The sequence below is a fragment of the Novosphingobium ovatum genome (genome assembly GCF_009909235.1).
GTDB classification, from domain to species: domain Bacteria; phylum Pseudomonadota; class Alphaproteobacteria; order Sphingomonadales; family Sphingomonadaceae; genus Novosphingobium; species Novosphingobium ovatum.
Map to the genome: position 1 here is coordinate 56369 of NZ_JAAAPO010000008.1, position 55533 is coordinate 111901.

Sequence of the window (55533 nt, forward strand, 5' to 3'; positions counted from 1 at the left end):
CGGTTTCCATCGCGCGGCTGACCGCTTCGTTGGCACTTTCCTTGGTCGGTGTCAGGACGATGCGGGTCGTGTCCTGCACCGCAAAGGTCCAGTTGCGCTGGCTGCCGGTTTCCTGCTTGTCGACGATGTCGCGCACGGCGTCCACCTGCGCGGTGTTGCCGACGATGAACGAGATCACCCCGCCCCGGTTCGAGATATCGCCAAACTGCACATTGCCCGCCTTTTTGAAGGCGTTGCGCAGTTCCTCTTCCTTGGCTTCAAGGCGTTGGGCGACCACCTGATCGGCGCTGGCTTCCAGCAGCAGGTGGCTGCCGCCAGCAAGGTCAAGGCCCAGGTTGATCTTGGGATTGGGCAGCGAGGCGGGCCAGTTATATCCCGCCACCGACACCAGCGAGGGCAGCGCGGCACAGCAGATCAACGCCGTGATCAACCAGTAGAACACCTGTTTCCAGCGCGGAAAGTCGAGCATCGTGAGTTAGCGCTTTCGCCTGTGGCGGACGTCGGGGCCGACGCCTGTGGTGGGGCCGCGCCGCCCATCATGGGCAACGCGGCAAAATAGGGTGCGAAACGCGCAGATGGTGCGGGCGCTGCCCGGCGTCAACCTGCGCGCGGCACGGTTCAGTCGTTGGCGGGCTTGGCGCCGGCGGGCGGGATGACGTCGGAAATGGTCGACTTCAACGCGCGCACCCGGACATTCTGGCCCAGTTCCAGATCGACATAGTCTTCCTCGACCTTGATCACCTTGGCCAGAAAACCACCGCCCGTCAGCACCTGATCGCCCTTCTTGATGCCTTCCAGCTTGGCCTTGTGGGCCTTTTGCTGCTGCATCTGCGGGCGCAGGATCAGGAACCACAGGATCAGGGCCATGCCCACAAACGGCAAATAGCTGATCCACACCGGCGGCTGACCAGCGGCACCGGCGGCAAGTAGGGAAAGAACAGACTGGGTTGTCATCGCAAGCACAGCTCTATGGTTTGGGCGGGCGCGAACGGGCGCACACCGCCGGAAAATCATGGGTTTGCCCGTCACCGGGCCCGGTTTCGCACCAGGCTGGCCGCTGCCTGTCGGCTGGCCGGGTGGGCCTGTTGGCCTACCGGTCATCCGTGCAACGGACAAATGCCCGAAACGGTTCGCCGCCTAGCAGCTTATACAGGGGATGGCAAACACCGCCCGGAAAGCCGCCCCCCTTTGCCCTGCCCCGCGGCGCGTTCGGCGCAGAAAAAACCGGCGGCGTGAAAAAACATCGCCAAACCCGCTTGCCATCGAAAATTTCCCTGCCTATAGGGCGCGCCTCGCCGCTGAAAACGCAGCGGGAAACCAGCCGCCTCCGGGCGGTTTGGCAAATCGGTCGGGACGTAGCGCAGCCTGGTAGCGCATCACACTGGGGGTGTGGGGGTCGGAGGTTCGAATCCTCTCGTCCCGACCAAATTTGCCAAACAGCATCGCCTGCGGGCAGATGACAAGACAGGCTCCGCAAGGGGCCTTTTTTGTTGTCAGTGATAGCGATATGACCGCGTTTCGATGCCATCATCACCGCGTTATCCGTACAGCGCTGTCCTACATGAACCCATGTGGTTAAAAACACCCTTTCCACCCTCCCAATGGAAAGGTACCCCATGCCCATCATCGATTCGCTGATCGGCCCGATCACCAGCCTGCTGGACCGCATCATCCCCGACAAATCCGCCCGCGAAGCGGCCAAGCTGCAATTGCTGCAATTGCAGGGCACGCAGGAAATGGCGCTGCTGCAAACGCAACTCTCGGCCATCATCGCCGAGGCGCAGGCGAGCGACCCCTGGACCAGCCGCGCCCGCCCCAGCTTTCTCTATGTCATGTACGCGATGATCCTGTGGTCGCTGCCGATGGGTGTCATCGCCGCGTTCAAACCCGACGTGGCGATCGCCATCGGGCGCGGCATGAACGCCTATCTGGGCGGCATTCCCGAACCGCTCTATATGCTGTTTGGCACTGGCTATCTGGGCTATACCGCCGCGCGGCAATGGGGCAAGGTTGCCGGCACCGACAAATAAAGCCTCCAAACCCCCGCCCGCACCAGACCCCGCACCAGACCCCGCGCCCCGCCCGGCGCGGGGTTTTGTTTTATGCGCCGCCCCCTCGCCGCCCCCTCGCCGCCTCGTGCCGCCTCGCCGCCCATCGCGCCATCACGCTTGCGCCGCCCGCCGATTGACCCCATGGCGGCACAGCGACATTTCATGAACCGGGCGGTCCACACCCGCCCGCCGCACAGACAAAGGGGCACAGCGCATGGCCAATCGGCTGATCTATGTTCTCAATGGTCCCAACATCAACCTGCTGGGCACGCGGGAACCGCATATCTATGGCCACACCACGCTGGCCGACATCAACGCCATGCTGGTCGAGCGCGCGCGGGACCTGAACCTGACGGTCGATTGCCGCCAGTCCAACCACGAAGGCGTGATCGTCGACTGGATGCACGAGGCGCGCGCCGCCGGGGCCCATGCGGTGATCATCAACGCAGGCGCGCTGACCCATACCAGCATCGCCATTCTGGACGCGGCCAAGGGAATCGAGATCCCCGTGATCGAGGTCCACCTGTCCAATCCGCACACGCGCGAGGCTTTCCGCCACAAGAGCTATATCGGCATGGCGGCCAAGGGCACCATCGCCGGTTTTGGCGCACAGTCCTATTTGCTGGCACTACAGGCCGCCGCGAACCTGTAATCGGTTCATCCATCAGCCGTTTAACCGCTTTTAACCCGCATATCGCGTGGCAATAAGGGGAAAAACGGAATAGCACCCCCTTGCCGCACCGCAACGGCGGCATTAGGGGCTTGTTTCGAAATTTTTCGCCAAGGGGATCACATGGGCGACAACACCGACGCGGGTCGCGAACCGCAAAACCGCATGAACATCGATGGCTCGCTGGTGCGTGAACTGGCCGAGCTGCTGGCCGACACCGGCCTGACCGAGATCGAAGTGGCCGATGGTGGCCGCAAGATCCGCGTCGCGCGCAACATCCAGATCGCCGCGCCCGCCCCTGTGGCTGGCTATGCGCCCGCACCGATGGGCTATGCGCCCGCGCCTGCCGCCGCTCCGGCTGCTGCGCCCGCTCCGGCGGCCGCGCCTGCTGCTGCCGCCCCCGCCGCGGTTGAGGGCACGCAGGTCAAATCGCCCATGGTTGGCACCGTCTATCTGGCGCCTGAACCGGGCGCGCCCGATTTCATCACCGTGGGCAAGAGCGTCAAGGCTGGCGACACGCTGGTCATCGTCGAGGCGATGAAGGTCATGAACCCGATCACCGCCCCCGTCGGCGGCACGATCGTGGCCATCAATATCGAAAACGCGCAGCCGGTCGAATTCGACCAGCCGCTGGTGGTGATCGGCTAAACCGGCGATGGCCATCAACCGCATCCTGATCGCCAATCGCGGCGAGATCGCTTTGCGCATCCATCGTGCTGCGCGGGAAATGGGGATCGAGACGGTCGCGGTGCATTCCACCGCCGACGCCGACGCCATGCATGTGCGGCTGGCCGACCATGCGGTGTGCATCGGCCCGCCGGCGGCCAAGGATTCGTACCTGAACGTGGCGGCGATCATCTCGGCGGCGGAGATCACCGGGGCGGACGCGATCCATCCCGGCTATGGCTTCCTGTCCGAAAACGCCCGTTTCGCCGAGATCGTCGAGGCCCATGGCATCACCTGGATCGGGCCCAAGCCCGAGCATATCCGCACCATGGGTGACAAGGTCGAGGCCAAGAAGACCGCTGGCGCGCTGGGTCTGCCGCTGGTGCCGGGCTCTGACGGCGCGGTTTCAGACTTTGACGAGGCGCGCGCGATTGCCGAGAAGATCGGCTATCCGGTGATCATCAAGGCGGCCAGCGGCGGCGGCGGGCGCGGCATGAAGGTGTGCAACGCACCCGAAGAGCTGGAAACGCTGATGCAGCAGGCCGGCTCCGAGGCCAAGGCCGCCTTTGGCGACGCGACCGTCTATATCGAAAAATATCTGGGCAACCCGCGTCACATCGAGTTCCAGATCTTTGGCGATGGCAAGGGCAACGCCATCCATCTGGGCGAGCGCGACTGTTCGTTGCAGCGCCGCCACCAGAAGGTGCTGGAGGAAGCCCCCAGCCCCGTCATCACCGCGCAGGAACGCGCCCGCATGGGTGGCATCGTCTCCAAGGCGATGGCCGACATGGGCTATCGCGGCGCGGGCACGATCGAATTCCTGTGGGAAAACGGGGAGTTCTATTTCATCGAAATGAACACCCGCCTGCAGGTCGAACATCCCGTGACCGAGGCGATCACCGGCATGGATCTGGTGCGTGAACAGATCCGCGTGGCCGATGGTCAGCCGCTGTCGGTGCGCCAAGAAGACATCGAGTTCCGTGGCCACGCCATCGAATGCCGCATCAACGCCGAGGACCCCTTCACCTTTGCCCCCTCGCCGGGGCTGGTGGAGAGCTTCCACGCGCCGGGCGGTCTGCATGTGCGCGTCGATAGCGGGCTGTATGCCGGGTACAAGATCCCGCCGTACTATGACTCGATGGTGGCAAAGCTGATCGTCTATGGCCGCACGCGTCAAGGCTGCATCATGCGGCTGAAGCGCGCGCTGGAGGAGATGGCGATCGGCGGGGTCAAGACCTCGATCCCGCTGCATCAGGCGCTGCTCAAGGACGAAGAGTTCCAGAGCGGCGACTATACCATCAAATGGCTGGAAGAGTGGCTGGCAAAGCGCTGATTCGCCAGACGAAAGCTGTGAACATACGAAAGGCCGGCGGGAGCGATCCTGCCGGCCTTTTGCGTTGCGTTTGCCGTGGCGCGGGCCGCGCCGCGCATCACACCTCCAGCGGGACGCCGGGGATGTGTTTGGCGGTGCGGATGGTCAGGCTGGTTTTCACGCTGGCGACATTGGGCGCGGGCGTCAGCTTGCTGGTCAGGAATTCCTGAAAGCCTTGCAGGTCGCGGCTGACGATTTTCAGGATAAAGTCGATCTCGCCGTTCAGCATGTGGCATTCGCGCACTTCGGGCAGGGTGCCGACGTGGTTTTCAAACGCGCGCAAGGCGTCCTCGGCCTGGCTTTTGAGCGAGACCAGCGCGAAGACCGTGATCGAAAAGCCCAGCTTGGCCCCGTCCAGATCGGCGTGATAGCCGCGGATGACGCCCATATCCTCCAGCGCGCGCACCCGGCGCAGGCAGGGGGGCGCGGTCAGGCCGACGCGCTGCGCCAGCTCGACATTGGTGATGCGCCCTTCGTCCTGCAATTCGGCCAGCAACTGCCGGTCGATCTGGTCGAGATTGGCCATGGAGATGTGCTATCCTCTTAACGGAAAGTCGGTTTTTTGGCGGAACGCGCCCTTCAGCCCCCTGATTGGTCCGGCGACGGTAACCAAATCCTGAAACTTTTGGCCCAAAGGCCGCGCCCCTTCATAATATTATTGTCTATGCCCGCAATTGTCCCGCTTTGCAACGCATCAGAACTGTCGCTTCCGCTTAAGCCCATGTGTGATATGGCACGGAAACGGATGCAGGCGGATCAGCTTTCCGCCGGTATCGAGGATACTACGCAAGCGACTGCCCTGAGGACCTGATAACACCCGCTCATGCGCTATGATGATCGCCTTGCCACTGTCCTGCGACTGACGCCCAACGGGCCCAGTGTCGCGCGCATCCAGTTCCGGCAACTGCTGGATCTGATCGGCACCGCGCCCTGCGATGTCCGGGGGGAGCAGTACGATCAAGCCTATCTGCGGCTGGCCGATCTGTCGCGTCAGATCGCGGCGGTGGACCGGGCGGCGATGCTGGATCAGCCGGGGCTGCGGTTGCGCTCGGCCCGGCTGGTGGCGGCTTTGTGCAATGGCGAATCAAACGTCGCGGCCGCCGCGATCCGCGCCGCGCAATTAACGGATGAGCAGTGGGTGGACCTGATCCCGGTGATGCCGCTGCACGCGCGGCGCTGGGTGCGGTTGCGCGATGATCTGGGCGATGGGCCGCTGGCGCTGTTGACGCGGCTGGGGATCGACGATTTTGCCCTGCCGGAGGGAGCTGGACCCCAGGGAGAGCCGGTGGCCAGCCCCCGCCCGATCATTCTGGCCGAGGATCAGCCCGATCCCACCCCGCCCGATCCCACCCCGCCGGAGCCGACCCCGCCCGCACCGAACACAACGCCCCCGCGTGGCGGCGCAAGGCGCAGTCCGCAACGCGCGCTGGCCGGCGTGGCCAAGGGCGGCGTAAGCAGACCGGCTGGCGGATCAAGCGGACAGGGCATGGGCCACATGATGCAGGCCGGTGGGGCAACGCCCGATATTCCTGACGTTGCCACCCCTGATATCCCCGCCCATGATGTCCCCGCCCCTGATGCCGCAGCTTTGGCCGCGACCGTGGCCGAGGCGACACTGGCCGCCGGCAGCGCCCTGCCCGCCGACGATGACATTGGCGCTCTGGTCCGCCGGATTGAAACCTTTCGCCGCGCGCGCGATCTGGCCGCCAACAGCACCGGCGACTCCCCCCGCCTGCCGCTGGAGGATGAGGGGAGCGATCGGCGCGGTCTGAACAGCTTTGACTTTGCCAGCGATGGTGAGGGGCGGATCGTGTGGTGCGATCCCAATGTCGCACCCATGGTGGTGGGCCATCTGTTGGGCGGCAGCCTGCGGATCAGCAACGCCATCAGCCAGCATCAGCCGCTGCGCGCGGTGCGCATCACGCTGGATGGCGCGCCCGCGGTGGCCGGGGACTGGCAGGTGGACGCAGTGCCGCGCTTTGACCCCACCGGGGGCCGGTTCATCGGCCATCTGGGCCGGTTCCGCCGTCCGGGGGAAAGCGCGCTGCGCGTGGTCGCGGACGACACCCCCGCCGCAAAGGGCGAGAGTGAGGCCGACCGCCTGCGCCAATTGCTGCATGAATTGCGCACGCCGGTGAACGCCATTCAGGGCTTTGCCGAGATTATCCAGCAGCAACTGTTTGGCCCCGCGCCGCATGAATATCGCGCATTGGCCGCCGTGATCGCCGCCGACAGCGCGCGGATGCTGGCGGGCTTTGAAGAGCTGGACCGTTTTGCCAAGCTGGCGTCCGGGGCGATGGAACTGACCGCCGGCACCAGCGATTTTGCCGAGGCGTTGCGCGCCACTGTCGCCCGGCTGCAACCGCAGGGCGCGGCGCAGGGCCCGCGTCTGACTTTGGTGGAGGCAGGTGCGGCCACCGCTCCGGTCGCGCTGGACCCGATCGAGGCTGAGCGGTTGTGCTGGCGTTTGCTGGCGACGATCACCGGCAATGCGGGCGCGCAGGAAGAGATCGCGCTGCGGCTGGAACGCGCCGGGGACGCGGTGTATCTCACCTGTGCCCTGCCCGCCGTGCTGGCCGATTTGGCGGATGAGGCGTTGTACCACGCCGCCGCCCTGCCCGCGCCGCCCGCGCCCAGCGCCGGGATGTTCGGCACAGGCTTTGCGCTGCGGCTGGCCGGGGCGGAATTGCGCGCCGCCGGTGGTCAGCTGACCCGCTGCGGCGCCAATCTGCGCCTGATGTTGCCGCTGGTGCGCCCAATTGTGGCCCCCGCCGAACCATCTGACATGGCGTCAGACTTGACCCAAGCTGTTGCACAACCTAGCAAAGAGCCCTCCACGGCAGGCACCGGCACCACCACGTGACGGCCACGCCCGCCGCCTGACGCGACAACAGGCAGAGGTGCGACTTGGCCTTTCATCGACTTACCGATCCGCCCAAGCCAGAGGCGATGGTTCGCTTCAAACCGGGCTTTGGCCAGCGTTTTCTGGTCACTATCGACACCGAGGAGGAGTTCGACTGGACCCAGCCGCTGCGCGCGGCCGGGCATGGGCTGGACACGGTCAACCGCCTGCGCAAATTTCAGCAGTTCTGCGAAGGCTATGGCATCGTGCCGATCTATCTGGTCGATTACCCGATCGTCACCTCGCCTTTGGCGGTGGAAATGTTGCGCGACGCCGTGGCCCATGGAAGGGCCGAGGTGGGCGTGCAGTTGCATCCGTGGGTAAACCCTCCGCATGAGGAGGAAGTGAACCAATTCAACAGCTTTTCCGGCAATCTTCCGTTCGAGCTTGAACGGGCGAAGTTCATGAAGCTGTATAACACCATTTGCGAGGCATTCGGCACCGCGCCGCTCAGCTATCGCGCGGGGCGGTATGGCATCGGGCCCAACACCGCCACCATCCTGCGTGAGGCGGGGCTGCCGGTCGATACCTCGGTGCGGTCGCGGTTTGACTATTCAGGCTGGGGCGGCGCGGATTTCAAACATCTGCCGGTGCGGCCATGGTGGGTGGGCAATGACCGCCGGTTGATGGAGCAGCCGCTGACCACCATGTTCACCGGATTGTTGCGATCACAGGGTGGCTGGCTGTTCCCGCTGTTGGCCAAAATTCCGCGCGCGCATGGGGTGATGGCCAAATTGCGCCTGCTGGACCGGGTGCCCTTGACGCCAGAGGGCGTCACCGTGACCGAGGCGTTGCGCGCGGCTAGTTTGGCGGTGGATGCCGGATTGCCGGTGATCGTCACCAGTTTCCACAGCCCGTCGCTGGTGCCGGGCCACACGCCCTATGTCCGCAGCGAGGCGGATCTGGACACCTTGTATGACTGGTGGCGGCAGGTGTTTGACCTGTTGCTGTCGCGCGGGGTAAAACCGTCCTGCGTCAAGGATATGATGGACTGGATCGAGCTGGACTAAGCCTGCCGTGCCGCTGATCGCCGCCCCTTGCCAAGGGGCGGGCCGCGCGGTAACGGCGCATTGTCGGACGAATGGGCCCGTAGCTCAGTGGTTAGAGCTGGCCGCTCATAACGGCTAGGTCGCGGGTTCAAATCCTGCCGGGCCTACCATTCGCGCCGAAGTGGCGGCCGGGGACAAAGCCTTGGCGGCGGAGGCTTTTGCCCTTGCGCATTGGTGGCGGGGCTTTTAAGGGCCGATCCCAGTCGGGGAGTAGCGCAGCCTGGTAGCGCATCTGCTTTGGGAGCAGAGGGTCGCAGGTTCGAATCCTGTCTCCCCGACCATTTTTCCCCATGCGGCGTCACGCGCCTCACCCCATGGTCAACCCGCCCGCCAGCGTGTAACACCTCCCCATGCCGATTATCGTTGACCGAGAAGAACGCCGCGCGCACGTGGTGGAGATCGCCTTTGATCTGGTGGCCGATCAGGGGATCGAGGCGCTGACCTTCCGCGAGATTGCCGCTGCCGCCGGGTGCAGCACCTCGATCGTTTCGCACTATTTCCGCAACAAGAACGAGCTGTTGTTCCGCGTGTACCAACTGGCCAATGAACGCGCCAATGCGCGGATGGCGGCGATGCGCGATCAGGGCTTGCCGCTGTTGGCGTGTTTTGACGCGATCCTGCCCGTCAGCCCACAGGCGCAGGCCAATTGGCGCGTGTGGCTGGCTTTTTGGGCGCGGGCGCATATGGAACCGGCCTATCTGGAGGAACGGCGCAGCGCGGCAGAGGGCGCGCTGGCGCTGTATCGCGCGCTGTTGGCGCAGGCGCTGGGACAGGACGCGGATGATCCGGCGCTGGAACTGCCCGCGCGGCGGCTGTTGGCGGCGGTGGCGGGCATCGGGCTGGAGGCCTGTTTTGCCCCGGAGGATTGGACCGCGGAGCGAATGCATCAGGTGCTGGGCGTGGTGCTGGCCGATCTGGGCGTGCATGTGGCGGGGTGATCCGCGCAAACCTGTTTAATATGACAGGCGTCACACGACCTACCCCTCGATAGTCTCCCCCCCACAAAGAGCGGCGCCACCCATCGGCCGCCGCCCCATGGGAGAGACACCGATGATCCGCCACGTCGTGATGATCAAGTTCAAGAAAGACGCCCCGCAGGACAAGATCGACCTGTTCCTGACCGAGGTGAAGAAGCTGCCGCATCTCAACCCCGAAGTGCGCGATTACAGCCATGGCATGTGCGTCAAGACGCGCTTTCACTCGGGCGATTTCGACTTTGCCAATTGCTGCGACATCGACAGCTATGAGGCCATGGAGCGCTATATGTCGCACTGGTCGCATGTGCGCATGACGCCGTTTTTGCCCGACATTCTGGAAAACCTGCTCTCGTTCGACTGGGAGATTGATTACCACGGCCCCGCCTTTGACGAACAGGCCGCCAAGGAAGAGGGCGAGCGCGAAGCCAAGCGCGTGATCCCCATGCACGATGATCCCACCAAGGCCTATGTCCCCGAACTGCGCGGGCGCACGATCGAACAGGCGCGCGACATGCTGGCCAAGACCGGGCTGGAATTGGGCAATGTCGAGACGGTGATGGGCTCGTGCTGGGCGCCCAATCGCATCATGGTGGCAACGCCCGAATTCGAAACCGTGGTCGACAAGGGCACCAAGATCGACATCGCCATCACCGGCGACTGGCTGACTGGTCCCACCATGCCGGCTGGCGACGCGCCGGCCTGGTAAGGCGCGCTGGCGGGCGGGTGGCTTGAGGCGCAGAACTATGTTTTGCCACAGGCTGCCTGCCGCGCCAATTCGCCCTAGGATGACGGCCGAACGCGCCACGAACAACGAGCGCAACCTATTGGAGAGAGACGATGATCGTCATTGCCGGAACGCTCAAGATTGCAGCTGATGAAGTGCATGGCCTGTATGCGGCGCTGACCTCGCTGGTGCCTGCCACGTTGCAGGAAGAAGGCTGCATGGATTACCATTTCGCCATCAAGGACGCGAGCGAAGGCACCATTCTGGTCTATGAACGCTGGCGCGATGCGGCCTGTCTGGCCGCCCATCTGGCCGCCCCGCAAATCGGCGCGGTGCTGGGCAGCTGGGGCAGCAAGATCGCGATGGACGTGCTGAAATTCGACGCGACCAACCCGCGCGGGCCGCTCGACTGATATTTCACGGCCTGCCCATCACGGGCGGGCCTTTTTGCTGATTACCGGGGACAGGCGCGCCGCCGGCATTTCCGCGCCCCCGCCGCCCCATTGGGAGAGTTACGCCATGACCATGACCAAGCGCCGCATCGTGCTGGCCTCGCGCCCCTCCGGCCTGCCTGTGCCCGAAAACTTCCGCATCGAGGAAGTCGCCATCCCCGATCTGGAAGAAGGCCAGGTGCTGCTGGAAAACCGCGTCTTCGCCATTGATCCGGCGGTGCGCGGCATGCTGGATGACGTCAAAAGCTATATGCCGCCGGTCCAGATCGGTGGCCTGATCCCCACGATGGTGCTGGGCCGGGTGATCGCCTCGCGCAATCCGGACTTCAAGGAAGGCGATTATGGCCGGGCCTTCATCGGCTGGGAAACGCACTCGGTCCTGACGCCTGGCGCTGTGGGTTTTGAAAATGTGCGCGTGGCCGCCGATCTGCCCGAAACCGCCTATATGGGCGCGCTGGGCTGGTCGGGCATCACGGCCTATGTCGGCCTCAAGAAATACGGCGAATTCCGTGCAGGCGACGAAGTGCTGGTCAGCGCGGCGGCGGGTGCGGTCGGCTCGGTCGCGGGTCAGGTGGCCAAGCTGTCGGGCGCGTCCAAGGTCATCGGCACCGTGTCCTCGGACGACAAGGCGCGCACGCTGATCGACACGCTGGGCTATGACGGAGCGATCAACTATCGCAGCTGCGCCGATCTGGGCGCGGAAATCGAAAAGCATTTCCCCAATGGCATCGACCTCTATTTCGAAAACGTGGGTGGCGCGACGCTGGACGCGGTTCTGCCCCGGATGAAGGCTTTTGGCCGCATTCCGGTGTGCGGCATGATCGCCAACTATAACAACCAGACCGAGCAATACCCGATCCGCAACCTGTGGCAGGTGCTGGTCAACCGCATCACGATGCGCGGTTTCCTGGCCTATGAGGCGGCCGACATGCTGCACGAGGCCGAGGACGCGCTGGCCAATTGGGCGCGCAGCGGTCAGCTGATCGCCACCGAAAACGTCTCGACGGGGCTGGATTCCACGCCCGAGGCCTTCATCCGCCTGATGTCGGGCAAGACCGAGGGCAAGACCGTCGTGCGTCTGGGCGAGGATGTCTCGACGCTGGCCGGCTGGCAGGCCAAGGTCGATGCCTGAGGCCGGTACAGCGGCCGACCGTGACGCGCTGGCCGGGCTGATCGCCCGCGCCACGCTGACCGATCTGCTGGCCGACTATGGTCAGGTGATGGACTGGCTGGCGTGGGACCGGCTGGACGCCATCTTCTGGCCCGAGGCGCAGTTCGATTTCGGCATGTTTCAGGGCGACCTGAGTGCCTATCGCGGCTTTGTCACCACGCTGGAGGAGGGCTATACCCGCCGCTTTCACACCTTTGGCCTGCCGGTGATCCGGGTGGAGGGCGATAGCGCATGGGTGGACACCACCAGCATCATCGTCTGCCGCACCGAGGATCCGGCCCCCAGCATCGACAACTGCTTTTGGGGTCGATACCTGCTGCGGGCCGAGCGGCGCGATGGCGTCTGGCGCTTCATCCACCTGACCTATCTGCTCAACCTGATCGAGCGGACCGAGCCGGTGATGGATGACAGCGGTTTGCCGATGCATTTTGCCAGCGGATTGAGCGCCGCCCATCCCATGGCCGCGCGCATCTGAAGACATGGGCGTTTCCGTGTCGGCCTTGGGCTGATGCCGGAAACGCCCTCACCCCCAAAACAACAGGTGATCGGCGCGGCGTTTCGCGCCATGACGGGCCACCAGCGCCGCCACGGCGCATATGAAGGATGCCCGATGTTGCCTGCCACCACTCGACAGATCACCACCCATCTGGCCGCTGACGGCTGGCTGACCGCGCGGGTGGAGGACGCCCCCCTGCCCGCTCCGGCCGCCAGTCAGGTTGTCGTGCAGGTCGAGGCCGCGCCCATCAACCCGTCCGATCTGGGCCTGTTGTTTGGCCCCGCCGATGTCGAGGCGGGCGAATTCACCCCCGGCATGGTGCGCGCGCGGATGGGGGACGGCGCGCTGCGGGCCTTTGCCGCGCGGGTGGGGATGACCCTGCCGGTGGGCAACGAGGGCGCAGGTACCGTGATCGCGGCGGGCAGTGATGCGGCGGCGCAAGCGCTGGTCGGGCGGCGCGTTGCCGCCTTTGTCGGCGGGATGTATGCCCAGCACCGCGTGATCGAGGCGGCGGATTGCCTGCTCCTGCCCGATGATGTGTCCGCGCGCGAGGGCGCGGCCGCCTTCGTCAACCCATTGACCGCATTGGCCTTTGTCGAAACCATGCATGCCGAGGGGCACAAGGCGCTGATCCACACCGCCGCCGCCTCCAATCTGGGTCAGATGCTGCACCGCATCTGCGCCGAGGATGGCATCCCGCTGGTCAACGTCGTGCGCAAGCCCGAACAGGCCGAACTGTTGCGCGGTCTGGGCGCGGCGCATGTGGTGGACAGCAGCGCCCCCACCTTCCGCGATGATCTGGTTTCCGCGATCACCGCGACCGGCGCGACGATGGCCTTTGACGCGGTGGGCGGCGGCACGCTGCTGGGCCAGATCATGGGCGCAATGGAAAAGGCCGCCAACAGCGGCGGCAGTTTTGCCCGCTATGGCTCGAACAGCCCAAAGCGCGGCTTCATCTATGGCACGCTGGACCCATCGCCCACGGTGCTGAACCGCAATTTCGGCTATGTCTGGGATATCTCGGGCTTTTTGCTGGCGCCGATGATGGAAAAACTGGGCGCGGTCGCCCGCCAGCGGATGCACACCCGCGTTGCCCGCAGCCTGAAAACCACCTTTGCCAACCATTACAAGGCGGACGTCACGCTGGAGGCGATGCTGACCCGCGAGGCCGTGCTGGACTATAACGCGCGGGCCACCGGCGCAAAATATCTGGTCACGCCGCAGGGCTGACGCCCCCGCGACACACACGCAAAAGGGGGCGCCGGTTGATGCCGACGCCCCCTTTTTATTGCCGCAACGGCCCGCCGATCAGATCAGCGCGTGGGCACCGGCGTTTCGCCGCTGTAATCGTAAAAGCCCTTGCCTGCCTTGCGGCCGACCCAGCCCGCCTCGACATATTTGCGCAGCAGCGGCGCGGGGCGGTACTTGCTGTCGCCGGTCGCGTCCAGATAGACCAGCATGATCTCGAGCAGCGTGTCCAGACCGATGAAGTCGGCCAGTTCCAGCGGCCCCATCGGATGGGCCAGACCCAGCTTCACGCCCTTGTCGATGTCGACGATGCTGCCGGTGCCATTGCCCAGCACAAAGATCGCCTCGTTGATAAACGGCACAAAGATGCGGTTGACGACAAAACCCGGATCATCCTGCGCCAGCACCACCTGCTTGCCCAGCTTCTCGCCCAGCGCCACAGTGGCTTCGGTCGTGGCCTTTGACGTGCCCAGGCCGGGGATCACCTCGACCAGCTGCATCACCGGCACGGGGTTGAAGAAATGCATGCCGACAAAACGCGCCGGATCGGGCGAACCCTGCGACATGCGCGTGATCGAGATCGACGAGGTGTTCGAGGCCAGAATGCCATCGGCGCGCAGCACCTTGCCGGCGGCCTCAAAGATCTTCATCTTGACCGCTTCACGCTCGGTCGCGGCCTCGATGATCAGGTCGGCCTCGGACATGGGGGCGTATTCGCCCACGGGCGTGATGCGCGCCATAATCGCAGCGGCGGCCTCGGCCGTCATCTTCTCGCGCGAAACCAGACGGTCCAGCCCCTTGCCGATCTTGGCCTTGCCCTTTTCGGCGGCGTCCAGACTGATGTCGGACAGCACCACATCAATGCCCACCTGCGCCGCGGTCTGCGCGATGCCGCTGCCCATCTGGCCGGCACCAATCACGCCAATCTTCTGCATGTTGTTCTCCTGTCTCAGGCGGGCGGCACGCATGCCACCCTTTGTCCGGTTATTGGCCGGTGAATTGAGGTTTGCGCTTTTGCCCAAAGGCGGCGATCGCCTCGGCAAAGTCGGCAGTATAGCCGCAAATTCGCTGATTATCGCGTTCGCAGTCAAGGCTTTGCGCAAAGTCCTGTGACAGCGCGGCGGCAACCTGTGAACGGATCAGCCCGATCGCCCGCGTTGGCCCGGCCGCCAGCTTGGCCGCCAGCGCCTGCGCCGTTTCCAGCACCGCGTCATCAGCCACCACGCGGGTCACAAGACCCGCGGCCTTCGCCTCGGCCAGCGGCATGCGGTCGCCCGTCAACGCCATGTCCAGCGCCCGCGCACGCCCGGCCGAGCGCGCGATCAGCCATGTCGCACCCGCATCCGGCACCAACCCGATGTTGACAAAGGCCAGCAGCAGATAGCCGCCCTCGCCGCCCACCACGATATCGCCCGCCAGCGCAAGGCTGACGCCCGCGCCTGCCGCCGGACCGTTCAGCGCGGTCACCACCGGCACCGGCAGCGCCGCCAGCTTGCGCAGGAACGGGTTGTAATCGGCCTCGATCAGGTCGCCCAGATCCTCGGGCAGGCCTTCATAGCCCGCGCCATCAGGCTGAATATCCGCGCCCGAGCAAAAGAACCGCCCAGCCCCGGTCAGCACCAGCGCCCGCGCCCCATCGGCCAGCGCCGCGTCGATCGCGGCGGCCAGCTCGACAAAGACCGCTGGCGTCAGCGCGTTCAGCTTGTCCGGGCGGTTCAGCGTCAGGGTCGTGACCGCCCCTTCGGCCTGCGCGGTGATAAAGCGGTAATCAGCCATCAGACGCGCTCAATAATCATGGCGATACCCTGACCGCCGCCGATGCACATGGTGATCAGGCCATAGCGCCCGCCCGTGCGGCGCAGCTCATAGGCGGCCTTGATCGTCAGGATCGCGCCGGTCGCGCCCACCGGATGGCCCAGCGCAACGCCGCTGCCATTGGGGTTCAGCTTTTCGGGGTCAAAGCCCAGTTCGCGCGCCACGCCCAAGGCTTGGGCGGCAAAGGCCTCGTTCGCCTCGATCACATCCATGTCAGCCAGCGTCAGACCGGCGCGGGCCAGCGCCACCGGCACCGCCTTGACCGGGCCCAGACCCATCAGTTCCGGCTCCACACCGGCATGGCCCCACGCGACGATCTTGGCCAGCGGGGTCGCGCCCTTGGCGGCAACCACATCGCCCGTCGCCAGCACCACAGCCGCCGCGCCGTCATTGATGCCGCTGGCGTTGGCGGCGGTGACGGTGCCGTCCTTCTTGAACACCGGCTTCATCGCGCCCAGCGTTTCGAGCGTGGTATCGCCGCGCGGATGCTCATCGGTGTCGACCACGGTCACGCCCTTGCGGGTCTTGATCTCGATGGGCAGGATCTGCTCTTTAAAGCGGCCCTCGGCGATGGCGCGGGCGGCGCGCTGGTGGCCTTCGACCGCCAAGGCATCCTGATCGGCGCGGCTCACCTGGCATTTTTCCGCCACGTTTTCCGCCGTAATGCCCATGTGGAACCCGCCGATGGGATCGGACAGCGTCTGCACCAGCGCGTCGACCAGCGTGGCATCGCCCATCTTGCGGCCCCAGCGCTGACCATGGTCATGATAGGGCGCGTTCGACATGCTTTCCGCGCCGCCCGCGACCGTGATCGATGCCTCGCCCAGCTTCATCATCTGGGCTGCCGACACGATCGCCTGCAGGCCCGAACCGCACAAGCGGTTGACCGTCAGCGCGGGCGTTTCGATCGGCAGACCACCGTTCAGCGCCGCCACACGGGCCAGATAGGCGTCCTTGGCGCTGGTGTGGATCACCTGCCCCATCACCACATGGCCGACCTCCGCGGGGGCGATACCGGCGCGGGCAACGGCCTCGGCGATTACCTTGCCGCCCAGTTCGGCCGCACCCAGCGACTTCAAACCGCCGCCAAAATCGCCAATCGCGGTGCGCACGCCCGCCAGAATATAGATGTCCGAAGCCTGAGTCATGTCGTGTGTTCCATGTTTGCGCCGCACGGCTAATGCCGGGCGCGAATGATTACAGCGTCTTGATAATGGCCGAAAAATCGACCCCGCCCTGACCCGCTTCGGCAAAGGCCGAATAGAGTTCCTCGGCGCGGTGGCCCATCGGCACCGGCGCGCCCACCTCGTCGGCGGCGGCCATGGCCAGCTTCAGGTCCTTGAGCATCAACGCGCTGGCAAAGCCACCCTGATAGCCGTTGTCGGCCGGCGACTGCGGGCCAACGCCGGGCACCGGACAATAGGACGTCATCGACCAGCACTGGCCCGACGCCTTGGACGAGATGTCGTAGAAGGTCTGCAGGTCCAGCCCCAGCCGCTGCGCCAGCGCAAAGGTCTCGCAGGTCGCCACCATCGAGGCGCCCAGCAGCATGTTGTTGCAGATCTTGGCCGCCTGCCCCGCGCCGCTGTCCCCGGCATGGATCACCGCCTTGCCCATGGCCGCCAGGATCGGTTCGGCCGCGGCAAAGGCATCCTGCGCACCGCCGACCATGAACGTCAGCGTGCCGCCATTGGCCGCCGCGATCCCGCCCGATACCGGCGCGTCGACCATGGCATAGCCGGCCGCCGCCGCATCCGCCGCCACCTTGCGCGCGGTCGCCACGTCAATGGTCGAACAGTCCAGCAACAGCGCGTCCGTGGGCGCGTGGCCGATCACGTCATTGGCATAAACGCTGGCGACAATCGCGCCATTGGGCAACATCGAGACCACCGCCTGCGCGCCAGCCACCGCTTCGCGCACGGTGTCAAACGTCGCGCAGCCGTTTTCGCGGGCGCGGGCCTGCGCATCGGCCGACAGGTCAAAGGCGTGGACGCTGTGCCCGGCCTTGACCAGATTGGCGGCCATGCCACCCCCCATGTTGCCCAGGCCGATAAAGGCGATCTGCATTGTCACTCTCCCAAAACTGTTGTGGCAGGCGGCGCGTTTGGCCGCCCGGCCTGCCGTGATCGGCGGGCGCTGGCCGCCCGCCCTGCCCCGATCAACCGGGCTTAACGCCCCTTCCAGACCCCGGCGCGCTTCTCGACAAAGGCCTTCATGCCCTCGGCCTTGTCCTCGCTGGCGGTCAGCACCTGGAACATGCGGCGTTCGGCCAGCAGGCCATGGTCCAGCGTCGTTTCAAACGCGATATTGACCATTTCCTTGTTCATCTTGGCGGCCATCGGCGGCATGCCGGCGATGATCTCGGCGGTCTTCAGCGCGTCAGCCAACAGATCGGCCAGCGGCACCACGCGGCTGACCAGACCCGAACGCTCGGCCTCGGCGGCGTCCATCATGCGGCCCGTCAGGCACATGTCCATCGCCTTGGACTTGCCCACGGCGCGGGCCAGACGCTGCGACCCGCCCATGCCGGGCGCCACGCCCAGCTTGATTTCCGGCTGGCCGAACTTGGCGTTTTCGGACGCGATGATGAAATCGGCCATCATCGCCAGCTCGCACCCGCCGCCCAGCGCAAAGCCGTTGACGGCCGCAATCCACGGCTTGCGGGTGGTCTTGACGATCTGGCTGGTCCAGCCCGAGAAGAAGTCCTCGTTGAAGAAGTCGGCGGCGGGCTTGTCGGCCATTTCCTTGATGTCGGCACCCGCGGCAAAGGCCTTTTCGCCGCTGCCGGTGATGACCGCGCAGCCAAGCGAGGCATCGGCCTCAAACGCGGCAAAGGCCTCGATCAGCTCGGCCAGCACCTGCGAGTTCAGGGCGTTCAATGCCTGCGGACGGTTCAGCGTGATCAGGCACACCGCGCCCCGGTTTTCGACCAGAATCATTTCATAGCTCATAGGGGGCTCCATTCCTCATTGGCGGGCAAAGGCGCAAAGATGGCATCAACCATCGCCTCGGTCACGCCTTCGGGCGTGGCGGGCTGCCATTGCGGCGCATTGTCCTTGTCAACGATCACCGCGCGCACGCCCTCGGCAAAGTCGGGCAGGACCAGCACACGGGCCGCGATGCGGTATTCCATCACCATTTCAGCGGCAAAATCGGCGTTTTTCAGGCTCTCGTGGATCTCACGCAAAGACACCTTGCAGGCCTGCGGGCTCTTGGTCCGCAATGCCGCCAATTCCTTTTGCGCCCATTCGCCATTATCGGCGCTCAGGCTGGACAGGATCGCCTCCAGCGTGGGCTGGCCAAAATGGCGCGCGATGTCATCGGCATGGGCCGACAGCTTGGACGGCGGCGGCGTTTCGCTCAGGGCGTTGAGCACGGTGGCGATGTCCTCTCCGGCGGCAATGCGCGCCTTGGCATCGGCCAGCGCGTCTGTCGGCAGATAATGCGTCGACAGGCCCGCCCATACGCAATCGGCGCCATCAATCCGCCCACCGGTCACCGCCAGGAACGTGCCGACATGGCCCTTCAGCCGCGAGAGATACCAGCCCCCGCCCACATCCGGGAACAGGCCGATGCCGGTTTCGGGCATGGCATAGCGGGTGTTGGCGGTCGCCACGCGGAACCGCGCGGGCTGGCTGATGCCCACGCCCCCGCCCATGGTGATGCCGTCCATGAAGGCCACGATCGGCTTGCCACCCGAGCGCTCCTCAAAGGTGAACATCTGATGGTTCAGGCGGTATTCGGACCAAAAGAACGCCCGGCCCGACGCGCCATTGTCGGTCAATGCCGATTGGCGCAACAGGTTGATGTCCCCGCCAGAGCAGAACCCCCTGCCCTCAGCATGCTCGACAATCACCACCTGTACGGCGGGGTCATCGGCCCACTGGCTCAGCGCGTCGCTCATCGCGTCGCACATGGCATGGGTCAGGGCATGGATCGCCTTGGGCCGGTTGAGCGACAGGATGCCCGCAGCCCCCTCGCGCCGGATGATCACGTCGTCGGTCATGGTGTCACTCACTTCAACAGGTCGCGGCCGATGATCAGGCGCATCACCTCATTCGTGCCTTCCAGAATGCGGTGGACGCGCAGGTCGCGCCAGAAACGCTCGATCGGATAGTCGCGCAAATAGCCATAGCCGCCAAACATCTGCAACGCCCGGTCAACGATCGCGCTGCCGTTGTCGGTCGCCAGCTTCTTGGCCATGGCGGAAAAGCGCGTCTTGTCCGGCGCATTCGCGGTGATCTTGGCCGCCGCCAGATAGAGCAGCGCGCGCGAGGCCTCCAGATCGGTGGCCATGTCGGCCAGCACGAACTGGGTGTTCTGGAAATCGGCAATGGCGCGGCCAAACTGCTTGCGATCCTTGGTATATTGGATCGCCTCGTCGATGCAGCGCTGCGCGCCGCCCAGCGAGCAGGCGCCGATATTGACGCGCCCGCCGTCCAAACCGGCCATGGCGATCTTGAAGCCTTCGCCCTCCGCGCCCAGACGGTTGGTCACGGGGATGCGCACATCCTCCAGAATGACCTGCGCCGTGGGGCTGGCGTTCCAGCCCAGCTTCTTCTCGGCCGCGCCGAACGAGAGGCCCGGCGTGCCCTTTTCCACCAGCACGCAGGAAATGCCGCGCGGGGAATCGTCGCCCGTGCGCACCATGATCAGGTACACATCATTCACCCCGCCGCCCGAGATGAACTGCTTCGTCCCGTTCAGCACATAGTGATCGCCATCCCGGCGCGCGGTGGTGCGCAGCGCGGCGGCGTCCGAACCTGAACCCGGCTCGGTCAGGCAATAGGAGCCCAGCGTATCCATCGCCACCAGTCCGGGCAGATGGCGCGCCTTCAACGCGTCATCGCCATAGGTGTCGACCATCCAGGCCACCATGTTGTGGATCGAGATGAACGCCGCGATCGTGGGACAGCCATAGGCCATCGCCTCGATCGCCAGCGCCGCCTCCAGCCGGCCGAGGCCAACGCCCCCGCCGGCCTCGGACACGTAGATCCCGCCAAAGCCCAGCTCGCCCGCCTGTGTCATCACCTCGCGCGGGAAGTGATGCTCCTCGTCCCAGCGGGCCGCGTTGGGGGTGATGACATCGGCGGTAAAGCCTTGCGCCATTTCCTGAATGGCGCGCTGCTCTTCGCTCAGCTCAAACGGGTTGCTCATGGTTGCTCGCCCTGCCTCAACCCATGGTCGGGATGATGAAGGCGTTGCCACCCTCGGGCGAACCATCGGGCCAGCGGGCGGTGACGGTCTTGACCTTGGTCCAGAACTTCACGCCTTCCATGCCGTGCTGGTTGGTGTCGCCAAAGGCGCTGCGCTTCCACCCGCCAAAGGTGTGATAGGCCACCGGCACCGGGATCGGCACGTTGATGCCCACCATGCCGACATTGACGCGGGCGGCAAATTCGCGCGCCGCGTGACCGTTTCGGGTAAAGATCGCCACGCCATTGCCATACTGATGCTTGCTGGGCAGCTCCAGCGCCGTTTCAAAGTCGGGCGCGCGCACCACCTGCAACACCGGGCCAAAGATCTCGTTGTGATACGAGCTCATCTCGGGCGTCACATGGTCGATCAGCGTCGGGCCGACGAAAAAGCCCTTTTCGTGGCCCTGCAGCACAAAGCCGCGACCATCGACCAGGATCTTGCCGCCTTCGGCTTCGCAGGTGTCGATCCAGCTTTCGACGCGGGCCTTGTGCTCGGCGGTGACGACGGGGCCGTAATGGGCGGCCGGGTCATGGCTGATGCCCACCTGCAGGCTCTCGATCTCGGGGATCAGCTTTTCGAACAGGCGTTCGGCGGTGCCTTCGCCCACCGGCACGACCACCGGCAGCGCCATGCAGCGTTCGCCCGCCGAGCCAAAGGCCGCGCCCGACAGATCGGCCACCACGCGGTCGATATCGGCGTCCGGCATGACGATGCCGTGGTTCTTGGCGCCGCCCATGGCCTGCACGCGCTTGCCGTTCTGGGCGCCGCGCTGATAGACATAGTTGGCGATGTCCGAGCTACCGACAAAGCTGATCGCGCCGATCGCCGGGTGGTCCAGAATGGCGTCGACCATTTCCTTGTCACCATGGACGCATTGCAGCACGCCTTCGGGGGCGCCGGCTTCCAGCATCAGTTCGCACAGGCGCACCGGCACCGACGGATCGCGCTCCGAAGGCTTGAGGATAAAGGCATTGCCGCAAGCGATCGCCACGCCAAACATCCACATCGGGATCATGCCCGGGAAGTTGAACGGCGTGATGCCCGCGCCAATGCCGATCGGCTGACGCATGGAATAGACGTCGATGCCCGGACCCGCACCATAGGTATATTCGCCCTTGAGCGCATGGGGGATGCCGCAGGCGAACTCGACGACTTCCAGACCGCGCTGGATGTCACCCTTGGCGTCGGCCACAACCTTGCCATGCTCCAGCGCCAGCAGTTCGGCCAGTTCCTGCATGTTGGCCTCGACCAAGCGCTTGAACTCGAACATCACGCGGGCGCGGCGCTGCGGGTTGGTGGCGGCCCACTTGGGCTGCACTTCCAGCGCCTTTTGCACGGCCAGGTCCAGCAGGGCGGCATCGCCCAGCGCGACCTGCGCCTGCACTTCACCCGTCGACGGGTTGAAGACATTGGAAAAACGGGTCGAAGCAGGCGCTGCGCCTCCCGCCAAGAAATGATCGATCATGCGCATCTGTCCTGCTCCCTTTTGCGTCTGGATGGGGCGGCGGCAATGCCTGCCCGCCCGTTGCGACCTCTGGCCGCCTGTTTCACTTGGGGCCCCACATAGCCGCCACCGCTGCGCTGCAACACTGTGCAGAGTGTCAGGCAGGCATCACTACCTGCCTGACGCGGTGTGGCTTCAGGCCTTGGCCTTGGCGGCGGCGATCACCGGGGCGGGGTCGAAATAATAAGGCTTGATCTCGGCCAGCTTGCCATCGCGGAAGCGGAAGACTTCGGCGATTTCGGCCGGCGGCAGCGACGGATCGGCAAAGCGCAGCGAGAGCAGCGTCACGCCATAGTCGCCACCCGCCGTCGTCACCACGCGATCCAGCCCCACCACGTCCAGCGAGCCCATCACCTGGATGAACAGGTCGCGCAGCGCGTGCTTGCCTTCAAAACGGCCTTCCATCGGCAGACCGGCGGCCTCGGTGATGAAAAAGTCATCGGTCACCAATTCGGCAATCGCGTCCCACTGGCCGGTGCCCGACAGGGCATACAGCTTGTCGACGAATTCGATGATCTGATCGGGCGTCATTTTCGGCATCCTCTGATTGGTTATTCGTATGCAGCCACCATCGCGCCAAAGCGTCAGGCATAAACCTAGCGAAATGGACAGCGCGCGCCATATCCGACAAAAGTTTAAGGGGCCGGGATGACCGACAGGGGATGGTTGGCGGGGAAAATCCGCAAACCTCTTGCCCTGCGCGCCGAACACCCCCATGCTGGGCACGGCCAAGGCAGGGCAAACCGCTGGCGCAACAGGATAAAACAATGTCCCACGGGCCAAACGCCGCTCAACGGGACCGGACGAAGGATGATCGGGTACGTGACTGAGGCAAGCTGGCATCGTTTGGGCGCGGAAAGCGATATCGCCGAAGGCGCGATGCAGGTGCATGTGGTGGGCGGCTGGCATGTGCTGGTGGCGCGCACCGATGGCGCGGTGGTGGCGGTCAACGACCGTTGCACCCACGCCGCGGCCAAGCTGTCGACCGGGCGCATCCGGCGCGGCGCGCTGATGTGCCCGCTGCATGGCGCGCGCTTTGAACTGGCCGATGGGCGCTGCATCGGCGGGGCCTATCCCAACCTGCGCGCGTTCGAACTGCGCGTGGTGGACGGCATGGTCGAAGTGCTGGTGCCCGATGCCCCTCCCGGCATGGACGAAACCCCGGTCACCGTCTGACGCCTGCGGTCTGACGCGCATCAGGCCAAAGCTGTTCAATGCGATAGGGTGCGCTGCCCCGCACCCGCGCTATGCTCCCGCCAAACCACACATAACGGGAGTAATGCGATGCCCTATACCGGCCCTGCCGAAGACCGTCAGGCTCTGCGCGAATTGCTGGAAACCTATGCCGATGCGGTGACGCGCTGTGACGCGGACGCGTGGGGCGCGACTTGGGCGCAGGACGCGCAATGGTCGCTGCCTGACTACCCCGAAATCGGCACGACCCATGGCCGCGACGCCATCGTCGCCATGTGGGTCGAGGCGATGAAGCACTACCCCGGCATCATGTTCGAGGCTTGGCCCGGCAGCATCGAGGTCACCGGCGACACCGCCACCATGCGCTCCTACACCGCCGAGGTCTATGACTGGGCCGATGGCGTGCACCGCGATCGCGGCGTGTACGAAGACACCTGCGTCAAGATCGAGGGCCGCTGGTATTTCTCCAGCCGCACCTTCCGCAACATCCACCGCCAGATCGGCCCCAAGGGGCTGTAAGGCGCGGATACGGACAGACCCATGACGCAAAACCGCTATTGGCGGCTGGACGCGCACCCGGTTGGGCGCGATTTTGCCAGCGCGCTCAGCCTCCAGACCGAAACGCTGCCCCCCCTTGCCGATGGCGAGGTGCGGGTGGCGGTGGATTATCTGTCGATGGATGCCGGCACCCGGATGTGGATGACCGGCCGCACCGATGGCTATCAACCGCCGCTGCCGCTGGGCGCGCGGATGGTCGGGCTGGTGCTGGGCCGCGTGACCGAAAGCGCCGCCGCAGGGTTCGCTCCCGGCGATCTGGTGCGCGGTTTTGGCCAATGGGCGGAATATGCCACGATGGTGCCAATGCTGGCGGGGCTGGAGGTGGTGGATGACACCGTCGCCGACATCCGCCAGCATTTCGGCACGCTGGGCCTGAACGCATGGACCGCGCATATGGGCGTGGTGGGCGTGGCCGATGTGCAACCCGACCAATGGCTGGCGGTGTCGGCTGCGGCCGGCTCCACCGGGCTGATGGCCTGCCAGATCGGCAAGGCGCTGGGCGCCAAGGTGATCGGCATCGCCGGCGGCCCCGACAAATGCCGCTACCTGACCGAGGTCGTGGGCTGTGACATGGCGATCGACCATCGCTCGGCCGATGTCGCGGGGCAACTGGCGCAGGCAGAGGGCGGCATCAACGCCTATTTCGACAATGTCGGCGGGCCTTTGCTGGACGCGGTGCTGCCCAATATGGCGCATTATGGCCGCGTGGCGGTGTGCGGGATGGTGGCCGGCTATGACGGCGACAAGCCCCTGCCTGGCCCTGCCCGCTTTGATCAGATCCTGATGCGCCGCCTGCGGATCGAGGGCTTTTTCATCCCCGACGCGCTGGCCCGTGGCGACGCCTTCCCGCAAGTGCTGCGCGATTGGGCGGCGGACGGGCGGCTGAACATGCCGTTTGATGAAACGGTTGGGCTGGACAATGTGCTGGTCGCCTATGGCCGGATGCTGAACGGCGCGAATATCGGCAAAACCATCGTGCGGTTGCACGGCTGATGCCGATCATCAAACACCGCGCGCCGTTGCAGGCGCTGGTCGCGGTGCGCGGCCATCCGTTTGACCGCACCGCGTTTGACGCGATGTTTCAGGCGATGGACGGCATTGCCGCCACCATGGTCGATCAGCCGGCCGCCGCATTGCTGATGAACCCGGATGCCATGGCCGATTTCGATGTGCTGGTGCTGTATGACATGCCCGGCCTGGATTTCGAGGCGCCCGAGGGCGCGCCCCATTACCGCGAACCGTCCGAGGCGCTGAAGGCCGGATTTCGCGGCCTGCTGGAGGCGGGCAAGGGCGTGGTCGCGCTGCATCACGCGCTGGCCGGTTGGCCGACATGGGGCGATTATCACGACTGGCTGGGCGGGCAATTCCTCTATCGCCCCGGCACGGTGCGCGGGGAACCCCGGCTGGACAGCGGCTATCGCCACGAGGTGACGCATACCGTCACCCCCCTGCCCCACCCCGTGACCGAGGGGGTCGAGCCCTTTACGCTGACCGACGAACTCTATCTGGCCCAGGTGTTTGCCGAGGATGTGACGCCGCTGCTGGTGTCGGACGCGGCCTTTACCCGCGACCATTTCTGGTCGGCGCATCTGGCGGTGCAGGGGCAGATGTTCTGCCATGATGGCTGGGAGCACCCGGCGGGTTCGTCGCTGGTCGGCTGGACCCGTCAGGCTTTGAACAGCCGGTTGGTCTATTTGCAACCGGGCGATGGGCCATCGGCCTATGAGCATCCGGCCTATCGCCGGCTGGTGGAAAACGCGATCCGCTGGGTCGCGGCGGACTGAACCGGCACGGGTTGCGGGGCACAATGGGCGGGGTTGGCGTGAGGCTGGCCCCGCCCTTTTGCTGTGCCGGCGTTATGGGCATTTGGAGCGTTTTCCGATCAATCCGGAGCGGAAAACGCGACAAGCCCGCGCCGCGCGTGAGTGTTGCTTTTCCGCTCGCGTCAGCGTGAACGGAAACGCGCTCTAAACGCGTTGATAATGCTATCACTGACAACAAAAATGGGCCGCGCCCGGCCTTCCCCACCCGACGCGGCCCTTTGCCCATGCCCCCGCGGCGGAGGCAGGCGGGCAGTTGTGTCCGGCCCCTATCAGCGGGCCGTCATACCCCCGTCCACGGTGAACTCGGCGCCGGTGATATAGCGCGCCTCGTCCGAAGCCAGGAACAGGTTCATATTGGCGATATCCTCGGGCGCGCCCATATAACCCATGGGAATCAAGGCCATGGTCGCGTCATAATTGGCCGCGTTGTCCTTGAGCGCGACGTCCTGGATATTGGTGGCAATCATGCCGGGGTGGACGCTGTTCGAACGGATGCCATCGGTGGCCCCTTCCATCGCGACCACCTTGGAAAACAGGCGCACGCCGCCCTTGGACGCGGCATAGGCCGAGCAGCCCGGAACCCCGATCAACCCCGCCACAGACGAGATATGGATGATCGAACCACCCCGCGCCTTGCCATCGTCACCCTTGCGGCGCATGATTTCAACGGCCCGCTTGGTGCCCATGAAGACGCTGTTAAGATTGACATTATTCTGATGCAGCCAGGCATCCAGCGAGGTGTCGTCCAGCATGGAAAGCACCGCGATGCCCGCATTGTTGACCAGCACGTCCAGACGCCCATGACGCGCGTCGATCGCGCCCATCACCGTGTCCCAATCTGCCTCTGACGTGACGTCATGCGACAGCGCGGCGGCCTGACCACCGGCGGCGATGATATCGGCCGCCACCTTTTCCGCGCCCGCCAGATCACGGTCGGTGACATAGACGAAAGCGCCTTCCTGCGCGAAACGGATCGCCGTGCTGCTGCCCAAACCCGGCACCGAAGCGCCGCCCGTCACCAGTGCAATCTTACCCGCAAGCCGTCCCATCTATGTACCCTTTCCCAGTTGTAAAAACGCACAAGGCCGGAGCAGGTTTTCCCACTCCGGCCAAGCACTTAGACTATATGGATCAGAACTTCACGCCCAGCGTCGCGCCATAAGTGCGCGGCTCCAGACCCATGCCGAACGACCACAGGCCCGCCACGGTGAACGCGTGGGTGGTGGTGCGCACATCGGCCAGATTGCGGCCAAACACGCGGACATAGGCGTCCACATCGCTCAGCTTGAAATTGACCGTCGCGCTCAGGTCGATCAGGTCCTGCGTCACGGTGCGCACGCGCGCATCGTTGCCGTTCACGGTCGCGCCGGTGATCAGCGTGCCGGTGGTGCTCAGGCTCGAGGCCCCGACCGAGATCTGCTCGTCATACGGGCTGATGTGGCGCCAGCCAAAGTTGGTCACAACCTTGCCGAACGAGGTCGGCAGGGTGTGCTCGAGGTTCACCGAACCCGAGAACTTGGGCGCGTAGATCAGGTTGTTGTTCGAATAGTTGTACGGCACGATCCCGCTGGCCGGGCAGGTCAGACCCACCACGGTCGGGCAGGCGTTGCCCACCACAAACCCGCGGAAATGCGAGTCCATGATCGAGGCGGTCGCCGTCAGCTTGAGGTTGTCGGTGATCCGCAGCGTGGCATCCATTTCCACACCCTTGATCGACGCGCCACCCACGTTGCTGGTGATCGTCTGGTTGCCGGTCGGGCCGCCAGGGATCGTCGTGTTCTGCTGCATGTTCTTGTAATCCGACACAAAGCCGGCAATGTTGAACTGCAACTTACGGTCAAACAGGTTCAGCTTGGCACCGATTTCGAACGCATCGACGGTTTCAGGCTGGAACGGGGTGCTGGCCGTGGCGGCGGTGGCCGCACGCGGGCTGAAGCCGCCCGAACGATAACCGCGCGAGAACGAGGCGTAGAGCATCGTGTTGTTGTCCGGGCGCCAGTCCAGACCCACCTTGGGGGTGAACTTGCTAAAGCCGGCGTTGCCCGAACCGACCTGACCGCTGGTGTCAAAGCTGTTGGTCAGCTCCTTGTTGTCGTGGCTCCAACGGCCGCCGAACGACAGGCGGAAGCCCGGCATGAAGGCCCAGTTGAAGTCGCCGAACAGCGCGTAGCTTTCCGTGCGGCCATAGACGTTCTGCGCGTTGGTGTCGAAGGTGCAGGGCGCGACCGAAGGCGCGAAACCGAACACGCGCGAGCACTGGCGCAGGTTGTAGTTCGAGGTGAAGAAGAACGTACCCACGACGTAGTCGAAGTTGCTGGTCACCTTGCCGGCCAGACGCAGTTCCTGGCTGACCTGGGTGTAGCGCTGACGACGGTCAACATAATACAGGTCGGTCGACGAACCGTCGAAGTCCTGCGTCTGGGCTTCCTTCTGGTGGCGCCAGCCGGTGATCGAGGTCAGCTTGAGATCGCTGGCCAGACCAAAGTTCATTTCCAGCGTGGCGGCAGGCGCGTGATAGTTCGACGTCGCGGGCAGACCAAACGTGGTGTACACGTCCGTGGTCGAGTTGCGGCCGCATTCGCGCGACGCGATGAAGGCGCAGAACACTTCGCTGCTGTTGGTCAGGTTCGACACCACCGGGTCAAAGCTCTGCACCGACTGTTCCAGCGTCAGCTGGGCGTCGAACATGCTGCCTTCGGGCTTCCACAGCACCGACACGCCATAGTTGTCGCCCTTGCTCCAACCGGCATTCGTGTTGCGGGTGGCGTTGTGGTAATAGCCATCCGACTGCGCGTGATAGTACCACAGCTTGGCGCCGATGGTGCTGCCGTTGCCGACATTGACCAGCGCCTTGCCCGACCAGGTGTTCCACTGGCCATAGGTGAATTCCATCTTGGCGCCATTGCGCATCGTCGGCTTGGAGCGACGGATGTTGACCACGCCACCGATGGTGTTCGCGCCAAACAGCGTGCCCTGCGGACCGCGCAACACTTCGATCTGCTCGACGTCAAAGGCGTCCTGCAGCTGGCCGGTGTTGGTGCCGATGGTGATGCCGTCCACCACGACGCCCACGGTCGGGGTCTGGCTCTTTTCGATGTCGGCATAGGTCAGGCCGCGGATCGACAGGTTGGCGGCCTGTGCGCCCGAATTCTGCTGCGTGATCAACAGGCCCGGCGCGGCGCCCTGCAGGTCACCGATGTTGGCGGCGGCGCGGCTTTCCAGCATGGCGGTGCTGACGGCCGAGATCGCGACAGGGGTCGATTGCAGCGTTTCGGAACGGCGACGCGCGGTCACGATGATCGCACCCGTTTCCGCCGGAGCATCGGCGGCAGGGGCGGCATCGGCAGCATAGGCCGGAACAGCAAAAGTCAGACAGGTGCCAGCCAAGAGCGCGGCCATCGCGCCCTGGGTAAATTCACGTTTCATTGTAGTCATCCTCCCGATTAACTCAGGTATAGAAGGGTCATTCCCTTTCTTGCCTGCATACCTAAGCGTGGGATACGCGCCGCACCTACTGCGATAAATCATAGGTGCGACCAATCCGGATTGAGCCACATTGCCGGCAAAGGGAGATGACTGGATGTCTGACATTGTAAACCGACGTTTTTTGCTGGTTCGGCGGCCGGCGGGCACGCCTGTGGAACAGGATTTTCAACTGGTGGAAACACCAGTCCCCGCCGCCCCCGAAGGTGGCATGGTCGTACGCAACCACTTCATTTCATTGGATCCGGCACAGCGTGGCTGGATGGATGACGCGCCCAGCTATATGCCGCCGATCGCGTTGGGCGATGCGGTGCGGGCGACAACGGTGGGTGTCGTGCACGAATCGCGCAACCCCGATTTTGCCGCCGGCGACTGGGTTTTGGGCCTGAACGCGATCGAGGATTTCTCGGTAGTGTTGCCCGGAGGCTTCACTTCGGCGATCGATATTTCCGTTGTGGACAGCCCGTCCAGGTATTTGTCCGCAGTCGGCGCGGTGGGCCTGACCGCCTATTTCGGCCTGCTGGAGGTTGGTCAGCCGCAGGCGGGCGAAACGGTGCTGGTCACAGGGGCTGCGGGCGCGGTCGGATCGATGGTCGGCCAGATCGCCAAGATCAAGGGCGCGCGTGTCATCGGCATTGCCGGGGGCGCCGACAAATGCCGCCGTCTGGTGCAGGATTACGGCTTTGACGTGGCCATTGATTACAAGGGCAAGACCGAGAGCGAGCTGTCGGCCGAAATCGCCGCCGCCGCGCCCGATGGTGTCCATGTGGTGTTTGAAAATGTCGGCGGCACGGTGATGGAGGCGGTGGCCCACAATCTGGCCCAGCGCGCCCGCGTCGTACTGTGCGGGCTGATCAGCGAATATAACGCCGGTGAGCGCGTGGGCCTGCGCAACCTGTGGCAGATCATCGTCAAGCAGGCGACGATCCACGGCTTCCTGATCGCCGGCTATGTCAACCGCTTTGCCGAAGGTGGCGCGCAGGTGGCCCAGTGGATCGGCGAGGGCAAGTTGCGCGTCGATGAGGATATCCAGCAAGGGATCGACAATGCCTTTCCGGCGTTCATGCGGCTGTTTTCGGGCGCGAACACCGGCAAGCTGGTGTTGCAGATCGCATGAGCGGGGACAACGCAACGGGCCGCCTGAATGGTTTGGTCGGGATCGTCACGGGCGCGGGGTCGGGCATTGGTGCGGCCACCGCGGCCCGCCTGCGCGCCGATGGGGCACAGATCCTGACGGCCGATCTGAAGGGCGATGTGGATGTGGCCATCGACGTCACCGCGCCCGGCGCCAATGACGATCTGGTCGCGGCGGCGGTCGCGCGGTTCGGGCGGCTGGATCTGATCGTGCCTTGCGCCGGGATCAGCGCCTTTGCCCCGCTGGAGGGCCATGACGACGCCTATTTCGACCGCGTTCTGGCGGTCAATGTCGGCGCGGTGTTCCGTCTGGTGCGCGCGGCGGTGCCGCATTTGAAGGCTTCGGGGCGCGGGCGGGTGGTGACCATCGGCTCGACCACCTCGTCTTTTGGCGACGAGGGCCTGTGCGCCTATGCCGCGTCCAAGCACGCGGTGCTGGGCCTGACCAAATCGGTCGCGGCGGAACTGGGGCCGTTTGGCATCACCGTCAATTGCGTCCAACCCGGCGCGATCGACACCCCCATGACCGCCCCCGCCTTTACCCAGATGCCGCATTACAAAACGTTCTGGGAAAACAAGGCCCCGCTGCGCCGCCTGGGCCAGCCGCAGGACATTGCCGATGTGGTGGCGTTCCTGTGCAGCGATGACGCGCGCTTTGTCAGCGGGCACGGGCTGTGGGTGGATGGCGGGGCGATGGTGCGGCACTGACCGCCGCCAAACACCATTGGCCACACCAATCGGGCCGGGGAAGGCATCGCCCTCCCCGGCCCTTTTGTCATCAGCCAGCCGCCGGATCAGCCCTTCATCACAGGCTTGGGCGTGGTGCCGCTGGTGTCCAGATAATAGGCCAGCCATTTGTGGAAGAACTGGTTGCCCGGCTCGTTCCGGCCAAAGGTCTGGTACTGCATCGCGCGCGCTTCCAACCCGGCCTGCACCTTGTAGCCCAGACCATAGTCCTCCTCCTCGACCACGTCGAAGAAGAAGTCGCACATCTGGTCCAGCTTGGCCAAACCTTCCTCGCTGTCGGGCTTTTGCGGGAAGACATAGTTCATCACGGTGGTGTTCTCGTTCGCCTTGGGTCCGGGGAACAGCTGTGCCAGCTGGCCCATTTCCGGGGCGAGGAAGAAGCTCATGTTCGGGAACAACATGCGGATGAAGTCATAGCCGTGGTTTTCCTGAAGGCCCCATTCCTCACGCGGCAGATCATGCAGGCGCGTGATCGAGTTCTGCGGATAGCCCACGCGGATATGCGGGCCAAACCCTTCAAACGTGGCGCGGTTCGACGGGCTGCGGGTGGCGACCGTGTTGGTGTGCGCGGCCTGGAAGTGATAGCCCTCCAGATAGCCGTCATAGGCCACCTTCCAGTTGGCGCCCTTCATCTCGCGGCTCTTGTGGTAATACCACGTGTCCAGCTTCAGCGCGGCAAAGTCCTCATACATGCCGTCCAGCCATTCGACCGCGTTGATCGCCAGCCCCGGCGTCAGGCTGACAAAGATCAGCCCCACCGCCTCGTCACAGGGCAGTTCGGTCATGTGCAGCGTCGAGCGGTCCACATCGCCAAAGGTGCTGGCCTCGGCGATGCCCATCAACTGGCCCTCGTTCGAATAGGTCCAGCCGTGGTAGGGGCAGGCAAAGGCCTTGCAATTGCCCTTGCCCTCAGGCGTCAGCAACATCGCGCGGTGCTTGCACACGTTCAGGAACGCGCGCGCCTTGCCGTCCTTGCCGCGGGTGATGATCACCGGCTGGCCCAGAACCTTCATCGCCTTGTAGTCGTTGACGTTCGGGATCTCGATCGTCATCGCCAGCATCAAGGGCAGGCGCTTGAAGATGCGGTCCATCTCCTCCTGCCAGCGGCCCTCGTCCAGATAGTCCTTGACCGGGACCTGCATCGTGCCGCTGGCCATGTCGGTGGTCTTGTTCTCGACATAGTAGAGCATCTTTTCGGCGACCGCCGCATATTTTTCATAGAGTTCGGTCATCTCGGCATCCCTCACTTGTTCAGATAGTTGTCCAGCGTCTGGTGGAAGTGACGGATGCGGACTTCCTGATAATCGGCCAGCTCAACCGCCTGATTCTTGGAAATCTTCAGCCCTTCATGCGTCAGTTCCATATTGGTCATGTCCTGATCGACCACCCCGCCCAGAATACCCAGTTCAGGCGCGTCCGACCACATCTCGCTCTCGCTCAACAGGTGCATCGGCACACCATGGGCGCGTTTGCCGCTGGCCAGTTGCTCGGGCGTTTGGCGGGCGATGACGCGCACTTCCATCAGGCAGTGGTCCGCATCCCCCCACGGGCGCCAGCGATAGACGATGTTGGGCATGAACCCGCCCCACGGCGCGAAATTGGGGAACACGTTGAACACCAGCGCGTCCAGCAGCTCGCTTTCGGACACGCCGCTGTAATCGGTGCCGTACTGGCGGGCCGACACCTCGCGCATTTTCGCGCCCAGCGCGGCGCGGGCCGACGCACCCTCGGGCACGTCGATGGCATAGGAGTCCTTTTCCGGGTCGTAATTGTCGACGCTGCGGCCGTTATACTTGCGGAACTCGTCGATGATGCGCTGCTCGGGCCAATGCTCGTCGCGGGCCTGCGCCTCCAGATGGGGGCTGATGACGCCAAAGGGCGTGTAGTTGACGTTCACATGCTCACCCAGCACATGATAGGCCGCATTGGCATCGCCCGTGAACGGCATCAGCTGCGGGTGGGTGACATAGGCGTGGTAGCTTTCCATGAAGGCTTCCATGGTGATCTTCCAGTTGGCCTTGACCACCTTGCCCACCCAGGCAACCGTCACGCATTCCTCGTGGCGCCAGCGTTCAAAGAATTCGGGCAGCGGGGCCAGATATTCCTCAAGGCTGGGGCCTTCGGCCGCATCGCGGACAAAGACATAGCCGCGCCAACGGCCGACCTGCGCCTCGGGCAGTTGCATCTTCTTGTCGGTGCAGTGGTTGAAGTCCCAGCGGCAGGGGATGTTGCGCAAAGACCCGTCGGTATTCCACGCAAAGCCATGGAACGGGCAGACGAACTGGTCAGCGCTGCCGCTGTCGGTCTTGAGCTTGCGGCCGCGATGCAGACAGACGTTGTGGAACGCCTTGATGCTGTCATCCTCCTGGCGGACCAGCAGGAACGATCGACCGGCATTGTCATAGGTGACGTAATCCCCCGCCTCGGGCAGGTCTTCCTCGCGCGCGGCGAATTGCCACACGTTGGGCCACATCTTCTCGACCTCGGCGCGGAAGAATTCCGGGCTGTAATAGCGCGCCGCGTCCAGCGGTTCCGAGCCCAGATATTGATAGCGGTCCTGCGCCATGAAGGCGGGCGGGGCGACCTTGTCGCTGGCCAGGATGTCTTCCCAGTTGGGACCGGGGCAACGCGGGCGCGAGAATTCGCCGGGATCACGATCTGCCATGTGCTTCCTCTTCCGTTATGCCGGGGCGTCGCGTGACGCCCGGTGATGGAAGACAAGTTTTCACGGGGCGGGCCAAATGCAGTTGATCAAGGTCAAGAACACTGGCCCGCTCCCCTCTGACTTTGGCTAGGAACTGGCGTTTTGATGAGGAAACCTGCGCGTTTCAACGCAGGGCCGGGTTAACATTCAGGCGGGCACCACCAGCCCTTCGCCAGCCTTCCAGATCGGGCGGATCTGGGCGTCGTCATAGATCTCCATGATCTCGAAGACATTGCCGAACGGGTCGCGGCAATAGGTGGCGGCATAGCCATGCTTGACGCCATCCGCGTCCACGCTGATCCCCGCCATCGAGGGCGGCGTGTGCACGCGCAGGCCCGCCTCCAGCAAGCGCTGATAGGTGGCCTGAATGTCCTCTACCTGCACCCCGAAATGGGTATAGCCATAGCGGTTGACGCCCTGATCGGGGTCCTGCGGATCAGACCGCGGCGCCAGATATTCGAACACCTCGATGCAGGTATTGCCCAATTGGCACATGAACTGCCGGGCGGCGCTGTTCTTCAGCCCCACCACCGCGTCGATAAAGGGATTGTCATCCCATTCCAGCGGCGGCCCCACCTCTACCCCGCCCAACAGGTCGAGGTAGAAGTGACGCGCCTGATCGAGATCGGGGACGGAAACCCCGATATGCTGGATCCCCAGTGCCCCGATGCTCATCGTCATCGTTCCTTAGAACTGGATGCGCTTGGTATAGCCGCCATCGACCACGACATTGGTTCCGGTGGTGTACGAGGAAGCCGGGCTGGACAGGAAGACGACCGTCTTGGCCACTTCCTCGGGCCCGCCCCAGCGGCCCAGCGCAAAGCCGGCCTCGGTGGCGTTGTACAGTTCGGGCATGATGCCCTGGATGGCTTCCCAATTGCCGCCGGGGAACTTGATCGGCCCGGGCGAGACGGCGTTGACACGGATGCCCTTGGGGCCCAGCGCCTGGCTCAACTGACCGGCATAGACGATCAGCGCGCCCTTGAGCGCGTTATAGCCCTGCGGAATGATGAAGTTTTCCAGACCCGCCGTGCTGGCCAGAATGCACACGCTGCCAGCGCCCGAGGCGGCCAGCGATTCTTCCAGCACCTCGACGCCGATCACCGCGCCCATGATGTCGTAGTCCAGACCCTTCTGCCAGTCGCCGGTCGCACCCGAACCGCTGGTCGAGATCATCGGCACGAACACATCGCAACCACCCAGCGCGTCCACCGCGCCCTTGAGCCATGCGCGATAGGCATCGTGGCCTGCTTCCATGTCGAACGCGCTGCCATAAACCTTGACGCCATGGGCTTCCAGCACGGCGACCGTTTCGGCCACCTGCTCGGGATTGCGCGAGCAGAACGCCACATCGGCGCCCTCTGCGGCAAACAGTTCGACGGTGGCGCGGCCGATGCCACGGCTGCCGCCCGTCAGAATGACCTTCTTGCCCTTAAGACCCAGATCCATGTCTTTGCATCCTCTTGTGCTTGCGCAGACGCCTGCGCGCCTTGTGGTTGTTCAGACGCCTGCGCGCCTTGTGGTTGTTCAGACGCCTGCGCGCCTTGTCCGTCAAATGGGCCTGACCTTGGGGCGGCGCGTGGGTTGGGGCCACTCGCCTTTTGGACAGGAATTGGCCACACGGGGGTGTGATAGCAAGGGCCAAAGCAACCGACACACCGGGACAAGAGGATCATCATGGGAAGGCTGAACGGCAAGCGCGCCATCGTATTGGGCGCCAGCAGCAAGGACAACATGGGCCAGACGATCGCCCGCCGCTTTCTGGCCGAAGGCGCGCAGGTGCTGGTCGGCGGGCGCAAGGGCGATGAATTGCAGGCCTTTGCGCAGGACACCGGATGCCATTGGGCCACCTGTGACATCACCGATGCCGCCAGCATCGCGGCCATGGCCGACGCCGCCTGTGCCGCGATGGGCGGGGTGGACATTGCCGTCAACGCCACCGGCTGGGGTTTGCTCAAGCCCTTTCTGGATGTCACGCGCGAAGAACTGGACGCGATCACCGCGCTGCAATTTGTCGGCCCGCACCTGTTTTATCAGGAAATGATCCGCCGCATGGCCCGCAGCACCGGCGGCAATGGCGGCAGCATCATCCAGATCAGCAGCGCGACCGCCACCATCATGCTGAACGACCACGCCGCCTATATGGGCACCAAGGCGGGGGCCGATCACGTCATCCGCTGTGTCGCGCATGAATTCGGCGGCGAAGGCATCCGCGCCAACTCGATCTCGCCGGGGCTGACCGACACGCCGATGACGGCGGGCGCCAAGACGGTGCCGGGCCTGTTCGAAAGCTTCCGCGCGGGCTATCCGCTGGGTCGCTGGGGCACCTCGGACGATATCGCGGCGGCCGCCGTGTTCCTGTCCAGCGACGAATGCTTCATGACGGGCGAGAACCTGCAGGTGAATGGCGGTCTGACGCTGCGCCGCAACCCCACGCGTGAGGAAATGGCCGCCGCCATTGGCGCTGCCACCGCCGCGCACTGATCGGGGCATCCCACACACAAAAGGGCCGGCAGGAGGCGATCCTGCCGGCCCTTTTCATTGGTCGCCATGGACGGGGTCAGGCGCTGGCCTTCTCCGCCTCCACCGCCGCCTTGATCGAGGCGCGCAGCACGTCCTTGCGCACCTTGCCACTGGCCGTGCGAGGGAATTCGGCGACAAATTCAAACCGCTCGGGGATCTTTTGCTTGGCCATGCCACTGGCCGCGACATGGGCCACCAGATCGCCCACCGTCACATCCGCGCCAACAATGACATAGGCGCACACCCCCTCGCCCAAACGCTCATGCGGCATCGCCACCACCGCCGCATCGGACACGGCAGGGTGCGAGAGCAGGACGATCTCGATCTCGGTGGCGGAAATGTTCTCGCCGCCGCGAATGATCAGATCCTTTTTGCGCCCGGTAATGGTGATCGCGCCATGGACGTCGCGCACCCCCAGATCGCCGGTGCGGAAATAGCCCTGGCTGTCGATCGCCTCGGCCGTGGCGGCCGCATCGGTATAGCCCAGCATCATCGCCGGGCCATGCGCCAGAATTTCGCCTTCCTGCCCATCGGGCAGATCGCGGTCATCACCATCGACGATGCGCACCGCGTAATCGACAATCTGCCCATCGGTGCTGGCGGCCAGTTCCGGGTTGGTGGGCCAGCCATAGGTGACCAGCGGCACTTCGGAACTGCCAAAGACGCGGAACGGGGCGCAATGGGCAAAGGCCGCGCGCGCCTGAATGATCAGGTCGGGCGCCACGGCGGCCCCGCCACAGGCGAAAAACCGCAACGAGGGCAGCCGGTCGCCCGCCGCCTGCGCAGCCCCGGCCAGTTCCACCAGAAAGGGCGTGGCCGCCACGGTGCCCGCCACCTGATGGCGGTTGATCAGCGCCAGCGCGTCAGCGGCATTCCATGCCTCCATCAGCACGGTCAGCGTGCCCGCCACCAGCGGCATTTCCAGACCATTGGCATAGCCCGACACATGCGTCACCGGCGAAGGCATCAGCATCGCATCGCCATCGCCCACACCCCAATGCGCGGCGCTGCGCCCGATCACGCGGTTCAATGTCGCATGGCTGTGCAGCACGCCCTTGGGCTTGCCCGTGGTGCCAGAGGTATAGAGCACCATCTTGACCCCGAACGGATCGACATCGGCGCGCGGCACGGCCACGCCCTGTCCGGCGGCCAGCAGCGCGGCGTAATCATCATCGCCCTGCCCGCGCACGGTGAACACATGGCGCAGATCGGGCAGCACTTCCGCCGCGCGCTGGGCCATGCCGACATAATCAACATTGCGGAACGCGGCCGGGACAAAGATCGCCCGTGCGCGGCAATCGCCCATCATCTGGCGGATTTCCGCATCGCGATAGATCGGCACGATCGGGTTCACCACCAGCCCGGCAATCGCGCAGGCCAGATTGAGCACCGCCGCCTCGCGCCAATTGGGCAACTGGAAGGCGACCACATCGCCCGCCACCAGCCCGCGCGCGGCCAACCCGGCAGCCAGCGCGCCCGCGTCCTGCCACAATTGGGCAAAGGTCAGCGTCCCCACCCCATCGACAAAGGCCACGGCATCGGGCGTGCGCGCCGCGCGGGCCTGCGCCAGATCGGCAATGGTTTCGCGCTGCCACACGTCGCTTTTGGCAAATTCTGCCTGATGGGGCGCGGGCACGCTTTGCCAGCCCCACGGTGAATCGGTCATAACGCGCATTATCCCCTCAACGGCATTTTGCGGCCATGGTGTAGCCTGCGGGGCGCGCTGTCCACTTGGTGAAAAGGCGAGGAACCTAGAACCTGTCACAGCTTGGCATGGCCAAGGGTGTACGGCACTGTCCGCCCCTAAAGGGGAAAATCCCCGCACCACGGTCGTGAGCGCCCCCGCCCACGGTCCGCTGATGGAGAGGCAAAATGCAGAGCCAAAACCCCGACCGCCGCGCGCGGCTCGGCGATGTTGCTGAAATCATGCTGGACTACGTCGAGCAAAAGACGACGTATCAGGCCAAGACGACCGCGAACGTGCGCACCTCGACCTATACTGACCCCGATCAGTGGAAGGCCGAGATGGAGCTGGTGTTCCGTCGCGTGCCGCTGATGCTGGCCTTTACCGCCGAAATGCCCAATCCGGGCGATTACAAGGCGATGGAAGCGGTCGGCATGCCGATCCTGGTCAGCCGCGACAAGACCGGCAAGGTACGCGCATTCCTGAACGTGTGTTCGCACCGTGGCGCCCCGGTGGCAGAACTGGGCCATGGCAATTGCGCCCGCTTTACCTGCAAATACCACGCCTGGACCTTTGGTCAGGATGGCCGCCTGATCGGCATTTCGGAAAGCGGCACGTTTGGCGATGTCGACAAGGCGGGTCTGGCCCTGCGCGAGCTGCCTTGCGAGGAGCGCGGCGGCATGATCTTTGGCTGCCTGACGCCCAACGCACCGATGGATCTGGACAAGTATTTCCGTGGCTTCCTTGAGGATTTCGAGGCCGTCGGCTTTGACAAGTGGACCTATCTGGGCAGCCGCGTGATCGAGGGCGCCAACTGGAAGATCGCCTTTGACGGCTATCTCGAAGGCTATCACTTCGCCTCGCTGCACCCCGACACGATCCAGCCGCGCACGCCCTCCAACCGCACCTTCTACGAAGGCTTCGGTCCCTCGATCCGCATCGGTTTCCCGCAGCACCGCATTGGTGAGGTGTTGAAGAACCTCCCGCGTGAGGAGTGGGGCGATCAGGAGAACAATGGCTACGACTTCGTGCGTATCCTGTTCCCCAATGTCTCGGCGTTTCTGGCGCCCGAAATCACGCAGGTGGCGCAATTGTTCCCCGGGCCCACGCCCGACAAGAACCGCACCGTCCTGCACTACCTGCGCCGCGACCCCATCCGCGACGAAGCTGACCGCGAGGCTGTCGAGGCCTCGATCAACTTCTTCCGCGATGTGACCTATCAGGAGGACTATGTCATCGGCATGGAAATCCAGAAGGGGCTGGAAAGCGGCGCGCATGACCATCTGACGTTCGGCCGGAACGAGCGCGGCAACCAGTACTTCCACGAATGGCTGAACTGGTATCTGAGCGACGACCACACCCTGCCCGAACCCAAGATGTGACATTACCCCCGTCGGTGCGTCACAGGCCCTGTTGCAGGCCCGTGTGGCGCGCCGGCAAGCCGGCATCTGCCGGTATCGCTCACCCCCGGATCAGGGGCATATCCGCCCCTCTCCTGATGACCACACAGCACGCTACGGCTCCGGCTGCCCCCACGGGCGTGGATCATGATCGGAACTGAAACTATGACCGTTGTCGAAAACAAGTCACGCTATTCGCCCGATTTCGATGTCGAGGTGCGCGGCGATACCATCACCGCCGACCGCTACATCTCGAAAGAGTGGATGGAGAAGGAAAAGCAGAACCTGTGGCCCAAGGTCTGGCACCTGGGCGGCGTGGTGGCCGAACTGGAGGAGGAAGGCGACTTCATCCGCCACAATTTCGGCAAGGAATCGGTCATCATGGTCAAGCAGGCCGATGGCGGGATCAAGGCGTTCTACAACACCTGCCCCCACCGCGGTAACCGCCTGATCGTGGGCGAAAGCGGCAGCGTGCCGCGCATCACCTGCGGCTATCACGGCTGGCAGTTCGACACCGATGGCACGCTGGTCAGCGTGCAGGACCCCGACGACTTCGCCGGTGGCAACCCCTGCGGCAAGACCAAGCTGGCCGAACTGCGCTGCGAGACCTGGGGTCCGTTCGTGTTCTGGTGCATGGATGATGACGTGCCGCCACTGGCGCAATGGATGGCGCCGCTGCAGGAACGCCTGGCCAACTACGGGCTGGATAACTGGGTGCGCGTGCTGAAACTGTCGTGCGATGCGGAATTCAACTGGAAGATCATCCGCGACAATTTCAACGAGAGCTATCACCTGCCCACCATCCACCCCGAACTGGCGACCTTCATCAACGACGGCCTGCCCACCACCTTGTTCGAGATGTATGAGAGCGGCCACAACTCGATGTGGATGATCGGCCATCAGGCCACCACCCGCGTTGACTACCACAGCGCCGAAGTGCCCGCCCCGCTGGACGATATCGCCCGCGCGTGGGGTGTGGACCCGGCCGATTACAACGGCCACACCGGCGACATCCGCGCCGCCATCATCAAGGCCAAGCGCGAGCTGGGCCCGTCGCGCGGCTATCACATGTACGCCAACATGACGGACCAGCAACTGGTGGACTATTTCCACTGCACGCTGTTCCCCAACCTGACGCTGACCATGTCGCCCGAACAGTTGCAGGTCCTGCGCACCGAGCCGCACCCGACCGACCCGGAAAAATGCATCTTCCAGCACTGGTGCCTGTATCCCCCGATCGAGGGGCAGAAGGAACTGGTCGGCCCGATCGGCACCGTGCCGTTCAAGCTGGACTCGGTGGTGCGGCACAGCACGTATGGCGATGGGGTGTCGCTGGGTTTTGTTGCCGATCAGGACCTGTCGATCGGCACCACGCAGCAACAGGGCCTGAACAGCCGTGGCTTCAAGGGCTGTCTGCTGCCCGGTCAGGAAAAGCGTATCCAGCGCTTCCATGAACTGCTGAACGACTACGTCGAGGGCAAGCCGGCCTGATCCGGACTGCTGAGGCGGGATGCCTGTGGCGGTTGCCCACCCCTTTTGGGTGGCCGCCACAGGCTCTGCGCCCCCCATTTTTGCCGCAGGAGACTTCCAAGTGAGCGCATTCACCATCGAAGACCGTTTGGCGATCCAGGACCTGATCGTGGCCTATGGCGATGCCGTCGACCGCATGGAAAGCCCTGAGACCGTTGCGGAACTGTTTGTCGAGGACGGCGTGTTCGACCTGTCGGACATTGGCGTTCCGGCCTTTTCGGGCCGCGCGGCGATCCGTGATTTCTTTGTCGCCACCTTTGCCCACAACACGCATCACTTCCACGCGCTCAGCAATTTCGCGCTGACGCGGCAGGACGGCGATAGCGCGCAGATGACCTGCTATGTCATCGGCATGGGCATCAGCCATGACGGGTCCAAGGTGACAGTGCATGGCCGCTATGTCTTTGACGTGACGCGCACGGGCCAGGGCTGGAAGGCCACGCGCTATGCCTTGCAGGCGCTGATGCCGATCATGGGCAGCACCGATCACCTGAACAACTGATCCCGCCGCAATCGGCGAAAACAGGGGTGGGCCGCGCTGGTCCGCCCCTTTTTTGTTGCCCGCCAGCGCCCCGCGCCGCCTGAAACGCGCGCCCGGCAACCGCAACGCAAAAGGGGCCGGCCATTGCTGGCCGGCCCCTGATAGCTTGCGATGGAACCGCGTGTCAGCTCATGCAATAGCCGCCGTCCATCATGAACTCGCTGCAGGTGACATAGCTGGAGGCGTCCGAGGCCAGATAGACCACGCCATCGGCCATTTCCGAAGGCAGACCCAGACGGCCCAGCGGGTGCATCGCCTTGACCGCGGCCAGCGCCGAAGCCGCGTCGGGCATCGCGCCTACCTCGACATAGCGGTCCATGATCGATTGCAGCATCGGCGTTTCGATGCCGCCGGGATGCACGCTGTTGGCGCGGATGTTATAGCCCAGCGCGGCGAACTCGGCGCCCATGCACTTGGACAGCATCTTGACCGCCGCCTTGCTGGTGCAATAGGCCCCGTTGAACGGCGCGCCCTTGATCCCGCCCACGCTGGAGAAATTGACGATCGAGGCACCGCCCTTGCGCGCCTTGCCGCCTTCCTTGAGCAGCGGCAGCAGGGTTTGGACGCCGGTGATGATGCTCTCGACGTTGATGTCATACAGGCGGCGCCATTCCGACAGCGGCGTTTCCTCAATGCTGGCGACGATCGAGACGGCGGCCACGTTGATCAACGCGTCCAGACGGCCATATTTTGCCTGCACCAGATCGGCCACCTTTTGCCAGTCGGCGGTGTCGGTGACGTTGTGGGCCAGCGCGTGATCAGCCCCAACCCCATCGGGCGAGGTCATGTCGGTGGCGATCACGGTGGCGCCCGCCGCCTTCATCGCGGCGACGGTAGCGCGGCCGATGCCGCCATTGGCGCCGGTCACCACCGCCACCACATTGTTCAGTTCGATTGCCATGGGATCAATCCTTTACTGCGCGGTCCAGCCGCCATCGACGACCATTTCGGCACCCGTCACATAGGACGCGTCCGCGCTGGCAAGGAAAGCCACCGGGCCAGCCAGTTCTTCGGGTTCAGCCAGACGGCCGATGGGGGTGGCGCCTTCCATCGCGGCGACCAGATCCTCGGGCTTTTCGGCAAAGCCCTTGTCCACCCAGCGCTGGAAACCGGCGTTGAGCAGCGGCGTCTTGACGAAGCCGGGGTGCAACGAGTTGGCGCGGATCGGCATGCGCTTTTGCGCGAATTCGACGGCCAGACCCTTGGTGAACATGCGCACCGCGCCCTTGGACGCGTTATAGGCCGACACCTCGGAATAGCCCACGATGCCCATGATCGAGCTGACGTTGATGATCGAAGCGCCGCCAGCAACCTTCGCGCCGCTTTCGGCCATCAGCGGCACCAGCGTGCGCACGCCCAGGAACACACCATCGACGTTGATCGACATGATCTTGCGCCAGCCGTCCAGAGTCAGCGATTCCACCGGCCCCGTCAGATCGGTGCCGGCGTTGCTCACCAGAATATGCAGCGCGCCGAAATGCTCGCGCAGATGCGCCTCGATGCCGTTCCAGTCATCCTCGCTGGTGACATTGGCGGCGATATAGGTCGCGCGGTTGCCCAGCGTTTCCAGCACGTTGCGCACCGTCTCGCTACCGGCCGCGTCCAGATCGGTCAGCACGACATGCGCGCCCTCGGCGACGAAACGCGTGGCGATGGCCAGGCCAATCCCGCGCAAGCCACCCGTTACCAGCGCAATGCGCCCTTCCAGCCTGTTCATTCTTATACTCCCATCATGCCGGCGGTCGTTGCGCCATCGATCGAAATTTCCGCGCCCGAGATAAAGCCCGCCTCGTCGCTGCCCAGATAGGCGACCAGGCCAGCGACCTCGTCCACCTGCGCCATGCGGTTCAATGGCGCCATGCCTTCATAGATGGCGCGCACGGCGGCCGGATCGGGCATGCTGTTCATGATGTTGCAGATCAGGTCGGTTTCGACCACGCCGGGCAGGATGGCGTTGACGCGAATCTTGTACTTCTTTTGCCCGCAATGGATGGCGGCCGATTTGGCCAGCGCGCAGACCGCCGCCTTGGTCACGGAATAGGTGACGTAATTGCCCAGCGGGCGCGCCGCGTTCATGCTGGAATTGATGATGATCGAGCCGGTCGCGCCTTCGTTCTTGGCCATGGCGCGGATCGCGTGCTGAACGGTCAGCATGACGCCGGTCTGGTTGATCGCCACCAGATTGCTCCACGCCTCCATCGAGACGTCCTCGATATTGGTGTCGCCATGTTCGGTGCCCGCATTGGCAAAGGCGATGTCCAGACGGCCATAATCGGCCATGATCATCGCCATCATCGCTTCCCAGCCGGCCTCGTCCTGCACGCGGTGGGCGACGAAACGGCCGCCCACTTCGGCGGCCAGCGCCTCGCCCACATCAGCCTTGGACCCGGTGAAGATCACCTTCGCGCCCTCGGCGGCCAGACGCCGCACCGTACCTGCCCCAATACCACCGGTCCCGCCGGTCACCAAGGCGACCTTGCCTTCAAGCCTGTTGGCCACAGTCATCACTCCCACATTCGGTTTGGGCCAACATGCACGTGATGGGCGCGCGTGGAAACCTATGCTTTCGACAAGGTGACTTGCGCAAAGTGGGGTTGCACAGTCATGATCGCATCAAGGAATCCGCGCGGGCAATCAATGACCTGCCGGACCTTTGGGAGACAAGCGGCCGCGCGCCGCTCTGAAAGACAGGATAGACACGATGGCGCACAGCGATACGCAATCCAAGTCCGGCGCGCCCGGCCCCGACACTGCGGGCCTGCCGGTGGGCGAAGGCATCAGCTGGCTGGAACTGATGGCGCAGGACTCCAAGCCCTCGCCCGACGTGCTGGTCACCCCCAGCTATCAAAACCGTGGCAACAAGCCGCTGTCGGCCAAGCGTTACACCAGCCCCGCCTTTGCCGAGCTGGAGCGCGAGAAGATGTGGCCCCGCGTGTGGCAATTTGCCGCGCGCGAGGAAGACCTGCCCGAACCGGGCGACTATGTCGTCTATGAGATCGCGGGTCGTTCGTACATCATTTCGCGTCAGGAAGATGGCTCGGTGCGCGCGATGCACAACGTGTGCCTCCATCGCGGCCGCAAGCTGCGCGACAATGACGGCCACGCCGACCGTTTCGTCTGCCCTTTCCACGGCTTTGCCTGGAACAAGGATGGCAGCTTTGACCAGATGCCGTGCAAATGGGACTTTGCCCATCTGAGCAAGGAAGAGCTGCAACTGCCCGAGGCCGAGGTGGGCCATTGGGGCGGCTATATCTTCATCCGCGAGGAAAAGGGCGGGCCGACCCTTGAGGAATATCTCGCCCCCCTGCCCGAGCATTTCAAGCGCTGGCGCCATGAGGAATGCACCACCGTCCTGTGGGTGGGCAAGGAAGTGCCCGCCAACTGGAAGGTCGTGTCCGAAGCCTTCATGGAAGCGTGGCACACGATCGTCACCCACCCGCAGCTGCTGCCCTTTACCGGCGACTGCAACAGCGCCTATTGGGCGTGGGGCGACAATATCAACGTCAATCTGGTGCCGTTCGGCATCCTCTCGCCGCATCTGGACCCCGAGGGCAAGAGCCAGCAGTGGATCGTTGACCAGTTCGTGAAGTTCAACGGCCGCAGCGCCGACAATTACGAGGCCGATGGCGGTGGCGGTTCGGGCGCAGACCCCTATGCGATCAAGGTGCCCGAGGGCCAGACCGCGCGCGAAGCCTTGGGCGCGGCGATGCGTCAGGCCTATACCGAGCAGTCGGGCTATGACCATTCGGACGCCACCGATGCCGAATTGCTGGACGCGCTGGTCTATAACGTGTTCCCCAATTTCGCGCCTTGGGGCGGGTATATGCCCAACATCGTCTATCGCTGGCGGCCGGGCAAAACGCCCGACACCTGCATCATGGAAGTGCGCGTCCTCAGCCGCGTGAAAAAGGGTGAGAAGATCCCGCGCGGCGCGCCGATGATCTATCTGACGCTGGACCAGAAATGGACCGAGGCGCCGCTGGGCGTGCTGGGCGATGTGCTGGAGCAGGACATGGACAACCTGCCCTACGTTCAGGACGGCCTGCACGCCTCCAAGAACGGTCTGGTGCAGCTGGCCAATTATCAGGAAATCCGCATCCGTCAGTTCCAGCAGACGCTGGACAAATATCTGGGCATCGCCGAGGGCAGCGACGGGACGGACGCGGCATGAGCGAGGCGGCAGCAGAAACCCACCCCTCGCGCATCAATTGCGTGCTGATCTGTGGCGGGGTGTGGCACGACATGGACTTTGCCCGGCTTGAACTGCTCAAGCTGCTGGCCGAGGACGAGCGCGTGCGCACCCGCGTGTTCGAGGATTTCGAGAACGTCGAGGCGATCAAGCAGGCCGACATCCTGATCACCTATACCTGCAACGTCATGCCTTCGCTGGTCGCGCAGGAGGCGTTGCTGGATTGGGTCAAGGCGGGCGGGCGCTGGTATGCGCTGCATTCGACCAACTCGGTCCTGCGGTTGTTGAGCGAGGGGCCGAACGCGGGCCTGTTCGACGCCCCGCGCTGGGCGCCGCTGTTCATGGAAACGCTGGGCAGCCAGTTCATCAGCCATCCCCCGATCGCGCCCTATCGCGTGACGGTGGCGGACGCGGAACACGAACTGACGCGCGGAGTCGAACCCTTCGACACCACGGACGAGCTGTACCATCTGGAATGCCATGGTGACCTGCACGTGTTGCTGGAAACCGAATGCAGCGAACCGGGCACCGGCTTTGTCGAGGCGGCCGATGCGCCGGGCACCCATCCGGTGATGTATATCAAGCATCATGGCGCTGGCGCGGTGCTGTACAACACGCTGGGCCATTGCCGTGGGCATTATGACCTGCAACCCATGCTGGACTGGTGGCCTAGCGTAGACCGCTGTGCATGGGATCTGCCGGTGTTCTATGACCTGCTGCGGCGGGGCATCGGCTGGATCAAGGCGCCGCTGGACGCCTGATCCGGGCGTTTGACGTGATCGCCTGATGGGGCGCGGTGGATGATCCCTCTCCACCGCGCCCTTTTTCATGGGCGGGCCTCAGGCGCTGATGTTGCGCGCTGATGTTGCGCACAAAAAGACGGGGCAGGCCATTTCTGACCCACCCCGTCCGCACCTGCCTGTGTGTCGGGCCAGAGGGATCCCCCCCCGGCCCATCATTCCTTTAGGCCGCCAGACCCGCGTAGCGATCCAGCGAGGCGGCCGCATCCTCGGGCCAGCGCGAGAGCATCACCAGACGCTTGTGCCCATGGCCGATGGCCAGTTCATCGGTGACACCCATGCCGCCGTGGAACTGGATCATCTCATGGCCCAGCGTGACCGAAGCCTCGCTGATGAAGGCCCGGGCGCCATCGACGGCATGGGCAAAGCCCTCCTCGCCCTCGCGCACCAGCGCCAGATTGATCAACGCGCCCGATTGCTCCAGCGCGGCATATTGCGCCGCCATGCGGTGCTGGATCGCCTGGAACTTGCCCAGCGCCGTGTTGAACTGGCTGCGCGTGCGCAGATATTCCAGCGTCTCGTCAAACAGGCGGCGCATGATGCCCAGGCTTTCGGCCGCGCGGGCCAGTTGCGCCAGCGGCATGACGGCGGCAATCGCCTCCAGCCCGCCGTTCAACTGGTTTTCGGCCGGGATCACCACGTCCAGTTCCAGATGAGCGGCCGCGCCGCCATCGATCGTGCGCCATGCGCGCAAGGTCACGCCCGGCGTATCGCAGGGCACCAGATACAGCGCCACGCCATCGGCATCGCCCGGCGCACCGGCCACGCGGGCCGAAACGATCCAGCCGTCAACGCCCACGCCTGCCGGCACGCAATGCTTGGTGCCGGTGATGCGCACGCCTTCGCCCTCGGCCTTCGCGGATGCGGCGACCCATGCTGCATTGCCGCGACTCGCAGGCTCGGCATGGGCCAGCGCAACGCGCTGCGCGCCGCTTGCCAGACCCTCCTGCCAGGCGGCAATCTGGTCCGCCGTGCCCGCATCCAGCAATAGACGCGCGCCGACCAGAATATTCTCGATCAGCGGCTCCACCACCAGACCACGGCCAAGCGCCTCAAAAATGGTGACGATTGCGCTGGCATTAAATCCCAGACCGCCGCATTCCGCAGGCAAAGCTGCGGCAATCAGCCCCAATTCGCCCAACAAATCCCAGTTCTCCGGGGAAAAGCCGGCAGCATGCGCCAAATAGGTTCGGCGACGGTCGATGTCATAACGATCGATGACGAACCTCTCGGCGAGGCTCTGGACCATCCTCTCGTCTTCGCTCAGATCGAAATTCAAGCTTCTTCTCCCTTGAGATACGATCTAGCACTACGGACAGGCCAAAAACGCTGGGCAAAAGGCTAGGATGCTGCTGCCCGCACAAAAAGAAGGCACTCGAAGATGGTCCTGGAGATGGATGCACCCAGTCTGGATTGGGTCGATGCCGTGCGCATCGCTGGCCCCAATGATGTCCGCCGCGCCGCCGAGGCGCTGAACGCAATCGCGCTGAGGTGCGGGATGCATGTGGCGCCCGCCCATGACATCGCGGACAAGCGCACCCCGGTCGATTCCGACGGCAACGTGCTGGCGCGCGATGTCTTTGGCTGGACCAGCGAAAAGGCCTGGTGGCGCAACCCGCGCATCGCGCTGGACTCGCCGCTGACATCGGCCTGCCGGTTCGAAAGCGAACCGTTCTGGGCCAATGCCGAGGGCTTTCACACGCGCCAGCCCAACCGCTATATGGCCGCGATCGACCTCACCAATTTCGAGGTCCGGTCGCTGACCAAGGCGGCGATCGTCGTGCCGGTACATCTGCCTTTTGGCCAGATCGGCGCGGTCAGCTATAACCCGCTGGACGCCACCCGCACGGATCTGTCGCGTGAGTTCGGGATCTATGGCGACATCTTCGGGCTGATCGGGCGCACCTTCATCGCCAGCTATGTTGGCGTGATGGGCGCGTTGCAGGCATTGCCGGCAACCTCGCGCCTGTCCAAGCGCGAGGTGGAGTGCCTGCGCTGGGCCGCCATTGGCAAGACGGATCTGGAAATCAGCATGATCATCGGGCGCAGCCGCGCGACCGTGCGTTTCCACATCCACAACGCCTCGATCAAGCTGGACGCGGTCAACCGCAGCCAGACGGTCTTCAAGGCGGCGCAGCTGGGCTATATCTCGCTCAACCGCTAAGGTTTGGGGGCGCGACCATCCGAACGCGGCGCCAGCGGCGCCGCGCGGGGTCTGGCATGTCCGCAATATGCCCGAAAGACAGGCGAAAACCGCCCCATTCCCGCCTTGGACTAGTCTTTTTGGGAGTCGCTCTTCGGCCCCGCGGCGCGCTTTATCAAAACAACAGAATCGTTCGAAGAGGATAGCCAAAGGCCGCCATGACGCAGAGCCTGTTCACCACCGAGGTCCCGCCGCGCCTGATCGGCGGCCGTGACCGCGCCACCGGACGGATCGTCTTTCCGCACCCCGGCAGCGACACGTTCGACGCCGTGCCGCTGGGCCGCCATGGCACGCTGTGGTCCTATACCGTCCAGCGCTTCCGCCCCAAGACGCCGCCCTATCAGGGCCCGGCGGACTTCACCCCATGGGTGGTCGCATATGTCGAAATCCCCGGCGAGGTGATCGTCGAGGCGCGGCTGGTGGATGTGGACTTTGACGCCATCACCATCGGCATGCCGGTCGAATTCTGCACGGTCGCGCTTGATCCTTCGGTCGAAGGCTCGATGCTGCTGCCCGCGTTCCGTCCCACCGCAGGAGGCGCGGCATGAGCGGCACCAAGGTTTACATCATCGGCGTTGGCATCCACAATTTTGGCCGCACCGATGGTGTGTCGGGTCTGGATCAGGGCGTGTTCGCCGTGCGTCAGGCGCTGGCCGATGCGGGCGTCACCTGGCAGGACATCCAGTTCGCCTATGGCGGGTCGGATTCGGCGGGCAATCCCGACACGATGGTCGATCGGCTGGGGCTGAACGGCACGCAGTTCATCAACGTCAAGAACGGCTGCGCCACGGGTGGTTCGGCGCTGTTTTCGGCGCAGATGGCGATCAAGTCGGGCGAGTTCGATCTGGGCCTTGCGGTCGGCTTTGACAAGCATCCGCGCGGCGCGTTCGATGCAAAGCCTGCCGAATACAATCTACCCGAATGGTATGGCGACGCGGGCTATATGGTCACGACGCAGTTCTTTGCGGCCAAGATCATGCGCTATATGCAGTTGCACGGCATCAGCCGCCGCACGCTGGGCATGGTCGCGGAAAAGGCGTTTCTGAACGGCGTCCACGCCCCCCACGCATGGCGGCGCGAGCCGGTGGATCTGGACGTGATCCTGAACGCGCCGATGGTGTCGGACCCGTTCACCAAATTCATGTTCTGCTCGCCGGGCGAAGGCGGCGTGGCGCTGGTGCTGGCCAGCGAGAAGAAGATGCGCGAGCTTGGCGCCACCCCGATTCAACTGGCCGCGGCCACCATGCGCACCCGGCCTCCGGGCAGCTTTGAGGTGTTCGCCCCCAGCATCGACATCGGTGGTGGCGTCAACACGGCAACCCGTCTGGCCAGCGCGGCCGCGTTTGACATCGCCGGCATCGCGCCTGCCGACATCGACGTTGCCCAGTTGCAGGACACCGAGGCGGGCGCCGAAATCATGCACATGGCCGAAAACGGCTTCTGCGCCGATGGCGAGCAGGAAGCATGGCTGGCCGAAGGGCGCACCCGCATCGACGGGCGTCTGCCGGTCAACACCGATGGCGGCTGTCTGGCCTGTGGCGAGCCGATCGGCGCGTCGGGCCTGCGGCAAGTGTATGAAAATGTCATCCAGCTGCGTGGTGCGGGCGGCGGCCGTCAGGTGCCGGGCAATCCCCTCACCGCCTATAGCCATGTTTACGGCGCGCCGGGCGTATCGGCCGTCACCATCCTGAAAAGATAAGCCTCATGGACCTTGAACTCACCCCTGACGAACTGGCCTTCCGTGACGAGGTGCGCGCCTTTCTGGCCGCCAACCTGACGCCGGAAATCCGCGCCGGCGCGGCGGCCAGCCCTTCGGTGTTTGTCGAACCCGACATCGGTCAGGCATGGAACGCCATCCTGCACAAGCAGGGCTGGCTGGCCTATCAATGGCCCAAGGCGGTGGGCGGCACGGGATGGAGCCCGGTGCAGCGCTATCTGTTTGAAAAGGAGTGCGCACAGGCGGGCGCCCCCAATCTGACGGTGCTGGGGCTGAAACTGGTCGCGCCGGTGATCTATACCTTTGGCACGGACGAGCAGAAGGCACGCTATCTGCCCCGCATCCTGTCGGGTGAGGACTATTGGTGTCAGGGCTTTTCGGAACCGGCCAGCGGGTCGGATCTGGCCAGCCTGCAAACCCGCGCGGTCAAGGATGGCGACAAGTATATCCTGAACGGGTCCAAGATCTGGACCACCCACGCCCATTTCGCCAACATGATGTTCTGCCTCGCCCGGACCAACCCGGACGTGCACAAGAACGCGGGCATCTCGTTCTTTCTGATCGACATGAACCAGCCGGGCGTCGACGTGCGCCCGATCCTGACGCTGGCCGGTGACCATGAGGTCAACCAGGTGTTTCTGGAGGACGTGGTCGTCCCGGCGGAAAATCTGGTGGCGGGCGAAGGCGATGGCTGGAAGCTGGCCAAGTTCCTGCTGGAGAACGAGCGCGGCGGTTCGTGCCACGCGCCCAAGCTGGCCTATGACATCGCCCAGATCGAAAGCGCCGCGCTGACCCAGCCGGATGGCCGGGGCGGTGTGCTGTCGGACAATGCCGAATGGCGCCGCCGGGTGGCCCGCGCGCGTCTGGGCGTCGAATCGCTGGAGATGATCGAGCTGAAGATCCTGTCCGAGATCGCGCAGGGGCAAAAGCCCGGACCCCAGACCTCGCTGGTCAAACTGCTGGCGTCCAACCTGCGGCAGGAGATCGACGAGATCGCCATGGACCTGCACGGTGTCGCCGGGCTGGAACTGGACACGCGCCGCCCGCTGTATGGCGCGCAGGCCCCCGAGCCGGTCCACAGCCGCGCCACGCAAGTAGGCGCCGCACGCTATCTCAACAGCCGGGCCTGGACGATCTTTGGCGGCACCAACGAGGTGCAGGCATCGATCATCGCCAAGACCGTTCTGAACCTGTAACCTATTGCCATTTCGTCCATAAACATACGCCGGGAGCCGGAAATGCAACTGAGCCGAGACGCCCTGTTGGCCGCTTATCGCCGGATGAAGATCATCCGCGAATTCGAAGAGCGCCTGCATATCGAGATCCAGACCGGCGAAATCGCCGGCTTTACCCACCTGTACTGCGGCCAGGAAGCCGTGGCTGTGGGTGTGTGCGACCACCTGTCGGCCGATGACAAGATCGTCTCGACCCACCGCGGCCATGGCCATTGTCTGGCCAAGGGTTGCGATGTGAACGACATGATGAAGGAAATCTGGGGCAGCCGCGAAGGCCTGTGCAAGGGCAAGGGCGGGTCGATGCATATCGCCGACGTGACCAAGGGCATGCTGGGCGCCAACGGCATCGTGGGCGCGGGCGCCCCGATCGCGGTCGGCGCGGCGCTGGCCAGCCGTGTGGACGGCCCCGGCCCCAATGGTCTGAACGTGGCGATCGCCTTTTCGGGCGACGGCGCGTGCAACCAGGGCACCACGTTCGAAGCGATGAACTTTGCCGTTGTCACCAACGCGCCCTGCATTTTCGTGTTCGAAAACAACCACTATTCCGAACACACCGGCGTGGACTACGCGGTGGGCACGGCACGCGACATCGCCAGCCGCGCCGAAGCCTTTGGCATGAAGGTGTGGCGCGCGGACGGCACGGACTTCTTTGCCGTGTTCGAATGCATGCGCGAAGTGCTCGAGCATGTGCGGGCGGGCAATGGCCCGGCGGCGGTTGAATTCGACACCGAACGCTTCTTTGGCCACTTTGAAGGCGACCCGCAGCGCTATCGCGGTCCGGGCGAACTGGAGCGCATCCGCGAAACGCGCGACTGCCTCAAGAACTTCCGTGCCTCGGTCAAGGGCGCCAGCCTGCTCGCCGATGCTGATCTGGACACGGTGGACGCCGAAGTGATGGAGGCCATCGAGGCCGCCGTCGCCGCCGCGCGCGCCGCCGAGCGTCCCACCGCCGAAGACGTCCTGGCTGACGTCTACATCAGCTACTAAGCGCGGGAGACAAGACAATGAGCAAGATGATGTACCGCGCCGCTGTTCTCTCGACCATCATGGAAGAGATGGAACGCGACCCCAATGTGGTGGTGCTGGGCGAAGACGTGGTGGGCGGCATGGGTACCGCTGGTGGCCCCGAGGCCATCGGCGGCATCTGGTCGACTTCGACCGGGCTGTATGACAAGTTCGGCCCGACCCGCGTGATCGACACGCCGATTTCCGAAAGCGCCATCGTGGGCGCGGCCGGCGGTCTGGCGCTGGCGGGCAAGCGTCCGATCGCCGAGCTGATGTTTGCCGACTTCATCGGCGTGAGCCTTGACCAGATCTGGAACCAGCTGGCCAAGTTCCGCTATATGTTCGGTGGCAAGACCAAGTGCCCCGCTGTCATCCGCATGGCCTATGGCGCCGGTTACAACGCCGCCGCGCAGCACAGCCAGTCGGTCCACCAGATCCTGACCGGTATGCCGGGCCTCAAGGTGGTGATGCCCACCACCCCCGCCGATGTGAAGGGCTTGCTGCGCACCGCCATCCGTGACGATGACCCGGTGATCTTCCTGGAGCACAAGGCGCTGTATGCCGTGCAGGGCGAAGTGCCCGACGATCCAGACTTCATGATCCCGTTTGGCCATGCGCGCCTGTCGCGCGCGGGCGGCGATGTGACGATCATCTCCTCGGGCCTGTTGCTGGGCATGTGCGAGGCGGTGGCCGACAAGCTGGCCGCCGAGGGCATCGGTTGTGATGTCATCGACTTGCGCACCACCAGCCCGCTGGACGAGGAAACCATCCTTGACAGCGTCGAGGTGACGGGCCGCGTCGTCGTCGTCGACGAAGCCCCGCCGCGCTGTGGTCTGGGCGCCGATCTGTGCGCGCTGGTCGCGGAAAAGGCCTTCTCCAGCCTCAAGGCGCCGCCGCTGCAGGTGACCCCGCCCCACACGCCGATCCCCTTCGCGCGTGAGCTGGAGAGCAATTATCTCCCCTCGGTCGACAAGATCGAGGCCGCGGTCCGCCGCGTCCTGTCCTATCGTTAAGCGAGGGTAAGATGCCCGATATCCGCCCATTCTGCATGCCCAAATGGGGCATCGAAATGACCGAAGGCACGCTGGCCGAATGGATGGTCGCCGAAGGCGAGACGTTCAGCAAGGGCCAGCTGTTGTGCCTGATCGAAACGGCCAAGATCACCAACGAGGTCGAGGCCGAATATGACGCCGTGCTGGCGCGTGTGCTGGTTCCGGCCGGTGGCGCTGAACAGCCGGTTGGCGCGTTGCTGGCCGTGACCGCCGCGCCGGGTACGGACGCGGCCGAGATCGACGCCTTTATCGCCGCGTTCAAGCCCGCTGACACCAGCGTGGCCGCGCGTGGCGGCAGCAGCGATGCCGCCCCTGCCCCCGCGGCGGCGGCCGCAGCGCCCGTCACCAACGCCCCGCGCAAGATCGAGACCAACCGTCCGATCAGCCCCGAGGCGTTGAAATTTGCCGAGGACAACGGCGTGGACATCGATCCCATCGTGGGGTCGGGTCGCGGTGGCCGCATCACGCTTCAGGACGTGCATCAGGCCGCCCGTTATCCGGCCAATCCGGCGCTGACCGGCACGCTGAGTGTCGAGGCCGAGGACCGCGCTGTCTTCGCCTCGCCACTGGCGCGCCGTATCGCGGCCCAGCATGGCATCAGCCTGTCGGGCGTCAAAGGCACCGGACCACGCGGCCGTATCTCCAAGGCCGACGTGCTGGCTCTGGTTCCCGCGCCCGCCTCTGCGGCGCCGGCAGCGTTTGGCGCGCCGTTCGTCGCGGTGGCCAACACCCCCACCGTCACGCGCTTTGACAGCGTGCGCAAGGTGGTGGCCCAGCGCCTGACCGAGGCCAAGCAGACCATCCCGCATTTCTATCTGCGCATGTCGGCCAATGTCGACAAGCTGATGGAGCTGCGCAAGACGGCCAATCTGGTGCTGGGCTGCAAGGCCAGCCTGAACGACTATGTCGTGATGGCATCGGCCCGCGCGCTGGCGCAACACCGTGACGTAAATGTTCAGGTGCATGGGCAGGAAATCCATTCCTTCCCGCATGCTGACATCTCGATCGCGGTGGCCAGCCCCAAGGGTTTGGTAACCCCCGTGGTGCGTCAGGCCGACCGTATGCGCATCGACCAGATCGCATCGGCCACCAGCGCCCTGATCGAAAAGGCCAAGTCTGGCCGTCTGGGCATGGACGACATGGCCGGCGGCAGCTTCTCGATCTCGAACCTGGGGATGTTCGGCATCGAGGATTTCGACGCCATCATCAACCCGCCGCAGGGCGCCATTCTGGCGGTCGGCACGATCACGCGCGAAGCGGTCGAGGACGGCGAAGGCTTTGCCTTTGAAAGCCGGATGCGTTTCACCCTGTCGGTGGACCACCGGGCGATCGACGGCGCAGGTGGGGCACAGTTCCTCGCCACGCTGAAGAGCCTGCTGGAAAACCCCGAAACGCTGTTCGCCTGAGCCGCCTCATTTAGGAGCATCCCATGACCAAGCGCGGCCCTTTGACCGACCTCGGCCCGATCATGCAATTGGCCTATCTGCCGTCCGATTTCGACGCGGCGATCAAGCACTGGACCGAAGTGGTCGGCGCGGGGCCGTTCTTTCTGATGGAAAACATCCAGCTGGGCGAAATGACCTACAAGGGTCAGCCCAGCGACGCGATGTTCTCGGTCGCGTGGGCCTATTGGGGCGACATGCAGATCGAACTGATCCGTCCTGAAAATGATGCCCCCTCGATCTATACCGGCGAATATGCGGTGCGCGACCAAT

The 55533-nt window shown here is 64.5% G+C and carries 55 protein-coding genes and 3 tRNA genes (2 of these 58 only partly in view); 35 read left to right on the forward strand and 23 right to left on the reverse strand.

Annotated features, from left to right (window positions below):
• Positions 1-469 carry the 5' portion of a protein translocase subunit SecD gene (gene secD / locus GTZ99_RS16020; protein WP_161720711.1) on the reverse strand. 1109 nt of this gene lie to the left of the window's left edge, so only the first 469 of its 1578 coding nucleotides appear in the window; its start codon is at positions 467-469; the stop codon falls past the left edge of the window.
• A gap of 149 nt (positions 470-618) precedes the next feature.
• Positions 619-954 (reverse strand): preprotein translocase subunit YajC, encoded by a 336-nt coding sequence (yajC, locus tag GTZ99_RS16025; RefSeq protein WP_161720713.1) that lies wholly within the window; start codon positions 952-954, stop codon positions 619-621.
• 395 nt (positions 955-1349) lie between these two features.
• Between yajC and GTZ99_RS16030 the strand changes: the two genes are divergently transcribed.
• The 5 genes from GTZ99_RS16030 to accC all read left to right on the forward strand — a co-directional run bounded on the left by GTZ99_RS16030 (position 1350) and on the right by accC (position 4720).
• Positions 1350-1426, forward strand: a tRNA-Pro gene (locus GTZ99_RS16030).
• A gap of 190 nt (positions 1427-1616) precedes the next feature.
• Positions 1617-2030 carry a holin family protein gene (locus GTZ99_RS16035; RefSeq protein WP_161720715.1) on the forward strand — a complete coding sequence of 138 codons (414 nt, stop codon included), beginning with the start codon at positions 1617-1619 and terminating at the stop codon, positions 2028-2030.
• A gap of 235 nt (positions 2031-2265) precedes the next feature.
• Positions 2266-2703: a type II 3-dehydroquinate dehydratase gene (gene aroQ, locus GTZ99_RS16040; protein WP_161720717.1), complete on the forward strand. Its 438-nt coding sequence runs from the start codon at positions 2266-2268 to the stop codon at positions 2701-2703.
• A 141-nt stretch (positions 2704-2844) separates the two neighbouring features.
• Positions 2845-3369: an acetyl-CoA carboxylase biotin carboxyl carrier protein gene (accB, locus tag GTZ99_RS16045; protein WP_227711433.1), complete on the forward strand. Its 525-nt coding sequence runs from the start codon at positions 2845-2847 to the stop codon at positions 3367-3369.
• Positions 3370-3376: 7 nt separating this feature from the next.
• Positions 3377-4720 carry an acetyl-CoA carboxylase biotin carboxylase subunit gene (gene accC / locus GTZ99_RS16050; RefSeq protein WP_161720719.1) on the forward strand — a complete coding sequence of 448 codons (1344 nt, stop codon included), beginning with the start codon at positions 3377-3379 and terminating at the stop codon, positions 4718-4720.
• Positions 4721-4817: 97 nt separating this feature from the next.
• Here accC and GTZ99_RS16055 read toward each other — a convergent pair whose 3' ends face one another.
• Positions 4818-5285: an Lrp/AsnC family transcriptional regulator gene (locus GTZ99_RS16055; protein ID WP_161720721.1), complete on the reverse strand. Its 468-nt coding sequence runs from the start codon at positions 5283-5285 to the stop codon at positions 4818-4820.
• A 297-nt stretch (positions 5286-5582) separates the two neighbouring features.
• Between GTZ99_RS16055 and GTZ99_RS16060 the strand changes: the two genes are divergently transcribed.
• From GTZ99_RS16060 to GTZ99_RS16105, 10 genes are all read left to right on the forward strand, one after another.
• A complete protein-coding gene (locus tag GTZ99_RS16060; protein WP_161720723.1) occupies positions 5583-7622 on the forward strand; it encodes a sensor histidine kinase in 2040 nt (679 codons plus the stop codon).
• A gap of 86 nt (positions 7623-7708) precedes the next feature.
• Positions 7709-8671 carry a polysaccharide deacetylase family protein gene (locus tag GTZ99_RS16065; protein ID WP_161720725.1) on the forward strand — a complete coding sequence of 321 codons (963 nt, stop codon included), beginning with the start codon at positions 7709-7711 and terminating at the stop codon, positions 8669-8671.
• Positions 8672-8744: 73 nt separating this feature from the next.
• Positions 8745-8820: transfer RNA gene (locus GTZ99_RS16070), tRNA-Ile, on the forward strand.
• A gap of 94 nt (positions 8821-8914) precedes the next feature.
• Positions 8915-8991: transfer RNA gene (locus tag GTZ99_RS16075), tRNA-Pro, on the forward strand.
• A gap of 69 nt (positions 8992-9060) precedes the next feature.
• Positions 9061-9648, forward strand: a complete 588-nt coding sequence (locus tag GTZ99_RS16080; protein WP_161720727.1) for a TetR/AcrR family transcriptional regulator — start codon at positions 9061-9063, stop codon at positions 9646-9648.
• A gap of 112 nt (positions 9649-9760) precedes the next feature.
• A complete protein-coding gene (locus GTZ99_RS16085) occupies positions 9761-10393 on the forward strand; it encodes a Dabb family protein (RefSeq protein WP_161720729.1) in 633 nt (210 codons plus the stop codon).
• Between the two features lie 131 nt (positions 10394-10524).
• Positions 10525-10824 (forward strand): putative quinol monooxygenase, encoded by a 300-nt coding sequence (locus tag GTZ99_RS16090; protein WP_161720731.1) that lies wholly within the window; start codon positions 10525-10527, stop codon positions 10822-10824.
• A 106-nt stretch (positions 10825-10930) separates the two neighbouring features.
• Complete coding sequence (locus GTZ99_RS16095; protein ID WP_227711434.1) at positions 10931-11995, forward strand: NADP-dependent oxidoreductase; 1065 nt, start codon at positions 10931-10933, stop codon at positions 11993-11995.
• Positions 11988-12509, forward strand: coding sequence for a nuclear transport factor 2 family protein (locus GTZ99_RS16100; protein ID WP_161720733.1), 522 nt, complete (start codon positions 11988-11990; stop codon positions 12507-12509). Before GTZ99_RS16095 ends, GTZ99_RS16100 begins: the two co-directional genes overlap by 8 nt.
• 135 nt (positions 12510-12644) lie before the next feature.
• The gene (locus GTZ99_RS16105) at positions 12645-13760 is read left to right on the forward strand and encodes a zinc-binding dehydrogenase (protein ID WP_161720735.1); all 1116 of its coding nucleotides are present in this window, start codon (positions 12645-12647) and stop codon (positions 13758-13760) included.
• Between the two features lie 83 nt (positions 13761-13843).
• Here GTZ99_RS16105 and GTZ99_RS16110 read toward each other — a convergent pair whose 3' ends face one another.
• The 9 genes from GTZ99_RS16110 to GTZ99_RS16150 form a co-directional block, all read right to left on the reverse strand.
• Positions 13844-14713 carry a 3-hydroxyacyl-CoA dehydrogenase NAD-binding domain-containing protein gene (locus tag GTZ99_RS16110; protein ID WP_161720737.1) on the reverse strand — a complete coding sequence of 290 codons (870 nt, stop codon included), beginning with the start codon at positions 14711-14713 and terminating at the stop codon, positions 13844-13846.
• A 49-nt stretch (positions 14714-14762) separates the two neighbouring features.
• Positions 14763-15554: an enoyl-CoA hydratase-related protein gene (locus GTZ99_RS16115; RefSeq protein WP_161720739.1), complete on the reverse strand. Its 792-nt coding sequence runs from the start codon at positions 15552-15554 to the stop codon at positions 14763-14765.
• Entirely contained in the window at positions 15554-16741 is a 1188-nt protein-coding gene (gene bktB / locus GTZ99_RS16120; RefSeq protein ID WP_161720741.1) for a beta-ketothiolase BktB, read from the reverse strand. Before bktB ends, GTZ99_RS16115 begins: the two co-directional genes overlap by 1 nt.
• 49 nt (positions 16742-16790) lie before the next feature.
• Positions 16791-17660 carry a 3-hydroxyisobutyrate dehydrogenase gene (gene mmsB / locus GTZ99_RS16125; protein ID WP_161720743.1) on the reverse strand — a complete coding sequence of 290 codons (870 nt, stop codon included), beginning with the start codon at positions 17658-17660 and terminating at the stop codon, positions 16791-16793.
• Positions 17661-17761: 101 nt separating this feature from the next.
• A complete protein-coding gene (locus tag GTZ99_RS16130) occupies positions 17762-18544 on the reverse strand; it encodes an enoyl-CoA hydratase-related protein (protein ID WP_161720745.1) in 783 nt (260 codons plus the stop codon).
• Entirely contained in the window at positions 18541-19599 is a 1059-nt protein-coding gene (locus GTZ99_RS16135) for an enoyl-CoA hydratase/isomerase family protein (RefSeq protein WP_161720747.1), read from the reverse strand. The genes GTZ99_RS16130 and GTZ99_RS16135 overlap by 4 nt, the downstream gene beginning before the upstream one ends.
• 8 nt (positions 19600-19607) lie before the next feature.
• On the reverse strand, positions 19608-20750 hold the full coding sequence (locus GTZ99_RS16140; protein ID WP_161720749.1) for an acyl-CoA dehydrogenase family protein: 1143 nt from the start codon (positions 20748-20750) through the stop codon (positions 19608-19610).
• A gap of 16 nt (positions 20751-20766) precedes the next feature.
• Positions 20767-22263 carry a CoA-acylating methylmalonate-semialdehyde dehydrogenase gene (locus tag GTZ99_RS16145; RefSeq protein WP_161720751.1) on the reverse strand — a complete coding sequence of 499 codons (1497 nt, stop codon included), beginning with the start codon at positions 22261-22263 and terminating at the stop codon, positions 20767-20769.
• Positions 22264-22431: 168 nt separating this feature from the next.
• The gene (locus GTZ99_RS16150) at positions 22432-22827 is read right to left on the reverse strand and encodes a nuclear transport factor 2 family protein (protein ID WP_161720753.1); all 396 of its coding nucleotides are present in this window, start codon (positions 22825-22827) and stop codon (positions 22432-22434) included.
• A 291-nt stretch (positions 22828-23118) separates the two neighbouring features.
• On the opposite strand from GTZ99_RS16150, the gene GTZ99_RS16155 reads away from it, so the two are divergent.
• The 4 genes from GTZ99_RS16155 (at position 23119) to GTZ99_RS16170 (ending at position 25832) form a co-directional block, all read left to right on the forward strand.
• A complete protein-coding gene (locus GTZ99_RS16155) occupies positions 23119-23472 on the forward strand; it encodes a Rieske (2Fe-2S) protein (protein WP_320076701.1) in 354 nt (117 codons plus the stop codon).
• Between the two features lie 108 nt (positions 23473-23580).
• The gene (locus GTZ99_RS16160) at positions 23581-24009 is read left to right on the forward strand and encodes a nuclear transport factor 2 family protein (RefSeq protein ID WP_161720757.1); all 429 of its coding nucleotides are present in this window, start codon (positions 23581-23583) and stop codon (positions 24007-24009) included.
• Between the two features lie 21 nt (positions 24010-24030).
• Entirely contained in the window at positions 24031-25041 is a 1011-nt protein-coding gene (locus GTZ99_RS16165) for an NADP-dependent oxidoreductase (protein WP_161720759.1), read from the forward strand.
• Positions 25041-25832 carry a ThuA domain-containing protein gene (locus GTZ99_RS16170; RefSeq protein ID WP_161720761.1) on the forward strand — a complete coding sequence of 264 codons (792 nt, stop codon included), beginning with the start codon at positions 25041-25043 and terminating at the stop codon, positions 25830-25832. The genes GTZ99_RS16165 and GTZ99_RS16170 overlap by 1 nt, the downstream gene beginning before the upstream one ends.
• Positions 25833-26140: 308 nt before the next feature.
• Here GTZ99_RS16170 and GTZ99_RS16175 read toward each other — a convergent pair whose 3' ends face one another.
• On the reverse strand, positions 26141-26920 hold the full coding sequence (locus GTZ99_RS16175; protein WP_161720763.1) for an SDR family NAD(P)-dependent oxidoreductase: 780 nt from the start codon (positions 26918-26920) through the stop codon (positions 26141-26143).
• 82 nt (positions 26921-27002) lie between these two features.
• Positions 27003-29297 (reverse strand): TonB-dependent receptor, encoded by a 2295-nt coding sequence (locus GTZ99_RS16180; protein WP_161720765.1) that lies wholly within the window; start codon positions 29295-29297, stop codon positions 27003-27005.
• A gap of 154 nt (positions 29298-29451) precedes the next feature.
• Between GTZ99_RS16180 and GTZ99_RS16185 the strand changes: the two genes are divergently transcribed.
• On the forward strand, positions 29452-30471 hold the full coding sequence (locus GTZ99_RS16185) for an NADP-dependent oxidoreductase (RefSeq protein WP_161720767.1): 1020 nt from the start codon (positions 29452-29454) through the stop codon (positions 30469-30471).
• Positions 30468-31196, forward strand: coding sequence for an SDR family NAD(P)-dependent oxidoreductase (locus tag GTZ99_RS16190; RefSeq protein ID WP_161720769.1), 729 nt, complete (start codon positions 30468-30470; stop codon positions 31194-31196). The genes GTZ99_RS16185 and GTZ99_RS16190 overlap by 4 nt, the downstream gene beginning before the upstream one ends.
• An 86-nt stretch (positions 31197-31282) precedes the next feature.
• Here the strand turns inward: GTZ99_RS16190 and GTZ99_RS16195 are convergent, their stop codons facing one another.
• The 4 genes from GTZ99_RS16195 to GTZ99_RS16210 form a co-directional block, all read right to left on the reverse strand.
• A complete protein-coding gene (locus GTZ99_RS16195) occupies positions 31283-32467 on the reverse strand; it encodes an aromatic ring-hydroxylating oxygenase subunit alpha (RefSeq protein WP_161720771.1) in 1185 nt (394 codons plus the stop codon).
• A gap of 11 nt (positions 32468-32478) precedes the next feature.
• Positions 32479-33900 carry an aromatic ring-hydroxylating oxygenase subunit alpha gene (locus GTZ99_RS16200; protein WP_161720773.1) on the reverse strand — a complete coding sequence of 474 codons (1422 nt, stop codon included), beginning with the start codon at positions 33898-33900 and terminating at the stop codon, positions 32479-32481.
• A gap of 186 nt (positions 33901-34086) precedes the next feature.
• On the reverse strand, positions 34087-34614 hold the full coding sequence (locus tag GTZ99_RS16205; RefSeq protein ID WP_161720775.1) for a VOC family protein: 528 nt from the start codon (positions 34612-34614) through the stop codon (positions 34087-34089).
• A gap of 12 nt (positions 34615-34626) precedes the next feature.
• The gene (locus GTZ99_RS16210; protein ID WP_161720777.1) at positions 34627-35388 is read right to left on the reverse strand and encodes an SDR family NAD(P)-dependent oxidoreductase; all 762 of its coding nucleotides are present in this window, start codon (positions 35386-35388) and stop codon (positions 34627-34629) included.
• Between the two features lie 228 nt (positions 35389-35616).
• Between GTZ99_RS16210 and GTZ99_RS16215 the strand changes: the two genes are divergently transcribed.
• Positions 35617-36423 (forward strand): SDR family oxidoreductase, encoded by an 807-nt coding sequence (locus tag GTZ99_RS16215; protein WP_161720779.1) that lies wholly within the window; start codon positions 35617-35619, stop codon positions 36421-36423.
• Positions 36424-36499: 76 nt separating this feature from the next.
• Here GTZ99_RS16215 and GTZ99_RS16220 read toward each other — a convergent pair whose 3' ends face one another.
• Positions 36500-38128: an AMP-binding protein gene (locus GTZ99_RS16220; RefSeq protein ID WP_161720781.1), complete on the reverse strand. Its 1629-nt coding sequence runs from the start codon at positions 38126-38128 to the stop codon at positions 36500-36502.
• A gap of 206 nt (positions 38129-38334) precedes the next feature.
• On the opposite strand from GTZ99_RS16220, the gene GTZ99_RS16225 reads away from it, so the two are divergent.
• The 3 genes from GTZ99_RS16225 to GTZ99_RS16235 all read left to right on the forward strand — a co-directional run bounded on the left by GTZ99_RS16225 (position 38335) and on the right by GTZ99_RS16235 (position 41578).
• Positions 38335-39528, forward strand: coding sequence for an aromatic ring-hydroxylating oxygenase subunit alpha (locus GTZ99_RS16225; protein ID WP_161720783.1), 1194 nt, complete (start codon positions 38335-38337; stop codon positions 39526-39528).
• A gap of 183 nt (positions 39529-39711) precedes the next feature.
• Entirely contained in the window at positions 39712-41037 is a 1326-nt protein-coding gene (locus tag GTZ99_RS16230; protein WP_161720834.1) for an aromatic ring-hydroxylating oxygenase subunit alpha, read from the forward strand.
• Between the two features lie 100 nt (positions 41038-41137).
• Entirely contained in the window at positions 41138-41578 is a 441-nt protein-coding gene (locus GTZ99_RS16235; protein ID WP_320076702.1) for a nuclear transport factor 2 family protein, read from the forward strand.
• A gap of 163 nt (positions 41579-41741) precedes the next feature.
• Here the strand turns inward: GTZ99_RS16235 and GTZ99_RS16240 are convergent, their stop codons facing one another.
• The 3 genes from GTZ99_RS16240 to GTZ99_RS16250 are packed head-to-tail and all read right to left on the reverse strand — an operon-like array spanning position 41742 to position 44116.
• The gene (locus GTZ99_RS16240; protein ID WP_161720787.1) at positions 41742-42518 is read right to left on the reverse strand and encodes an SDR family oxidoreductase; all 777 of its coding nucleotides are present in this window, start codon (positions 42516-42518) and stop codon (positions 41742-41744) included.
• Between the two features lie 12 nt (positions 42519-42530).
• Positions 42531-43334, reverse strand: a complete 804-nt coding sequence (locus GTZ99_RS16245) for an SDR family NAD(P)-dependent oxidoreductase (protein ID WP_161720789.1) — start codon at positions 43332-43334, stop codon at positions 42531-42533.
• A gap of 2 nt (positions 43335-43336) precedes the next feature.
• Complete coding sequence (locus GTZ99_RS16250) at positions 43337-44116, reverse strand: SDR family oxidoreductase (protein ID WP_320076703.1); 780 nt, start codon at positions 44114-44116, stop codon at positions 43337-43339.
• Between the two features lie 202 nt (positions 44117-44318).
• On the opposite strand from GTZ99_RS16250, the gene GTZ99_RS16255 reads away from it, so the two are divergent.
• The gene (locus tag GTZ99_RS16255; protein ID WP_161720793.1) at positions 44319-45788 is read left to right on the forward strand and encodes an aromatic ring-hydroxylating oxygenase subunit alpha; all 1470 of its coding nucleotides are present in this window, start codon (positions 44319-44321) and stop codon (positions 45786-45788) included.
• The gene (locus GTZ99_RS16260; RefSeq protein WP_161720795.1) at positions 45785-46567 is read left to right on the forward strand and encodes a ThuA domain-containing protein; all 783 of its coding nucleotides are present in this window, start codon (positions 45785-45787) and stop codon (positions 46565-46567) included. The genes GTZ99_RS16255 and GTZ99_RS16260 overlap by 4 nt, the downstream gene beginning before the upstream one ends.
• 202 nt (positions 46568-46769) lie before the next feature.
• Here GTZ99_RS16260 and GTZ99_RS16265 read toward each other — a convergent pair whose 3' ends face one another.
• Complete coding sequence (locus GTZ99_RS16265; protein ID WP_161720797.1) at positions 46770-47885, reverse strand: acyl-CoA dehydrogenase family protein; 1116 nt, start codon at positions 47883-47885, stop codon at positions 46770-46772.
• A gap of 102 nt (positions 47886-47987) precedes the next feature.
• On the opposite strand from GTZ99_RS16265, the gene GTZ99_RS16270 reads away from it, so the two are divergent.
• The 8 genes from GTZ99_RS16270 to GTZ99_RS16305 form a co-directional block, all read left to right on the forward strand.
• Positions 47988-48770 (forward strand): helix-turn-helix domain-containing protein, encoded by a 783-nt coding sequence (locus GTZ99_RS16270; protein WP_406818606.1) that lies wholly within the window; start codon positions 47988-47990, stop codon positions 48768-48770.
• A gap of 197 nt (positions 48771-48967) precedes the next feature.
• Positions 48968-49357: a Zn-ribbon domain-containing OB-fold protein gene (locus GTZ99_RS16275; RefSeq protein WP_161720799.1), complete on the forward strand. Its 390-nt coding sequence runs from the start codon at positions 48968-48970 to the stop codon at positions 49355-49357.
• On the forward strand, positions 49354-50508 hold the full coding sequence (locus tag GTZ99_RS16280) for a thiolase family protein (protein ID WP_161720801.1): 1155 nt from the start codon (positions 49354-49356) through the stop codon (positions 50506-50508). Before GTZ99_RS16275 ends, GTZ99_RS16280 begins: the two co-directional genes overlap by 4 nt.
• A 5-nt stretch (positions 50509-50513) precedes the next feature.
• The gene (locus GTZ99_RS16285; RefSeq protein ID WP_161720803.1) at positions 50514-51722 is read left to right on the forward strand and encodes an acyl-CoA dehydrogenase family protein; all 1209 of its coding nucleotides are present in this window, start codon (positions 50514-50516) and stop codon (positions 51720-51722) included.
• A 42-nt stretch (positions 51723-51764) separates the two neighbouring features.
• Entirely contained in the window at positions 51765-52748 is a 984-nt protein-coding gene (locus tag GTZ99_RS16290; protein ID WP_161720805.1) for a thiamine pyrophosphate-dependent dehydrogenase E1 component subunit alpha, read from the forward strand.
• A gap of 17 nt (positions 52749-52765) precedes the next feature.
• A complete protein-coding gene (locus GTZ99_RS16295) occupies positions 52766-53779 on the forward strand; it encodes an alpha-ketoacid dehydrogenase subunit beta (RefSeq protein ID WP_161720806.1) in 1014 nt (337 codons plus the stop codon).
• An 11-nt stretch (positions 53780-53790) separates the two neighbouring features.
• Entirely contained in the window at positions 53791-55224 is a 1434-nt protein-coding gene (locus GTZ99_RS16300) for a 2-oxo acid dehydrogenase subunit E2 (RefSeq protein WP_161720808.1), read from the forward strand.
• A gap of 23 nt (positions 55225-55247) precedes the next feature.
• Positions 55248-55533: the 5' portion of a VOC family protein gene (locus GTZ99_RS16305; RefSeq protein ID WP_161720810.1), read on the forward strand. 251 nt of this gene lie beyond the right edge of the window; the window shows 286 of its 537 coding nt (coding positions 1-286); its start codon is at positions 55248-55250; the stop codon falls past the right edge of the window.

Coding starts and splice junctions, on each gene's coding strand:
- GTZ99_RS16165 (WP_161720759.1), top strand. CDS start 24,031: ATGACGCAAAACCGCTATTGGCGGCTGGACGCGCACCCGGTTGGGCGC.
- GTZ99_RS16225 (WP_161720783.1), top strand. CDS start 38,335: ATGCAGAGCCAAAACCCCGACCGCCGCGCGCGGCTCGGCGATGTTGCT.
- GTZ99_RS16260 (WP_161720795.1), top strand. CDS start 45,785: ATGAGCGAGGCGGCAGCAGAAACCCACCCCTCGCGCATCAATTGCGTG.
- GTZ99_RS16145 (WP_161720751.1), bottom strand. CDS start 22,263: ATGCGCATGATCGATCATTTCTTGGCGGGAGGCGCAGCGCCTGCTTCG.
- GTZ99_RS16240 (WP_161720787.1), bottom strand. CDS start 42,518: ATGGCAATCGAACTGAACAATGTGGTGGCGGTGGTGACCGGCGCCAAT.
- GTZ99_RS16185 (WP_161720767.1), top strand. CDS start 29,452: ATGTCTGACATTGTAAACCGACGTTTTTTGCTGGTTCGGCGGCCGGCG.
- GTZ99_RS16200 (WP_161720773.1), bottom strand. CDS start 33,900: ATGGCAGATCGTGATCCCGGCGAATTCTCGCGCCCGCGTTGCCCCGGT.
- GTZ99_RS16295 (WP_161720806.1), top strand. CDS start 52,766: ATGAGCAAGATGATGTACCGCGCCGCTGTTCTCTCGACCATCATGGAA.
- GTZ99_RS16085 (WP_161720729.1), top strand. CDS start 9,761: ATGATCCGCCACGTCGTGATGATCAAGTTCAAGAAAGACGCCCCGCAG.
- GTZ99_RS16220 (WP_161720781.1), bottom strand. CDS start 38,128: ATGACCGATTCACCGTGGGGCTGGCAAAGCGTGCCCGCGCCCCATCAG.
- GTZ99_RS16270 (WP_406818606.1), top strand. CDS start 47,988: ATGGTCCTGGAGATGGATGCACCCAGTCTGGATTGGGTCGATGCCGTG.
- GTZ99_RS16140 (WP_161720749.1), bottom strand. CDS start 20,750: ATGAGCAACCCGTTTGAGCTGAGCGAAGAGCAGCGCGCCATTCAGGAA.
- GTZ99_RS16100 (WP_161720733.1), top strand. CDS start 11,988: ATGCCTGAGGCCGGTACAGCGGCCGACCGTGACGCGCTGGCCGGGCTG.
- bktB (WP_161720741.1), bottom strand. CDS start 16,741: ATGACTCAGGCTTCGGACATCTATATTCTGGCGGGCGTGCGCACCGCG.
- GTZ99_RS16105 (WP_161720735.1), top strand. CDS start 12,645: ATGTTGCCTGCCACCACTCGACAGATCACCACCCATCTGGCCGCTGAC.
- GTZ99_RS16150 (WP_161720753.1), bottom strand. CDS start 22,827: ATGACGCCCGATCAGATCATCGAATTCGTCGACAAGCTGTATGCCCTG.
- GTZ99_RS16060 (WP_161720723.1), top strand. CDS start 5,583: ATGCGCTATGATGATCGCCTTGCCACTGTCCTGCGACTGACGCCCAAC.
- GTZ99_RS16135 (WP_161720747.1), bottom strand. CDS start 19,599: ATGACCGACGACGTGATCATCCGGCGCGAGGGGGCTGCGGGCATCCTG.
- GTZ99_RS16300 (WP_161720808.1), top strand. CDS start 53,791: ATGCCCGATATCCGCCCATTCTGCATGCCCAAATGGGGCATCGAAATG.
- GTZ99_RS16055 (WP_161720721.1), bottom strand. CDS start 5,285: ATGGCCAATCTCGACCAGATCGACCGGCAGTTGCTGGCCGAATTGCAG.
- GTZ99_RS16215 (WP_161720779.1), top strand. CDS start 35,617: ATGGGAAGGCTGAACGGCAAGCGCGCCATCGTATTGGGCGCCAGCAGC.
- GTZ99_RS16190 (WP_161720769.1), top strand. CDS start 30,468: ATGAGCGGGGACAACGCAACGGGCCGCCTGAATGGTTTGGTCGGGATC.
- GTZ99_RS16290 (WP_161720805.1), top strand. CDS start 51,765: ATGCAACTGAGCCGAGACGCCCTGTTGGCCGCTTATCGCCGGATGAAG.
- GTZ99_RS16280 (WP_161720801.1), top strand. CDS start 49,354: ATGAGCGGCACCAAGGTTTACATCATCGGCGTTGGCATCCACAATTTT.
- GTZ99_RS16130 (WP_161720745.1), bottom strand. CDS start 18,544: ATGAGCTATGAAATGATTCTGGTCGAAAACCGGGGCGCGGTGTGCCTG.
- accC (WP_161720719.1), top strand. CDS start 3,377: ATGGCCATCAACCGCATCCTGATCGCCAATCGCGGCGAGATCGCTTTG.
- GTZ99_RS16205 (WP_161720775.1), bottom strand. CDS start 34,614: ATGAGCATCGGGGCACTGGGGATCCAGCATATCGGGGTTTCCGTCCCC.
- GTZ99_RS16245 (WP_161720789.1), bottom strand. CDS start 43,334: ATGAACAGGCTGGAAGGGCGCATTGCGCTGGTAACGGGTGGCTTGCGC.
- GTZ99_RS16210 (WP_161720777.1), bottom strand. CDS start 35,388: ATGGATCTGGGTCTTAAGGGCAAGAAGGTCATTCTGACGGGCGGCAGC.
- GTZ99_RS16255 (WP_161720793.1), top strand. CDS start 44,319: ATGGCGCACAGCGATACGCAATCCAAGTCCGGCGCGCCCGGCCCCGAC.
- GTZ99_RS16170 (WP_161720761.1), top strand. CDS start 25,041: ATGCCGATCATCAAACACCGCGCGCCGTTGCAGGCGCTGGTCGCGGTG.
- GTZ99_RS16195 (WP_161720771.1), bottom strand. CDS start 32,467: ATGACCGAACTCTATGAAAAATATGCGGCGGTCGCCGAAAAGATGCTC.
- GTZ99_RS16230 (WP_161720834.1), top strand. CDS start 39,712: ATGACCGTTGTCGAAAACAAGTCACGCTATTCGCCCGATTTCGATGTC.
- GTZ99_RS16180 (WP_161720765.1), bottom strand. CDS start 29,297: ATGAAACGTGAATTTACCCAGGGCGCGATGGCCGCGCTCTTGGCTGGC.
- GTZ99_RS16080 (WP_161720727.1), top strand. CDS start 9,061: ATGCCGATTATCGTTGACCGAGAAGAACGCCGCGCGCACGTGGTGGAG.
- GTZ99_RS16275 (WP_161720799.1), top strand. CDS start 48,968: ATGACGCAGAGCCTGTTCACCACCGAGGTCCCGCCGCGCCTGATCGGC.
- GTZ99_RS16095 (WP_227711434.1), top strand. CDS start 10,931: ATGACCATGACCAAGCGCCGCATCGTGCTGGCCTCGCGCCCCTCCGGC.
- aroQ (WP_161720717.1), top strand. CDS start 2,266: ATGGCCAATCGGCTGATCTATGTTCTCAATGGTCCCAACATCAACCTG.
- GTZ99_RS16110 (WP_161720737.1), bottom strand. CDS start 14,713: ATGCAGAAGATTGGCGTGATTGGTGCCGGCCAGATGGGCAGCGGCATC.
- GTZ99_RS16115 (WP_161720739.1), bottom strand. CDS start 15,554: ATGGCTGATTACCGCTTTATCACCGCGCAGGCCGAAGGGGCGGTCACG.
- GTZ99_RS16175 (WP_161720763.1), bottom strand. CDS start 26,920: ATGGGACGGCTTGCGGGTAAGATTGCACTGGTGACGGGCGGCGCTTCG.
- GTZ99_RS16065 (WP_161720725.1), top strand. CDS start 7,709: ATGGTTCGCTTCAAACCGGGCTTTGGCCAGCGTTTTCTGGTCACTATC.
- yajC (WP_161720713.1), bottom strand. CDS start 954: ATGACAACCCAGTCTGTTCTTTCCCTACTTGCCGCCGGTGCCGCTGGT.
- GTZ99_RS16285 (WP_161720803.1), top strand. CDS start 50,514: ATGGACCTTGAACTCACCCCTGACGAACTGGCCTTCCGTGACGAGGTG.
- mmsB (WP_161720743.1), bottom strand. CDS start 17,660: ATGCAGATCGCCTTTATCGGCCTGGGCAACATGGGGGGTGGCATGGCC.
- GTZ99_RS16090 (WP_161720731.1), top strand. CDS start 10,525: ATGATCGTCATTGCCGGAACGCTCAAGATTGCAGCTGATGAAGTGCAT.
- accB (WP_227711433.1), top strand. CDS start 2,845: ATGGGCGACAACACCGACGCGGGTCGCGAACCGCAAAACCGCATGAAC.
- GTZ99_RS16035 (WP_161720715.1), top strand. CDS start 1,617: ATGCCCATCATCGATTCGCTGATCGGCCCGATCACCAGCCTGCTGGAC.
- GTZ99_RS16160 (WP_161720757.1), top strand. CDS start 23,581: ATGCCCTATACCGGCCCTGCCGAAGACCGTCAGGCTCTGCGCGAATTG.